Annotated in this window: 48 protein-coding genes and 1 pseudogene (2 of these 49 cut by a window edge); 21 read left to right on the forward strand and 28 right to left on the reverse strand. The window is 33.3% G+C overall.

Going from position 1 to position 57671, the window contains the following annotated elements:
• Positions 1-2007 carry the 5' portion of a sacsin N-terminal ATP-binding-like domain-containing protein gene (locus tag BBH99_RS00285; RefSeq protein WP_066690400.1) on the reverse strand. Its footprint begins 1296 nt before the window's first position, so only the first 2007 of its 3303 coding nucleotides appear in the window; it begins with the start codon at positions 2005-2007; its stop codon lies beyond the left edge, outside the window.
• A 442-nt stretch (positions 2008-2449) separates the two neighbouring features.
• On the opposite strand from BBH99_RS00285, the gene BBH99_RS00290 reads away from it, so the two are divergent.
• The 3 genes from BBH99_RS00290 to BBH99_RS00300 are packed head-to-tail and all read left to right on the forward strand — an operon-like array spanning position 2450 to position 7663.
• Complete coding sequence (locus BBH99_RS00290) at positions 2450-3331, forward strand: DUF4007 family protein (RefSeq protein ID WP_066690402.1); 882 nt, start codon at positions 2450-2452, stop codon at positions 3329-3331.
• A complete protein-coding gene (locus tag BBH99_RS00295; RefSeq protein ID WP_066690405.1) occupies positions 3321-6545 on the forward strand; it encodes an ATP-binding protein in 3225 nt (1074 codons plus the stop codon). Before BBH99_RS00290 ends, BBH99_RS00295 begins: the two co-directional genes overlap by 11 nt.
• The gene (locus BBH99_RS00300) at positions 6542-7663 is read left to right on the forward strand and encodes a phosphoadenosine phosphosulfate reductase domain-containing protein (protein ID WP_066690410.1); all 1122 of its coding nucleotides are present in this window, start codon (positions 6542-6544) and stop codon (positions 7661-7663) included. The genes BBH99_RS00295 and BBH99_RS00300 overlap by 4 nt, the downstream gene beginning before the upstream one ends.
• On the opposite strand, the gene BBH99_RS00305 is transcribed toward BBH99_RS00300, so the two are convergent.
• The 8 genes from BBH99_RS00305 to BBH99_RS22610 form a co-directional block, all read right to left on the reverse strand.
• Complete coding sequence (locus BBH99_RS00305) at positions 7656-8909, reverse strand: DNA sulfur modification protein DndB (protein WP_066690413.1); 1254 nt, start codon at positions 8907-8909, stop codon at positions 7656-7658. The two genes, BBH99_RS00300 and BBH99_RS00305, sit on opposite strands and share 8 nt — an antisense overlap.
• A gap of 4 nt (positions 8910-8913) precedes the next feature.
• Complete coding sequence (locus tag BBH99_RS00310; protein WP_066690416.1) at positions 8914-9438, reverse strand: GIY-YIG nuclease family protein; 525 nt, start codon at positions 9436-9438, stop codon at positions 8914-8916.
• A 45-nt stretch (positions 9439-9483) separates the two neighbouring features.
• Entirely contained in the window at positions 9484-10005 is a 522-nt protein-coding gene (locus BBH99_RS00315; protein ID WP_066690421.1) for a hypothetical protein, read from the reverse strand.
• Positions 10006-10007: 2 nt separating this feature from the next.
• Positions 10008-12164, reverse strand: a complete 2157-nt coding sequence (locus BBH99_RS00320; protein WP_066690423.1) for an AAA family ATPase — start codon at positions 12162-12164, stop codon at positions 10008-10010.
• Positions 12154-12393, reverse strand: coding sequence for a hypothetical protein (locus BBH99_RS00325; RefSeq protein WP_066690429.1), 240 nt, complete (start codon positions 12391-12393; stop codon positions 12154-12156). Before BBH99_RS00325 ends, BBH99_RS00320 begins: the two co-directional genes overlap by 11 nt.
• 2 nt (positions 12394-12395) lie before the next feature.
• Positions 12396-14609: a DEAD/DEAH box helicase family protein gene (locus BBH99_RS00330; protein ID WP_066690430.1), complete on the reverse strand. Its 2214-nt coding sequence runs from the start codon at positions 14607-14609 to the stop codon at positions 12396-12398.
• A 9-nt stretch (positions 14610-14618) separates the two neighbouring features.
• Positions 14619-15737, reverse strand: coding sequence for a cysteine desulfurase family protein (locus BBH99_RS00335; protein WP_066690431.1), 1119 nt, complete (start codon positions 15735-15737; stop codon positions 14619-14621).
• 923 nt (positions 15738-16660) lie between these two features.
• On the reverse strand, positions 16661-17020 hold the full coding sequence (locus tag BBH99_RS22610) for a superinfection immunity protein (protein ID WP_066690433.1): 360 nt from the start codon (positions 17018-17020) through the stop codon (positions 16661-16663).
• Between the two features lie 167 nt (positions 17021-17187).
• On the opposite strand from BBH99_RS22610, the gene BBH99_RS00345 reads away from it, so the two are divergent.
• The gene (locus BBH99_RS00345) at positions 17188-17439 is read left to right on the forward strand and encodes a helix-turn-helix domain-containing protein (protein ID WP_066690436.1); all 252 of its coding nucleotides are present in this window, start codon (positions 17188-17190) and stop codon (positions 17437-17439) included.
• A gap of 125 nt (positions 17440-17564) precedes the next feature.
• On the opposite strand, the gene BBH99_RS00350 is transcribed toward BBH99_RS00345, so the two are convergent.
• The 6 genes from BBH99_RS00350 to BBH99_RS00375 all read right to left on the reverse strand — a co-directional run bounded on the left by BBH99_RS00350 (position 17565) and on the right by BBH99_RS00375 (position 24542).
• Entirely contained in the window at positions 17565-19211 is a 1647-nt protein-coding gene (locus tag BBH99_RS00350; protein ID WP_066690438.1) for a hypothetical protein, read from the reverse strand.
• Between the two features lie 22 nt (positions 19212-19233).
• Positions 19234-19713, reverse strand: a complete 480-nt coding sequence (locus BBH99_RS00355) for a hypothetical protein (protein WP_066690440.1) — start codon at positions 19711-19713, stop codon at positions 19234-19236.
• Positions 19714-20079: 366 nt separating this feature from the next.
• On the reverse strand, positions 20080-21048 hold the full coding sequence (locus BBH99_RS00360) for a TniQ family protein (protein ID WP_066690442.1): 969 nt from the start codon (positions 21046-21048) through the stop codon (positions 20080-20082).
• Positions 21048-21944 carry a TniB family NTP-binding protein gene (locus tag BBH99_RS00365; RefSeq protein ID WP_066690609.1) on the reverse strand — a complete coding sequence of 299 codons (897 nt, stop codon included), beginning with the start codon at positions 21942-21944 and terminating at the stop codon, positions 21048-21050. Before BBH99_RS00365 ends, BBH99_RS00360 begins: the two co-directional genes overlap by 1 nt.
• Positions 21925-23841, reverse strand: coding sequence for a helix-turn-helix domain-containing protein (locus tag BBH99_RS00370; RefSeq protein WP_066690455.1), 1917 nt, complete (start codon positions 23839-23841; stop codon positions 21925-21927). The genes BBH99_RS00365 and BBH99_RS00370 overlap by 20 nt, the downstream gene beginning before the upstream one ends.
• A complete protein-coding gene (locus BBH99_RS00375) occupies positions 23838-24542 on the reverse strand; it encodes a heteromeric transposase endonuclease subunit TnsA (protein ID WP_066690457.1) in 705 nt (234 codons plus the stop codon). Before BBH99_RS00375 ends, BBH99_RS00370 begins: the two co-directional genes overlap by 4 nt.
• Before the next feature lie 41 nt (positions 24543-24583).
• Here BBH99_RS00375 and BBH99_RS00380 point away from each other — a divergent pair.
• Together BBH99_RS00380 and BBH99_RS00385 are read left to right on the forward strand one after the other, a co-directional pair.
• A pseudogene (locus BBH99_RS00380) lies at positions 24584-25333 on the forward strand (YifB family Mg chelatase-like AAA ATPase); the annotation flags it as partial.
• A 576-nt stretch (positions 25334-25909) separates the two neighbouring features.
• The gene (locus BBH99_RS00385) at positions 25910-29014 is read left to right on the forward strand and encodes a non-ribosomal peptide synthetase family protein (RefSeq protein WP_083188700.1); all 3105 of its coding nucleotides are present in this window, start codon (positions 25910-25912) and stop codon (positions 29012-29014) included.
• 66 nt (positions 29015-29080) lie between these two features.
• On the opposite strand, the gene BBH99_RS00390 is transcribed toward BBH99_RS00385, so the two are convergent.
• The gene (locus BBH99_RS00390; protein ID WP_066690459.1) at positions 29081-30319 is read right to left on the reverse strand and encodes a spondin domain-containing protein; all 1239 of its coding nucleotides are present in this window, start codon (positions 30317-30319) and stop codon (positions 29081-29083) included.
• Between the two features lie 228 nt (positions 30320-30547).
• On the opposite strand from BBH99_RS00390, the gene BBH99_RS00395 reads away from it, so the two are divergent.
• Entirely contained in the window at positions 30548-32203 is a 1656-nt protein-coding gene (locus BBH99_RS00395; RefSeq protein WP_066690461.1) for a hypothetical protein, read from the forward strand.
• A 228-nt stretch (positions 32204-32431) separates the two neighbouring features.
• Here the strand turns inward: BBH99_RS00395 and BBH99_RS00400 are convergent, their stop codons facing one another.
• The gene (locus BBH99_RS00400; protein ID WP_123872932.1) at positions 32432-33226 is read right to left on the reverse strand and encodes a hypothetical protein; all 795 of its coding nucleotides are present in this window, start codon (positions 33224-33226) and stop codon (positions 32432-32434) included.
• A gap of 5 nt (positions 33227-33231) precedes the next feature.
• Entirely contained in the window at positions 33232-33531 is a 300-nt protein-coding gene (locus BBH99_RS00405) for a hypothetical protein (protein ID WP_066690466.1), read from the reverse strand.
• A 1232-nt stretch (positions 33532-34763) separates the two neighbouring features.
• Here BBH99_RS00405 and BBH99_RS22170 point away from each other — a divergent pair.
• Complete coding sequence (locus BBH99_RS22170; RefSeq protein WP_165601851.1) at positions 34764-35261, forward strand: helix-turn-helix domain-containing protein; 498 nt, start codon at positions 34764-34766, stop codon at positions 35259-35261.
• Positions 35262-35383: 122 nt separating this feature from the next.
• Here the strand turns inward: BBH99_RS22170 and BBH99_RS00415 are convergent, their stop codons facing one another.
• Together BBH99_RS00415 and BBH99_RS00420 are read right to left on the reverse strand one after the other, a co-directional pair.
• Positions 35384-35860 (reverse strand): YdeI/OmpD-associated family protein, encoded by a 477-nt coding sequence (locus tag BBH99_RS00415; protein WP_066690470.1) that lies wholly within the window; start codon positions 35858-35860, stop codon positions 35384-35386.
• A 76-nt stretch (positions 35861-35936) separates the two neighbouring features.
• Positions 35937-38141 (reverse strand): S46 family peptidase, encoded by a 2205-nt coding sequence (locus BBH99_RS00420; protein WP_066690472.1) that lies wholly within the window; start codon positions 38139-38141, stop codon positions 35937-35939.
• 86 nt (positions 38142-38227) lie between these two features.
• Between BBH99_RS00420 and BBH99_RS00425 the strand changes: the two genes are divergently transcribed.
• Complete coding sequence (locus BBH99_RS00425) at positions 38228-38662, forward strand: META domain-containing protein (RefSeq protein WP_066690611.1); 435 nt, start codon at positions 38228-38230, stop codon at positions 38660-38662.
• Positions 38663-38751: 89 nt separating this feature from the next.
• Here the strand turns inward: BBH99_RS00425 and BBH99_RS00430 are convergent, their stop codons facing one another.
• The 4 genes from BBH99_RS00430 to BBH99_RS00445 form a co-directional block, all read right to left on the reverse strand.
• On the reverse strand, positions 38752-39162 hold the full coding sequence (locus tag BBH99_RS00430) for a hypothetical protein (protein WP_066690474.1): 411 nt from the start codon (positions 39160-39162) through the stop codon (positions 38752-38754).
• Between the two features lie 6 nt (positions 39163-39168).
• Entirely contained in the window at positions 39169-41691 is a 2523-nt protein-coding gene (locus tag BBH99_RS00435) for a beta strand repeat-containing protein (protein WP_066690476.1), read from the reverse strand.
• 5 nt (positions 41692-41696) lie between these two features.
• A complete protein-coding gene (locus tag BBH99_RS00440) occupies positions 41697-42176 on the reverse strand; it encodes a T9SS type A sorting domain-containing protein (RefSeq protein ID WP_066690479.1) in 480 nt (159 codons plus the stop codon).
• A gap of 159 nt (positions 42177-42335) precedes the next feature.
• Positions 42336-43043: a LytR/AlgR family response regulator transcription factor gene (locus BBH99_RS00445; RefSeq protein WP_066690482.1), complete on the reverse strand. Its 708-nt coding sequence runs from the start codon at positions 43041-43043 to the stop codon at positions 42336-42338.
• Positions 43044-43236: 193 nt separating this feature from the next.
• On the opposite strand from BBH99_RS00445, the gene hflX reads away from it, so the two are divergent.
• The 9 genes from hflX to BBH99_RS00490 all read left to right on the forward strand — a co-directional run bounded on the left by hflX (position 43237) and on the right by BBH99_RS00490 (position 52716).
• A complete protein-coding gene (gene hflX, locus BBH99_RS00450; protein WP_066690487.1) occupies positions 43237-44460 on the forward strand; it encodes a GTPase HflX in 1224 nt (407 codons plus the stop codon).
• A complete protein-coding gene (locus tag BBH99_RS00455; protein WP_066690490.1) occupies positions 44460-45089 on the forward strand; it encodes a DUF4919 domain-containing protein in 630 nt (209 codons plus the stop codon). Before hflX ends, BBH99_RS00455 begins: the two co-directional genes overlap by 1 nt.
• 24 nt (positions 45090-45113) lie before the next feature.
• Positions 45114-46394 carry a cation:proton antiporter gene (locus tag BBH99_RS00460; protein WP_066690493.1) on the forward strand — a complete coding sequence of 427 codons (1281 nt, stop codon included), beginning with the start codon at positions 45114-45116 and terminating at the stop codon, positions 46392-46394.
• 20 nt (positions 46395-46414) lie between these two features.
• Positions 46415-47137: a DNA alkylation repair protein gene (locus tag BBH99_RS00465; protein ID WP_066690495.1), complete on the forward strand. Its 723-nt coding sequence runs from the start codon at positions 46415-46417 to the stop codon at positions 47135-47137.
• A gap of 129 nt (positions 47138-47266) precedes the next feature.
• Complete coding sequence (locus BBH99_RS00470) at positions 47267-47935, forward strand: hypothetical protein (RefSeq protein WP_066690497.1); 669 nt, start codon at positions 47267-47269, stop codon at positions 47933-47935.
• Between the two features lie 17 nt (positions 47936-47952).
• On the forward strand, positions 47953-49977 hold the full coding sequence (locus tag BBH99_RS00475; protein ID WP_066690499.1) for a hypothetical protein: 2025 nt from the start codon (positions 47953-47955) through the stop codon (positions 49975-49977).
• The gene (locus BBH99_RS00480) at positions 49978-51216 is read left to right on the forward strand and encodes a hypothetical protein (RefSeq protein ID WP_066690501.1); all 1239 of its coding nucleotides are present in this window, start codon (positions 49978-49980) and stop codon (positions 51214-51216) included.
• A gap of 24 nt (positions 51217-51240) precedes the next feature.
• Positions 51241-51579, forward strand: a complete 339-nt coding sequence (locus BBH99_RS00485; RefSeq protein ID WP_185111011.1) for a DUF6122 family protein — start codon at positions 51241-51243, stop codon at positions 51577-51579.
• A gap of 66 nt (positions 51580-51645) precedes the next feature.
• Entirely contained in the window at positions 51646-52716 is a 1071-nt protein-coding gene (locus tag BBH99_RS00490; protein WP_066690504.1) for a calcium:proton antiporter, read from the forward strand.
• Positions 52717-52748: 32 nt separating this feature from the next.
• Here BBH99_RS00490 and BBH99_RS00495 read toward each other — a convergent pair whose 3' ends face one another.
• Positions 52749-53129, reverse strand: a complete 381-nt coding sequence (locus BBH99_RS00495) for a group III truncated hemoglobin (protein WP_066690513.1) — start codon at positions 53127-53129, stop codon at positions 52749-52751.
• Between the two features lie 144 nt (positions 53130-53273).
• On the opposite strand from BBH99_RS00495, the gene BBH99_RS00500 reads away from it, so the two are divergent.
• The 3 genes from BBH99_RS00500 to BBH99_RS00510 all read left to right on the forward strand — a co-directional run bounded on the left by BBH99_RS00500 (position 53274) and on the right by BBH99_RS00510 (position 55296).
• Positions 53274-54245: an ion channel gene (locus tag BBH99_RS00500; RefSeq protein WP_066690516.1), complete on the forward strand. Its 972-nt coding sequence runs from the start codon at positions 53274-53276 to the stop codon at positions 54243-54245.
• Positions 54246-54734 (forward strand): YkgJ family cysteine cluster protein, encoded by a 489-nt coding sequence (locus tag BBH99_RS00505; protein ID WP_066690519.1) that lies wholly within the window; start codon positions 54246-54248, stop codon positions 54732-54734.
• Positions 54735-54972: 238 nt separating this feature from the next.
• A complete protein-coding gene (locus tag BBH99_RS00510; protein ID WP_066690522.1) occupies positions 54973-55296 on the forward strand; it encodes a hypothetical protein in 324 nt (107 codons plus the stop codon).
• Between the two features lie 44 nt (positions 55297-55340).
• Here the strand turns inward: BBH99_RS00510 and BBH99_RS00515 are convergent, their stop codons facing one another.
• The 3 genes from BBH99_RS00515 to dprA all read right to left on the reverse strand — a co-directional run.
• A complete protein-coding gene (locus BBH99_RS00515) occupies positions 55341-55709 on the reverse strand; it encodes an iron chaperone (protein WP_066690525.1) in 369 nt (122 codons plus the stop codon).
• Between the two features lie 129 nt (positions 55710-55838).
• Positions 55839-57197 (reverse strand): NADP-specific glutamate dehydrogenase, encoded by a 1359-nt coding sequence (gene gdhA / locus BBH99_RS00520; RefSeq protein WP_066690526.1) that lies wholly within the window; start codon positions 57195-57197, stop codon positions 55839-55841.
• 190 nt (positions 57198-57387) lie between these two features.
• Positions 57388-57671 carry the 3' portion of a DNA-processing protein DprA gene (gene dprA / locus BBH99_RS00525; protein ID WP_066690528.1) on the reverse strand. 826 nt of this gene lie beyond the right edge of the window, so the window shows 284 of its 1110 coding nt (coding positions 827-1110); the start codon falls outside the window, past its right edge — the gene reads right to left on this strand; it ends in the stop codon at positions 57388-57390.

The raw sequence follows: 57671 nt of genomic DNA on the forward strand, positions 1-57671 counted from the left end.
AGAGTTATCGTCATGCAGAATATAATCAGCAGGAAATAAATCATTGTAGTCTCGGAAATTAGTTTTCCATTTAGATTCTGGTAAAAGAAAAGGCTCATTTGTATTTTGAAATCTTTCCCACTTATCACTTTTCATTTTTACAGGATATCCTATTAATTCGTTCCATCTTTCATTTTCCATTAGCCAACCTAATAAGCTAATTGTTGCTTTTTGAAACTCAAAGTTAGCCTTGTCAATTTGTGTTTTTTTTATATGAGTTATCAATGACGATACTAAAGTATCTTTATCAAAATCGGAAAGCTTATGATCTTGTGAATTTATGGTTATATCTTTGTGAAGTAAAACCGGACGGACAGGTATGAATACATTTTCTCCGATATCTTTAAGCTTTTCGTCAATCTCTTGGGTTGATCCTAAAATTTCTTGCTTTAAATTTGCTGATTTCTTTAAAATGTTATTTTGATTGGGTAGAATTGCAAATTCATTCCAATATTTTTCAAGTTTAAAATGTTCTAATGTTAATATGAGAGATTTTATAAATTCTAATTTATCCAAATCAATAACAATAAGTTCTGAAAGTTTATTTTCAGGAATATCATTTATATAATTACAAAGCTTTTGTATCGTGAAAGCTATTGGAGATAATGTAGAAACGAAAGATTGTCTATTATAAAGTATATCTTGCCAATACCGGGCTAATTGCTGTTCAGGTATTTTGTGTGAAAATAAATAATCACATAATTCCCAAATTCTTTTTGCATCTTCCTTATCTTCTGTTTCAGGAAAGGGAATAAATGCTTCTGTAAATTTTAATTCTTCACAATTTTTTTTTGAAACTTTTATTAAAGGTAGATCATCAAGGCTATTAAAAATATTTAATATTTGTGCTTTATACCAATCACTGTCAATCCACTCTATAGGTCTAAAAGCTCCAAAATTTACTAAAAGGTGGGGATTTTCTATTCTACTATCAATAATTTCATAACAGAATTTTATGTATTCTTTAAAAGCCTTTTCTAAAAGCTCTTTGTTTTTTATAGTTTGTGATGTTTGGCTATCTGCATTTAACCATAACTTTTCTCTTTCTGAAGAAGGCTCAAAGTATTCACTATTGATTAAAAAAGGTAATGAAAATGCATTGTCGGTACCTATTAGTGGAAATGTAAGAAATAATCTAGGAACATTTAATGGCAGCTCTTTTATTTTGTTTTGTTCATCCAATGGTATCGCTAAAACGATTTCATTCTCACTATCAGTATGAAGCCACATTTTGTAAGCAATAGGGAGCTGATTTCGGGATGATTCAAAAAGAATTGTTTTAAATTTATCATTATCATCAGCTTTTTTTAAATAAGAATTTATAACGCCTTTATCATTAATTGAAACTTTATTTATTTTATCTGAAAAAATGAGGACATACGGCATTAAATTAGGAAGATTTTCTAATATCGCTTCAATTGTTGTTGGTATTCCAGGAGCTAGATCTATGTATTTAAATATAGTGTGATTGAGTTTTGGATCAATACTGACTGAATTTATAAAATTTTTCCATGAGGCGCTGAGTGATCTTGCCATTTCGGCATCATTATTTCCTTCTCGCGTTAGTTCAAAATCAAAGGATCCACCGTCTTTAATACATCCTTTAATTTGCACCCTTTTTGACAATAGGTGTGTTGTCATAAAACCTGTACCAAACTTTCCTCTTTTACCTGAAAATGGAGGTTTTGATGATCCATGGAAAATCAGATGTGTAATTTCATCTTCAGTAAAAGGTTGGCCATTATGTTCAAAAGAAAGAACATTATCTTCAAAAGTAATAATAATTTCAGAAGCGTTAGCATCTTGAGCATTTTGCATTAATTCCCAAATCCATCTTAATCGATGTTTAGGGTCATTCTCCAAACTTTTAATATGTTCATAAATTGTATGCGCATTATTACTTACGATCACTTTGTCTTTTATTAAATTAAGATGTGATGTAGTATTATTGATTTCATTATTAAGCATATATAACTATTAGTTTTACGTGAAATTATATATAAATATTCGATATGGCAATTTTAAATTAATGTTTATATGGTTTTTAAATTTGACAATTAGGGAAAACCGTAATTTATTATGTTATTGTATTATTAACTTTATTATTTAGTATTGATAGCTAGATGATGTTTGTCAATTGCATTGTATTGATATATAGCGTGTTGTGGTGTTTTTTTTATTCGTATTTTATTTAAAAAATTAAACGACAAAATAATACGTCATCTTTTGGCGCATTAGAAATTTATATTTGTAAATATGTATGTTTTTATATTGTAAGGGTACATCATATAATGAGTTGAACTTCATTTAATTGATGTTTTCAGTTGAAAAAATTGGTTTTTATTATAAATGGATGAAGTCATCCATTTAAAAATTTATTAACTTGCAGTGCTAAACTAATACAATAAAAATGTTAAAATTTTCAGGGCATGACACATTTCATTGCAGACAACAATGGTTGTTTAAAGGAGTTCAAATCATTGATAATGAAGGTATTGCTGTTTTTCATAAGCCCGAAATTGCTATATCTAGATTGGGCGTAGGAAGAAATATGGTTCAGTCTATTCAACATTGGCTTAAAGCATTTGGATTGATTAATGAGAACCATGAGATTTCAGAATTTTCGGAAAAAATATTTTTGGCTGAAAATAAATATGATCCATTCTTAGTAGATGAAGGCACTTTATGGCTTCTACAATATAAGATATGTCACACTAACTATGCGAGTATTTTTAATTTGATATTTTCAGAGTTCTTTAATGATAAGATAAGTTTAGAATTTTCAGAAACTCAAGTAAAACAGTTTATTGCAAAAAAAATTCGTGATAGAAATATAAGAGAGGTCAGCGATAATACTTTAAGTTCAGACTTTAAAGTTTTTGTGAAATCCTATGCAAATCCTATAAAATCTCTTAAAACAATAGAAGATGACTTTAACTCTCCATTTTTAGAACTTAACTTGATTTCTCAGTTGTCACACAAAAATGCTTTAGGAGAAACTGTTTACAGAATTAATCGAGAGAGTCAAAAACGTATTCCTACCTCTATTTTTGCTTATTGCATATTAGACTATCTTGGGGGGAGAATTGTTGTAAGCTATGATGAAATTAGAGATACAATTGGGTCTTATTTTTGCCTTTCTAACGATGGTCTTGATGAATTAGTAGATTCTCTTTGTTTAGATTATAAAGAGTTTATTTATAAAAACGATGCAGGAATAAGGCAGCTACAAATAAAAAATATCACAGAAGATTATCAGAATAATTTATTAGAATTACATTATGGGCTATAATAACATATCTACCAATATTCTAAGAGATGAACAGAAGGAGCTTAACTATGTTGTTACGCCAAATGTAACTCAAGTTTATGAAAGAATTGTAGGAAGCATCGGTAAGAGCAATAAATCATTTACCTTAATTGGTAATTATGGTACAGGTAAATCTACTTTTTTATGGGCATTAGAAAAAAATCTGCTCAATAAAAAAGTATTTTTTAGCACGAATGCTGGTTCAAAATTACGCTCATATGACTTTATAAAGCTAATTGGTGATAATACATCTTTTATTGATTCCTTGCTTAAAAATCTTAAAATAAAAGAAGGAGGTTCGGAACAAATTATCAGTGAACTTGAAAGAAGACGTGAGATTGCCGAAAAAAGAAATAGTGGTCTTGTTATTATTATTGATGAGTTTGGTAAATTTTTAGAATTTGCAAGTAAAAATAAAAGTGCAAGTGATCTATATTTATTACAGTTGATTTCTGAATGGGCCAATGATGATAAAAAAAATGTGCTTTTTATATTGTCATTACACCAAAGTTTTATTTCTTATTCTTCATCTCTTGATTCAATGGAAAGACAAGAATGGGAAAAAATAAAAGGTAGATTTGTAGAATTACTTTTTAATGAGCCTGTAGAGCAATTATTATTTTTCGCCTCAAAAAAACTGGAAGAATTTGAGTTGCCAAAGAAATATCAAAATAGCTTTAATCTTTTAAATAAATTGATTAAAACTAGTAATCTTTTGAGATTTAGTGATTTTGACACTTCAGGTCTTGCTAAATCTTTATATCCTCTCGATTGCTTGTCTTCAAGTATACTTGTTAATTCTCTACAGCGGTATGGTCAAAATGAGAGATCATTATTTACATTTCTTAATGACACTACAAAGTTTTCTATTAATTCTTTTGATGGGAAATTTTATGCGATATCAAATGTTTTTGATTACTTAATAAATGTATTAGGTAGTGAAATTTATAGTTTTAATAATAGCCACAGAGCCCAATGGCAAACAAGTTTCAGAGCGCTTGACAGAGCTGAATTGATTGAAGATGTAGATTATAATCTTATATCTGTCGTAATAAAAACTATATGCTTGGTAAATATTTTTACTAAAACAGGGAGTCTCTTTGATAGTAAATTTATTTCACATTATATTCAATATACAACCGATTTTGAAGCTAATGATGTTGAAAAAGCGATTCTAAAGTTGGAGAAGGCTGGAATAGTCCGCTTTTACAGACACAGTAATAAGATAAATTTTTTAGAAGGCACCGATTTAGATATTGAACATGAATTAGCGGCAGTTTCTAAAGAAATCAATCATGATTTTTCTGTGATGCATGCAATTTCTGACCTCATTGATTTTCCGGTTATATTAGTGAAGAAAAATTCTTTTGAAAAAGGAACGCCAAGGTTTTTTGAGTTTAAAATTTTAGCTGACCTTAGCCAAATCAGCACTGCAGAAGGAGCGCTGGATGGTTATATTAATTTAGTCCTTGATGGATCAATTAAAGAAAGAGATATCCGTAAAGCCTCGATTAATTCAGGAAGCAATCTTTTTGTAATATATAAAAACTCAAAAGAAATACATAATGAAATATTTACTATAAATAAACTTACATTTTTAATTAATAAGTATAAGGAAGATATTAATGCTGTTAAATTATTAAACACTGAATTAGAGTTTCATAAAGAACGATTAGAAAAATTTGTTTTAGATAATTTATTTATTTCCAATGACCAAAATATTTGGTATTACAATGGAGAGCTTGAGACTATTCAGTCAAAAAAATCTTTAAATGAAACACTCTCAAAAATTTGTGATCATGAATTTAGCCTAGCTCCCAATTTTAAAAATGAGTTGGTTAATAAAGAATTTCTAAGCCCTCAAATATTGACAGCTAGAAAAGCACTTCTTCGTTACGCTTTATCCAATGAAGCTTTGGAAAATTTAGGGTTTGATGATAGTAAATTCCCCCCAGAAAAATCCATCTATATAACTCTATTACGAGATACAGGAATTCATACAAAACAACTGTCACATTTTTGTTATTCATCTCCAACGGATCAATCATTTCAACCTTTATGGAATGCATGTACAGCATTTTTAAGTTCAGCGTATTCATCTAAAAGGAATCTAGGCGAATTATATGAGATTTTGAGTTGTGCTCCTTTTAAACTTAAGAAAGGATTTGTTGATTTTTGGATTCCTTTATTTTTAATTATTAATAAAGAAGATTTTGCATTATTTCATGAAATAAATGGATTTATACCTTACATAACAGAAGATGTTTTGGATTTAATACATAAATCCCCATCAAACTATTCAATAAAGAGTTATGATGTTTCAGGTTTAAAGTTAAATCTTCTGGAAAGTTATAAAGAGCTTGTTCAAGTCGGGGATGATGTATTTGGAACCAAGAGTACATTTTTATCTATATTTGGTAGCTTTCTACGCTTTTACAGAGGTTTAAATGGATATGTGTTAAATACCAAAACAATTTCTCCGAAAGCATACAGTCTGAGGGAGGCTATCAAAAATGCGAAAGATCCGGAAGATGCTTTATTTAATCAATTCCCAAATGCTCTAGGCTTTCATTCTATTTCGATAAATGATGATGAGGAAATTTTAAAAACATTTACTTTTCATATCCAGGACTGCATTAGAGAGCTTCGCACTGCATACGATTCATTACTTAATAGAATAGAAGAAAAAATAGTTAACTCTTTTTATTGTAATTCAACAGAATTTATCGAGTATAAAAAAGAGATAAATGACCGATTAAATAATATTAATATTTACTTATTAGGCAATGAGCAAGCTATTGTATTCAAAAGATTAACTTCTTCTTTAGATGACAGGGCATCATGGATTAAGTCCGTAGCTGATGCCGTTTTAGGGAAGTCTATTGATGTAATGATTGATGAAGAGGAAACCTTATTGATTTCAAATCTTGAAGAATTTATATTAGGTTTAATTAAAGCGTCCGAATTGCATGAATTTGGGCCTGATGAAAATAAAAGAATGATCTCCATTCAAGTAATTGGTACATCAGGAGCTATAATGGATGATAAAATTATCATTTCGAATGATCAATCTCCTGAGTTCGAAAATATAAAAGCACAATTTACGGATAGTTTATTTAAACTAGATATTCATAAACGTAAGCAACTACTTATGGAGTTGCTATCGAACGAATTTAAGAAAGATTTAGTATTATGAGTGAAATAAAACATGTTTTAGGAATTTCGGGGGGTAAGGATAGTGCTGCTTTGGCGATATATATGAGTAGAAAACATCCAGATATTAATGTAGAGTATTATACCTGTGATACGGGAAAGGAGCTTAAAGAGACTTATGATCTTATTAATAAACTTAATTCCGTATTAGGAAAAGATATAAAGCTTTACAAATCAATTGATGAACTTAATTCTCCAGAAAAGAATCCATTTGATCATTTTATGGCAGTCAATGGAGGTTATTTACCTTCAGCAACAGCTCGTTGGTGTACTACTAAAATGAAACTTCAGCCTTTTGAAGACGAAATTGGTGATGAACCCACAATATCTTATGTTGGTATTCGCGGAGATGAGAATAGGGAGGGATATATTTCTAAAAAAGAAAATATCCAATCAATTTTTCCTTTTAGAAAAAATATATGGAGTGAAGATGTAATTAAGAAATTCCTTTCAAATTCTAATATCAATTTTATAATTGAACATTATGAGTTATTAGCTCCAGATCACCATCTTGAAACCATTTTAAATTATGTTAAGACCCCAATATCTCCGAGGTTTACTCAACGGCAGAAATTAAATGCTCTTTTGGATTCTGATGTTAAGTTATTTAACAAGGTCGTTTTTGCTTTTTTAAAGACGACAGATTATCCTGTAGGTAAGCTTGATCACTTTTCATTAATAGAGAATGATGAAATTTTAGGGATTGATGATATTTTTCAAATTTTAGATGATTCAGGAGTCGGCATTCCAGCATATTATTTGCCTATTGAGTATACGGTAGAAATTGATGGCGAAATAAAAAAAGGCATTTATTCAAGAAGTAGATCAGGATGTTTTTTCTGTTTTTTCCAGCAGAAAATCGAATGGGTGTGGCTTCTTGAGCAACACCCGGATCTATACGACGAGGCTATTAAATATGAAAAAGATGGTTTCACTTGGACTATTGAACCCCTAATGGAGTTGAAAAAACCTGAACGTGTAAATAGTATTAAAAAAGAACATTATTTACGCACAAATAGAGCCAAACCTCAAACAGCTACAAGTTGGCAAGACGAAATCCTTGAAGCAGAAGGGGAAGGTTGTGCGTCATGCTTTATTTAATATCTTTTAAAACATCGTCAATATTATTGCCTTGAAAATTTATTGCAGAGGCATATTTAGTTTTAAGATTTTGTAATTCATATTGCTTTAATAAACTTTCGTCATATTTATATTTGAGAATTGATTTAATTAAAGTTTTATTACCCATAATCATGGTTTTCTCAAAATCATTCCAAAGCACTTGCTTCCAGGGCTTTTGGTTAAGAGTTAAGTCAATTCCATTATAAAAGTTAAATATGTCACTGAAATTTTGATTTGTTAAAGGAACCAACCCTAAAACACATTGGACAAATGGAAGCAATCCGATAGGTCTAAATAAAAGATTTCCTCCATCAATATTATTTCTGTAAGGCTCTGATGGATTTGCTCCAGTGTCTTGAGTAAAGGCATTAATATAATCAAAGCTATCTATAAAATCATTCCAAAATGAAGTTACAAATTGTTCATAAGAGGTAAGATCTTCTTCTTCAGGTCTAAATTTTAAATATTCAGCAAAGTTCTTATTATCTCTTTCTGGATTGGGGTTCACTTTTTTCTGCTGCTTTCTATGATATTTTAGTAATTCCATATTACATTCATATAATGTAATGATTGATGTGAACGAATTTTTATCCTCAGGAGGGATTGCTTTATTTTTACTCTTAGTTACTTTTCTAGCTGTAAATAGCTTATGATTTTCTAATAAGTTTCTTGTTACTATAGCAATAGAGTCATCTTCATCTAAAGCTATAATATCATCCATTGTGACTGGTTTTGCATATCTATTAAGAGTTGAAAATAATCTTCTGGTTCTTTTTAAACCATTATCATCATTCTTATGACCAATGAAAATTGCAGAAATTTTCATTGTCCCTAATTCAGGATTTTCTGCCAATGCAGCCTTAATACCCTCAACACGATGTTGTCCATCTACTGGAAAGATTTTGTGATGACTAGGAAAGTCTAAAAGCCCTAACTGGTAGGTTTCTAACTCTTCATATTTTACCTCTATTTCAACCCAATCAGGATAATCATCATATACAGCTAAAACCAATGAATTGAAAAATAGTTCAGGTTGATGTAAAATATATTTTTTTATACTAATAAAATTATTAGTTATGCTTCTTTGAATAAGTTCTTTCAAACTTTCTGATTTATGTAGTTCATTATCTATTTTAGATACATAATCATTCACTTGTTGAAATGTTAAGGTTGAAACATAATAGTCCCAATCTCCAATGCGCCCTTTAATTGCAGGTATTTTCATTTTATTAAAATGCTTTAACAGCTTGTCTAGTTTCTAAATCTGGTATTTCATCATTCATTGGTAATAACAATGAATTAATTAATTTTTTTTCTAAATCTACAATTGCTAAGTTATCATCTAGCTCATAATATGCCAAATATAAATCCTGTTTCCAATAATTAAACATTCTGGTAATTTTTGGTCTTTCATTATTTCGACAAAATTTATTAAAATATTCTCTCACTCTTTTGCGCAAATTCTGCCCTTCTGTAATTTGTGCTCTTCCTATATAAAAAGGAATTTCCGTTATCCCGCTTATTGTTTGGCAACTAACATAAAAAAGATATAACCCTCCTTTGTCATTAGGAACAGAATCAATATCAGGGTGGAATCCATCTAAAGTATCATTTAAAAATTTAATTTTGTTCCAATTGCTAAAATTTAGATCTAATTCTGTAATATCCCATTTTTGCCATAGTAAAGGTGAAACCTTAAAAGTAACCTCTCTTAATTTAAGATGTTCTCCCAAATCAAATGCTGACTGTAACATATTTGTTATAGAAATTTTTATTTAATAAAAAACTTGATGTATTTACTAGTTTGTCTTATGTAAAATCATATCTAAATAAGACGTTGGATTTAGAAGATACCCAGGATTATCCTCAAGTTTTTCTTTTATTAAGATTAACCCCCCGTTAGTAAATGATTCCATAGTTTTAATAAGTTGTTTAACAATTTCATCCTCAGTAATTTCACCTTTGTCTAAAGCAATTAGATCTATATCGGTTTTTGCAATTAAAGCTACAAAAATATACTCTTGTAGTTTAGTAAAATCTTTTCTGGTAAGAATGTTAGTTTTGCTTCCCCAATGTTGTATTGCGTGACTAAAATCAACCTTTTTAGAATCTAAATTAATTGGTACATATTCTTGATTATAAAGGCCTAGAAAAAAAGCATACATGTACAATTCATAATTATTGCTAAAAGTTTTTCCTAAATTATCTTTTTTCTCTCCTTCAGCACCATATTTTTTAGAAAGTGGATCAAATAGTAAACTTCTAAATGATTCGTCATACTTTGGAATTCTCGTTTTCCATTTGTCAAATAAGCTTTCCATATTTATAATTCAATTTTTTCAGTGTTAATAGTTTTTAAATTTCTCTCATCAAATGGACGTTCTAATTTAAGCCAAAATGCTTTTTTCCTTTTTACATTATCAAACTCTTCTTTAATATATAAATTTCTATTTTCATCTTTGCCTATGTAATCTTTTATCAATATAATAGTCTGGCTTTCTCGTTCATAAATTAGATTCAAAAACTCAGTCATCTTATTTTCTCCAAAAGATGACGTTGGAGCATCAAATACTAAAGGATAGCTCTCATTTCTAGTTTCATACGTGAGTTCCGAAATAGCAAGTAATATCGATATATGCATTGAGGTAAGTAAAGATTGATTAGGAGAATAAAAAATATTTCCGTCTTCTTCCTGAAGTTCAACTTTAACCTTAGTGCCTTTCGAGGTTCTATTTAATTTAAAGTCGATAATGCCTGTAAAGGAATCAACATTTATTTTAGAAAATATAGAATTAGACTTTTCTTGTAAAAGATTTATAAATTGATCAAACTTATTTCTTTTTGTTTCTTTTAATATAGTATCAATGTTTCTAAGGATATTACGAGTATTAATAAGAAATTTATTAGCATTAGTCAAATCAATCTCATCTTTTCGCTTCTCAAGTAGTTCAAGCTTGTTATTGATTTTTTCTAAATCTGCTAGATAGTCAGTAGTGTTTTGGTTTTCTGAAATAAGATCTTCCTGCCAAGTATTATAATTCTTAAGCACAACATCAAGTTCTTCAGAACCTATTACTGAAGAACCTATAATTTTACTTCTTTCACTAATTTCCTGTGCCAATTTCTCTTTAAGGTCTCCAATTTCATCTTTTCGTGATTGATTAAACTCAAATAAATCTTCAATTTCCTTTGGGATATTTCTGATATTTAAAAGATTGTCTTCATGGCTATTGCTTGTATTTACTAGTTTATTAATATAATTGAATTTAAAAAGAGATTCAGGTTCGCTATTAGTTACTTTTTCTTGACTTTCCAAATATTCATGAAGTCTGTCAGTCATAAATTTCAATGCATCAGATCCCTTTTCTGCAGGGCGATTACATACCTTACAAAATTTATCTCTAATCATTTCCTCCATAATAGCTTTAGAAGGAGTGCCAATCGGAAGTGGAACAAGATTTTTCATTAGGTTTATATTGGCTCTTCTTTCACCTTCTTTGATTCCTTGTTCAAGAATAAATTCTGATTGAAGTTTTCGCTTTTCTTTACTAAAATTATTTATCTTCTCAGAAAATTCTCGATGAATACTTTCAAAATGTACCAAAATCCATTTTTCATCTAATAATGAGGTCGTATAATTTTCAGATATTCTAGATTCAGCGGTTGAAATTTCCTCAGTTAATTTTCTTATCCTCCTATTAACAATATCAAGCGCTTTGGCATTGCTAACATATCTTTCTGCGTCTTTAATATTGTTTTTTGTCTTATCAATAGTATTGTTAGCTTCTTCTAAAAGAGTGAGAGTTCTCGTTTTCTTTCTAATTTCTTCACTAATATCTTTCTCTATCTTAGAATACTCCTCTTGGTTTTTAGTATTGTTCTTAGTTGCTTGATCTACAGCTTTATTTGCTGTTACCTTAAGATATTCGCCTCTGGATTCATATTTTTCGTAGTGCCTCGCATCCGAAAATAAATTTACTAAACCAGTTAATGAATCTTCATTTACGAAAATATTTAATTCATCCTCTCCTTTAAACATTATATATTTTAAAATTTGGCTTGGAAGAATATTTTCAAGCAACGTATATCCGTCAACCTTGAATCGTTCGCCATTCGTTGACTCTTCAATTCCAGTAATAGAAAAATTACTGATTTGACAATTGTTATTTTCGTCTTTACTGACAGTAAATTTCTTTGACAATATTTTTTGCTGTCCAAATTGATCCACAGTAATTTCGACTCTAACATTAAATGTACTGCCAGATTCTAATTCATGAAAAGCTTTTTTTGAAACTAATAAATCAAGATTACTATCATCATCTAGTCTTTGAGTTACAGTAAGCCACTGCAGTGCTTCAAAAAACTTAGTTTTACCCTCGCCATTTTCACCTAATATTATATTTAGACCATTTGATAGGTTAAATTTTTTAATACCGTAATAGCACAAATAATTTTCAATAAGTACTTCCTTAATAATCATCTGTTGTCATATTTAGAAATTGAGTAATTTGCAGATAAGTTGCTTTGTCGGTGTTAGGATTAACTCCCTCAGTGTTTTCAACAATTAAAGCTAGTGTTTTAATAATTGGATATTCTGAATTTAAACCTTCACGTACGGTTTTAGGTAAATCTTCATAATCTAAATCATAATCATTTTTGATTATATCGTGCTTTAGAAAACTTGTAAATATTTCATCTTTTCTTGCCATGGTTAATAGTTTTTAATATCTGATAAAGTAATATTATAATAATTGAGAACTGTTCTCAATTCATTATAGGTATCAATTTTGTTAATTGAAAGTGAGGAAAAATCAACAACTCTTTCTAATTCTTTTTTGACCATATTTTTTTCCATTTCAAAAGTGGATTCATCATTGAATTCCGGAAAAACAACCAAATCATGAATGACCGAATATATTTTATCTTTGTGGTTCCTTAAAACTCGTCCACGACGTTGAATAAATTGTCTTGGGTTACCTGTACTTGAACAAAATATTGCCAATTCAGTTCTTGGAACGTCAACACCTTCGTCTAAACATTTTATTGATGTCAATACATGAATGCTTCCATCTTGGAACTCTTTAATAACAGTATTACGATCTACAGTGGAAGATGTAAATTGTTTTACCATTATTGAACTATCTGTTGAGCTAACTGCTCGGGTATACTCATTAATTAATCTAATATCTTCTGAGTCTTCAACTAGATCATCAGTATCTTCATAGTTTGGTTCGACTCCTTCAGGGACGTAAACCAAGCTATATTTTAAATTTCCTCTATTTTGGAATTCAGATTCCAAAATACTTTTAAAAACATTTAGTTTATTATGGGCTTTATGAATTATTCTTTTTCTTTCTAACAGAAGCATTTCCACTTCCTTGCATTCTTTATATCTTTTAGTTACAGAATCAAAATATTTAATTAGTTGTTTGGATTTCTTTATATATTCAGATAATTCGGTATTAGTTAGTTTTATTACATGAGGATAGTATTTGTATTTACATAGCCAGCCCATTTGCATAGCTTGCTCCATTGTAAAGCTATACACAAAAGGAGGAGTATCACTAAAAAAAGACTCAATATTTTGATTTCCAAAACTATCGTATTGTCTCGTAGGCGTAGCAGATAAACCTATTCTTTGGTTCAGATGGATATTAGGTAGAATTTTTGAAATGTTTTTTGAACCTAAATTGTGTGCTTCATCTGCTATGAATAAGGTTTTAGAAGGTAAATTTTTAAAATGAGATTGAAATCCTTTTTTATGAAAGGCCGCATATGTTACTATTACAACAAATGAAGTATCGATAAATTTACTTGCGCTATTGACAAATGAAATGTTTTGCGGCCATTTTTCTTTGGCGGTAATTGTAATTATATTATTAAAATTGAATTTGCGACATTCATTTCTCCATTGTTCTAGCAAGGCTGTAGTAGGTACAATAATAATTGCCTTATAAGAACCTTCTATTATATATTCATTCAATAAACAATTAAGAGAAGTTAGTGTTTTTCCAGTTCCTGTGGCCATATTGAATATTCCTTTTCGATTATTGCATATCCAATTATTATAAGCTTCTATTTGATAAACTCGAGGTCCTTCAGTATATGGAAAACGAGGTAATTTTTCCTCTTTTTCAATTTTTTTTATCTTTTCAATCGCAGTAGCAATTGATTCTTGAATTTTTGGATTTTGAAATGTAATTCTTTTTTTCTCAATAAGTTCCTTTTCTTTAACAAGGAGTTCTAAAATATTTTTATGACCAAACTCTTCTTTGATATTATATACAATATCTTTAGTATCAAGATATTCAACGAAAGCAGCTTTTTCTTCAAAAATTTCATTAAAATACTTATCTTGTTTCTTAATGAATTTTTTTGAACGGTCATCATCCCAAGATAAAAAACATTCAAGTTCTTCAAGGTTTTCAAGTAATCCGTAAGCTGTAAAATTACATGATGACTTAAATCCTACACTGTGAGTTTTATCACGGAAAATCCCTGATTTATAATGAGCAATTCCTATTTTTTCTTTTGGTTTTATAATCTTAATCTCAATCCTGTTATTAGCAATTAACCATGAAAAACATTCAAAAAAATGAATTCCATATTCATCAAGAGAAACTTTTAGATCTCTTATATTACTAAAATCTTGTATAGTAAAAAAATCTTTTCTTTGCCCTCTTTCAATCGCATCCTTGTCCTGTGGAGAGAGAATGTTATTTATAATAATTCTCATCTTTCCCCCGGAATAAATAAAGTTTGCAAAGCCTAAAGAGAGTACGCTTATCGCAGATGAACTAAAATAACCTAGTAATAAGTCAAAACTACTGCTGTTGCATAATGCATCGAGGTAAAATTGTAAAGGTTCATCTTCACTACCAGTTTTATAGTCTCTATCTTCAGCCCAAGTAATATCTTTCATCATAAGATAAAATTATTTGATGTATTTTTTTATATATGTAATAAATTCATCAACCTCGGATTCTTTAATCTGATGATCAATAGATATTCTTATTGTTTGATTACATTCTTGATCCGTAAGGCCCATCGCTTTTAATACATGGGAGCTTTCAATAATTTGAGAAGTACAGGCAGAACCATTACTCAATGCATAATGAGTTGCATTGGGAATAAAAGTTTCAGCATTAATTCCTGGTATAATGAAGTCTATAATATTAAAGATCCTATGAATAGGACTCCCTATAACCTTAGTTCCATTAATATCTAAGATTTTGTTTGTAATATATTCATGTATTTTTTTTGTCAATTGGTAATTGATCTCTTGCTCTTGGATAGCTATTTCGCAAGCTTTTCCCAATCCTACAATTAGTGGAGTATTATATGTTCCGGGCCTCATTCCTTTCTCTTGGCTACCTCCATGAAGCAAAGGAGTAATTTCAATTGCCTTTGATTTGTATAATATTCCAATGCCCTTTGGGGCATTTAGTTTGTGACCACTAAAACAAAGCATATCAATTTTATCTCTAATGACATCGATACTTATTTTACCCACTGCTTGGGTAGCATCGCAGAAAAAAGTAATTTTATTTTTTTTTGCGATTGTTCCGATTTTCTCTATCGGCTGTATGATACCTGTTTCGTTATTAACATGCATAATGCATATTAAAATTGTGTCAGGGCGAATAGATTTTTCCAATTCAGAGAGTGATATTAATCCATCTGTATCTACATCTAAATAGGTTATTTCTACCCCTTTTGTTTCTAGGTACTCACAAGTTGCAAGGACAGCTTTATGTTCTGTCTTGGTTGTGACGATATGATTTCCCTTGTCATAATTAGCCTCTATATACCCCTTTAACGCAAGGTTTATCGATTCTGTAGCACCAGAAGTAAAAATGATTTCATTCTCATTCGAATTAATTAATTCAGCAACTTGCTTTCGTGATTTTGCAATAGCAGAGCTTGATTTTTGACCAAATTCGTGACTACTCGATGCATTGCCATAAAACTCTGTAAAATATGGAATCATTGAATCAAAAACTCTCGAATCAATCTTAGTCGTGCTTGCTGTATCAAAATAAATTATTGACATTTGTTTTTTTATACAATATTACAAAAGCTTGGAAAAAAAGAATATCATTAGACCAATTTTAACGCACATCATAACTGGCTAAAAGTAGGATAGATATTTAATATAAAAATACGGAAAACCGTAATTAATAACATTCTTATTAAACTCAATAGATTTTGACAATCATTGTAGAATTTTAAATAGTAGATAATTTAAGAATGTGAGTGTTATATATATCTAATTTTTTAAGTATAAAATTATGGCTTCTCATATTATTTTGATTTGAAATGTCCTAAATTATATTTTTCTATCAGAAAAATATAAAAAAATCCCTAAGTCACTTTTATATATCCTAACTGTACTTTTAAATACATGACTTTAGAAATTCATACTTTCCATTAAAATTAAAGTAATATTTTAATTTCATTTATTTGTTTCTGGATATAGTTTTTATAAAGATAGTAAAAATGTTATATATCAAAGTATCGAGAGTTGAAATAACAATTTTATGAAGAATAAAATCAAAAAGAAAACAGTGAAAGTTATGTAAGAATTACCAACATTAATTGTGTATTAAAGTCAATTTTAATGGATTAAGTTAGCTAGTAGAAGTAAAAAAATATTAAAACCAAATTTAATTTTTGTAATTGCTGATTATGGGTAGGGTGTCAGAGGATTAGTTCAATTGTTAATGTCATGATGCTTCCAGAAGATTTATATTTTATTAATTATTAGCTCTAATTTAAACTACAAATTAATAACTTATTCATTTGGCTCATTATAGGTGCTGGATAATACTGTTCTCTTGAAATTTTGCTTTTTTACTCTTCTTTTGATTTTTATTTTTTTTATTTGAAGTACAAGAAATTGCTTTAATATAAAATCTAAATCTTCCTCCTTGATTGTCAAAATAACCTTCATTACTTTTAGATAATTTACTGGTATTAATTATTTAATACTTTTTGTTTTTCAACTTCGAATTCCTCTTCATTAATAGCGCCTGAATTACGTAAATTATTTAATTTATGGAGTTTATCATATTTGTCTAAAACTACTGTATTTTCAGGTTTACTCTTTATATAAATAACGTTTTTACTCGAAAATGCTTTTGCAAATGCCAACCACCAACCATATACGGTCCAACCAAAAAATAAATTAATTAGTAAAACACTGAAAAATTTGAATCTTAATATATATACTCTAAATAAAGCAATTATTGTAGGAATAAAATAGATAAAGAGAATTATTTTGACAAATGGAAACTCTCCAGTATTTTGACTCGTTGAAGTTAGTATTGCTAACATATTTGTTATCGATATTATGATTTTGGCTATTATTTAGGTTCTCTTGTTAAGATAATGGGTTCAAATATAAAACATTTAAACAAAAAAGCCACTAATTAGATACGTCTTTTTAGTGGTAACATAAACGGAGCTTATTTCCAAGCTTTGTATTCTCTAATTGAGATTACATGGAGGAAAAAGAATTTTTAAAAGAAGAAGTCTTAAAGAAACTAGGCAAGAGGATAAAAGAAATTAGGATAGCTAAGGGTTATTCAAGCTACGAATATTTTGCATATGAGCATAATATATCCAGAGCTCAGTATGGTAGATACGAGAAAGGCGAGGACTTGAGATTTAGTACCTTAGCAAAGGTTATAAATGCCTTTGGGATGACTATGAATGAATTTTTTGCTGAAGGGTTCGAAGACAGTGAATGTTAATATATAAACACGATCTTTAATAATCATTGTATAATTAGCATGAAATTTTGAAATTTAATCATGAAGCATTTTACAATAATTATTCTAACTTAAAAAAGCTAAAATATTTGCTTTAAACACTAAGATTAAATGAATAATTTCTTTATTTTTTCTAAAATATTACGGTAGCATAAATCTGAAACTCTTTTTTCTTCTACAGTTCCATCCTCTTTTTTTGTTTTCTTTTCAATACGGGTTCCTCCATTGTTATAGTTTGTGGGACTGCTAAATAAAAGTCCATCTGATTTTTTTTCTAACTCTCTTATTTTCTTCCAATTGTAATTGTTATCCGCAATTATAATAATGAAATTATTAATTTCATCATGCGTAAAGTTCTCCAAAGTAGATTTGTGAACCAGTTGAATCCTTTCATGGAATGCATCGTCAATCAGTAATAGTGAACGGTTGGACAAATCAGTAATAGTAAAGATTATTAAATCGTTATTTTTATTAAGAAATTCTTCACAAGAGTATGTTGGTCTAAGCTTTTCAACAACAGAATGCAGCATAAAGAATATTTTCTCCTTATCAATTTTATTGTTCGTTTTATCTTCTTTACTACCTGAGGTTTCTGCTCCAGGAGAATCAGGATTGGGGTTTTTTGTATTGAAAGTTCCGTAATCTGATGTGGGATTAATAATTGGAGTACCTGAGCTCGCTTTTTCACTTAATTTATATTCTATAGATATTTGTACAATCTTATTTAAAAGATTGAGTCCAGATTCTATAAAGTTTTTAGAAAGATTAGGGTTTTTATCATCATTGGTTACAGTGGTGCTTTTATTTTTATTCCCTGGTTTGAATCTTTTACCCTTACCCGTATTATCATTATTACCATTATCATTTTTTTCACCGGAAGTATAATCAATAAACTTAACAGTATCTACAGTGTATAAATTGCTAAAATTGTGAGAAGAAGTAATATCAATTATCTCAGTAACAATAAAGTATTTTTTGCCATCCCTATTTATGTAGTAGCCTTTGGTCTCCAAATAAAGCTTTTCCTTTATTGGGACTTTAAAATTATATGAAATACTATTGGGATTGTTTAAAATTTGTTTATATAAATTAGCTTGTGTGTTAATTAGATTGTACCACAAGTAATCATCTTTTGAGAATAGAAAAAAAGCTAATGACTTAGCTAGTGCTTTTGTTAGTTGATCGCCTCTTTTTCTTACTGATATTTCGCCAACCTGAAGATCTTCTTGTTGTACAATACGCCATTTTATGAGATCTTTTAAGTCTCCAAAATCATTACAGAATAAATTCTTGATTAGTAGTGAATTAATTAAATAGAAGGCTTGTCCTATAACAATTGATGGAACAATATATGTTACTGGACCTGATTCATAGCTGCGCTCAAATTCATAGTATTGGCAACCTTCAGATTCTTTACCAAACTCTAAATTAGAGCTTGGATTATATGTTTGAAATTCAATTTCATCATAATTTTCTAACCAAAATGAGCGTTTGTAAAGTCTATTATTTAGTTTTTTTGATTCACTGTCAAAATTATCTCCTATTTTAAGAAATATCAAGCTTTCAATATTATGGTTCCGATAAATATGAGATTGTATCTTCTCAACTTTAAATCCATCTACATACTCCGGAATAATATGTGCAAATTCTATTTTTGTATTGGTTTCTAAGTCAGAGCTTTGCAGTGCATTAGGGAAGTTTGTTATTTTGTAATATCCTTTGTTAATATGTGGAAGTTTAAATTGAAAATCCATATTTTTTTATATTATTTTGTGATTAGGCTAAATTACATTGACGTTTATATTCCTTTATAGCATCTCTGTATTTTTGGTTATTAATATATGCTTTTTTAGGAATCATATTGTGATCTAGCCAATACACCTGACCCCAAAGTGATTTGTTCGTTTTCGGGATTCTATATTCATAAATCCTTTTTTCTTTTTCAAGTTTTTCCAGGTAGAAAATTATCTTTTTTTGACAGGATTTTTCTTCATATATAGTGTTTGATAGGTAACATAAAATCTCATTTTCAGATAGAAATTTATTCTTAAATTTCAGTAAATCTAATATCTGTTTTTCTGTTGAAATTTCAGTAGATGTTAGTACAGGATTAGGTTTTTTAGTGCTCTGATAATTAGGATGTAAAGTGTTTTTGTTTATTTGTTTTTTTAATGTACAGCCAAATGGATTTTTCAACTTAAACAAGCTGCATTTTTTTTGTAAAATTTCTTGTAATTTCAGCATAATATATTTCATTATTAATTAATAAATTTTTATATTTGCTATAAGAAATAAAGGGATCGGATAAAAGAATTTTCCTTTACCATTATTTTTTATAACACATAAGTCCGTTAAAGTAATTCGACCTACACTTAACGGATTTTTTTATTTTCTTTTTCTATTAAATTTTCTTCCTTTTTAAACTCGTAAGAGCAAATATAATAATTTTCGGTTATATTAAAAAAAAATTATTTTAAACGGTGTAAATGTACGGTATGTACAGTAAATTGTTTGTTTATGTTATGGTATTATCAATATAAAGAATATAAACAATATATATTGATAATATTTATTTAAAGAAAATCTGCTGTGCTAGAGTTGAATTTTTTTAAGAATAGAATATTATAAACTTTTAAAAAGTTTTTCAAATGAATATGGAAGAGTCGAATCTTTTTTGAATTCACTCAATCGTAGATTGTGCTTCTGTATGAGAAACTGGAAAAACGAAAAGTCTTCAATGATTTTAAATGCAGTTTCAAAAAGGATTCTTCTATTGGCAATTGACCACAAATACCAACTTCCGTCTTCAATAGGTAGTGGACCAAATTCAAATTCACATGCATTTCTAAGTCTTCCCCAAGTATTATGTTTGCGACTTATGAGCAAAAGTATAATATGTAGTACTTTGAAATAACTGAAACTATACTGGAATTCTTCAGAGTATCCATCCTTCAATATAGAATTGATTTTTGTCTGAAGAAAAATTTGTGAACTATTGGCATATTCCCAGTTTGAGGAAAGTGAAGCTGCACAAAATGAGCAAGTATCGAGTGGTTGAGCTAGAATTTTGTTTTTATTTCCCTGTTCCAATCTGTGAAAAGATATTCCATTGCCACAAGATTTACAGCAATCTTGTAGTAAAATTTTACAGTCAGTACAAAAGTAGGAAATTGAAAGTCTCCAGGCTTTTTTGTAATAAGGCTTTTTTCCAACACAGCCAGAGCAGTACATTAAGCTAGCATTTTTTCTTTTTCTGTGAAAAATTCCTAAGGGAAGAATTCCCAGAGTGTTTCCATTTATGTTTTTCTTTTCAAACAGGGTTGTTTCGTAGGAAGTCAAAAATAAATTTTCAACATCTTGATCTGAAAGTGGACTATTTTCAACTAAAACTTTTTTTAAATAATCACTGGCACTATTGTCAATGTCTCTATTCCAGAGCTGTTCTTTACCAAAATAATACTTTGCAAACGAATGACTTTTTACTCCATGGGCTTGTGATAGCCTAAAGAACCAGCTTGTAAAGAGCTCGTTTTTATATGGTGGAATGTAATGTGCCCATATATTTTTTTCTAATGTTTGAATATAAGGCATTATAAATTAGCTCTTCGCAAAATTTTCTTTCTATCCTCTGGAGCAACGTATTCAATATTATCCAAAATTTTGTGATCAATTTTATTGAGCCCACTATTAAGAGCAAGCTCGGCTGCTTTTACTAAGATGGTATTTATTTCTCCGATCAGACCATCTGACATTGCTAAAATTCTTGATGCCATTGAGTTCTCAGCAAGATATGACGGGTTTTCAAGAGGGAGAAGTGCCTCATAATTTACGAGAAACTGTAAGTATACATCATTCATTTTCCATCTTTCCAGTATAACTGTTTCAAACCTATTCGAGAGTTGGGAATCAGACTGAATGACATTGAATGCATCGCGAATACCTACACAGATAATTGGAATTTTTAGTTCATTGCTTAAATACTTTAGAACATTCAAAAATATTCGTTGTTTAAGAGGACTTCCTGCAAGAACATGATGTATTTCATCAACGATAATAAGTTTTACTTCTAGTTTCTTAAACAAGGAAATAATCCTTCTTTGTTTTATATCTGGACTTTCACTTTTTATTATTGGTGCATTGAGAATTTGTAGGATTTTATTATAAAAGCTCTTCTCATCGGGTTCTGCTGGTGCCTGTACAACAAGCACTGGAGCGATAACAACATCATATTCTCCTTTCCGGATATATGGATTGTTTTTCTTATAAAACCTATTAATCAATGCTGTTTTTCCATTGTTTGTTTCTCCAACAATCAATAAATTAGGCATTCGATCTACCGTTGGGTAGTTTTTAAGGTCGTCCAATTTTGCTAGTATTTTATCAGCATTAGGATAAGGAATCCATTTTTGTTTTCTTAAATGAAAGATTTTTTCTTCTAGGCTTCCATTTAAAACAAGCTCCTTGGTTTTAGTTGTCAAATGCTTCATCATCTAAGTTTTCAAATGGTTTTAGTGTGAATTCGTTTTCAAAGTTAATCTCTTTAGTATCCGAAGTTTGAGTTTTGTTAACCTCGGATAATTCTAGGTCATTATTGACTTTTGTAATATTTTCCAGAAAGTTTTCTTTACCATTGAATTCTTTTGTTATCATCCTTCTGGAATTCTTGGAAAGTTTTTTTGTTGCTTTTATGGCTTTTAATTCAATTTCTTCCAGCTTTTTATAGCTTTCAAATATATGTGCCTCATTAATAGCCCCGGTATTATCTTCTTTCCATTTTTTTACTGCAGCTCTATACTCCCACACTGACATAGGAGGATAGCGGGTATCTCTGTAAGGTATTTCAAAATATTCATTTAGGTCCGGATCAAAAAAATAGATGACGCTTATGTCTTTAGGATTTCTCCTGAAAGAATACTTCTTTAAATTCTTACTGTTATTAGGAGTATTGATGTATTTTCTTAATACTTCATCATAATAGTGAATATGATCGATCACAACTCCTGTTGCCTGTATCGTTCTTTCTAAATAAGGCATAAAGTCAAGTCTTATCTTTCTTTCATCATGGAAACGTGGGGGAAGTCCCATACCTTTAGTTTCATTATTACCAAATATTCCTTCAATATATTTTTCTTCAGGAGTCATTCCAATGCCAGAATGTACAGTTTTATGATATACATCGATTATATAAGTAACCATCCATTTTTCAAACTCTGCTAGCGTGAATGAAGCGTGTTTTTCAGATTTATAAGTTGAGCGTTCCCTCGTGTTTGAAAATGTTGTGCCTGGGAGATCATGAACCGCTTTTGAAAATGAGCCAAGAAATCTTTCAATATGTCCTCCATAGTGTGGAGTAGCTACAGGGCGGAACTCAAGATTAATACCATAATTTTCACATGCTTTTTTTAGCATAATTCCTCGAAACTCTTTTGCATTATCAACGTGAATAGTTTCCATTACTCCCCAACATCCCCATGATCCATCAACTCCTAATTTTTGAAGATATGTTTCCTTGGCCAGAATGGCGTTTGAAATACATAAACCTGTTCCCATAGCTCCAGGTGGATCAAATGAAATGTTGATTCCTAAAATCATCCGACTGTAGACATCAATGGCAACAGTTAAATATGGTCTATTAAAAGGCTGACGAAATACTTCATCAACAAGTATTATATCTACCGGTGTATGATCGATCTGAACTACAGATAGGGGGTAGTGAGCATGTGGAAAATTACCTCTTATTGGCCTAAATTTATTGTCAGAAATTTTTTTGCCATAACGTTGTTTGACCTTTTCCTCTTCAGAAATCTCGTTTATACGTCTTCGTATTGTTGTTGAGTGTGGCATTTGTATACCCAGTTTATTACACTCAAACGCAATTGCTCTAATTAGATAATTTATAGATTTCCTAAAGGAAGTCAAGTATATTTCATTGATGCATTTCTGTATTATCTCTTCTTGCTCTGAAGATAGTCGTGATTTTCCCCGCCCACCATTTTTCTTTTTGCCAAGTATTGAACCGATGCTTCCAGTTTGTTCATACCGGCTTATCCACCTATAAATCGTTGCTTTATCAACTTTAGCTTCTTTAGCTGCTCTTTCAACAATTTTTAAGTCTCCTCGATTCTCAAGAACTGGTCGGATAATCTGAAATCTTTCCTGTGCTTTTGTCCATTCTTTATCTGTAAAATCAAGCATATCTCTATTATTAGATTCCTGTTGAGCGTCAGCAGGAGAGATGTCACCAATATTAACCGTATGTATTATACCGCTTTCTATTTCCTCAATACTTACACGCTTAATATCAATATTTCTAATGATAGTACATGGAATATCATTATAAGTTATTTGCTGACCGACATTCAGATAAAAAATTTCCTGTTTCATTTTGGATAAGAATTTTCATATAGCTCATCAAGCCAAATTACAGAATCCATTGTTAAGGGCTGCTCCCAAATACACCTGATGATATTTATTGAAACCATATACCACATGTAATATATGAGTTCCATCTGTTTATATTTATCTCTTGCACACACCTGGATAAGCTCCCTTGGTGTCGTACATTGCAAATCACACATGGTTTTTTGGATGAGCTGTATATCCGGATTTTGATGATCAAAAGTATTCTTTTTATATCTGTATAAGAATTTACAGTTTTCAAGATATTCAGTTCTTATATCCTCTTCAGTAAGAACTTTAAATTCATAACTATTCTTTTCGCAAAATTCCTCAGCGGCCTTGAATTTGGGCTGATAAATAGCTGAATTCTTTTCTAGATCTTCTTTGTACTTTATTTCTACAAGTAATGGCTTTGCTCCCTTTGAGGCAAACCGGTAGTGCCAGTAAAATAAAAAGTCAGGAGTGTAAGATCGTTGTTTTCCTTCAGAATCTGAGTAATAAATAGTAACTGGCTGCTCGTGATAGGATTCAATAATCCAGTCCATCTCTAGTAGAAATATAAAATCTCTTTCCAGAGAAGATTCAAACTGGACTTCTTTATTGGTTTTAGCACTGAAAAAACTTCCAGATAGTGAGCTATGTTTTAAGCCAATTTTTCTCACCTTATTTTGTATGATTGGTACCATCTAAGATAAGAATTTAAAATTGGTCGCATGTACTTTGCGAAAAAATATACAAAGTAGGTGCGAATATGGGCAATTTCTCCATTTTATTTTGCATTTACTTTGCAAATATACATGGAGGAAGTTATCCTCAGCCGGGGGAAATCTCACTGGCCCATAATGGGGTTCTATTTCTGGATGAAATGCCGGAGTTTAAACGAACAGTGCTGGAGGTAATGAGACAGCCCTTAGAAGATAGGGAAGTCACAATTTCAAGAGCTAGGTTTACTGTTAATTACCCTGCAAGTTTTATGTTGGTTGCTTCCATGAATCCAAGTCCAAGTGGTTTTTTTCCGGATGATCCTAACAATACCTCTTCAGCTTATGAGATGCAAAGATATATGAATAAGCTCTCTGGACCTCTTTTAGATAGAATTGATATTCATATTGAAGTTCAGAAAGTAGAATTTGAACAGCTTTCAGAAAAGAGAAAAGGAGAAAAGAGCAAGGATATCAGGGAACGGGTTTTAAAAGCAAGGGAGATTCAGAATGAACGATATAAAGCTCTTGATATCAGTAGTAATGCTCAGATTGGACCGAAAGAAATTGAAGCGTTCTGTGAACTGGATGAAACCTCTTTCAGTCTTATTAAACTAGCTATGGAAAAGCTGAACCTTTCTGCCAGAGCCTATGACAGGATTCTGAAAGTAGCCCGTACCATTGCGGATCTTGAAGAATCCGAAAAAATTCTTTCCCATCACATTTCTGAAGCCATACAGTACAGAAGTTTAGATAGGGAGTTCTGGAATGGGTGATGATCCCTTTTTATAATTTATTAATTCTATAAAATTTTCTTCTTTATTTTTCTTAAAAAAATAAGGTTTATTGATGTGCTCTTATTTACTGATGTGTAAGTGTATTTATTTGTTATTCAGTGTTTTGCTTTATATCCTTAATATGTGTTGTGGTATAATATTGTAATTATGTAACACTTAATATATTTTATTATGTTAAATTTGATTATTATATTATTAAACATAATTAATTATGGATTTAAAATTATTGATCTATTTAATTGTTTTGTTGTAAAATAAGACATGAAAGAATAAAAAATATTCTTTTCGAGAGTAATAAGTAAAGCCTTGCTTTATTTATAGTTCTGTTTACCTGGCAGATCATCTGAATTTTCTCTATAACTACCATTTGCAAAGCTAGTATCATTACACATTGAATTTATCACTGTGCTTATTCTTTACATCCTTTTGTCATATTTATTCTTTCAGGAGGATGATAGGGTAATGTTGATAGTAACGGTTTATTAGCTCTGTAGGTGTTTGATAGAGAATCAACTCTAGTAAAAAGTAAACTTTTAACCAAATCACATCATTACAATGTCAAACCAAACACCAACATTAGAAACCCAGTCATTTGGAACTGCCGTACTGCTGTCTTCGGAAGACAGAGAAAAACTTTTAAATGATTTCAATAAGACCGCATGGGATTATAAACAGGAAGAAACCCTGATATCCCATTTCAGAAAACAGGTTGAGCTTCATCCGGATCATATTGCTGTTGTATATAAAGATCAGATGATAACGTATAAAGAATTGGACCAGAAAAGTAATCAGCTTGCCAATCAATTAATAAGTAAAGGGATCAAAGAAAATATGTTTGTTCCTGTATGGCTTGGCCGCTCTCTGGAATGGGTTGTAGCAGTTCTGGGAATTGTAAAAACAGGAGCTGCTTATGTTCCGATAGATCCGGCATATCCGGTAAAAAGGGTAGAGTATATTCTTTCAGATACTGCTGCTCAAATGATAATTACCAATCAACATCTAGGTTCGCTCTTGTCAAATAATGAAAAAACTGAAGTATTTCAGCTGAATACAATGAAAGATCTGGAAACTTTCTCTCACCAGCAACCGAATATCGAAGTACATCAAAATACACTGGCATATACAATTTATACATCTGGCTCAACAGGAAAACCCAAAGGAGTAATGGTTGCCCACCTTGCCATTCAGCATTTGGTAACCTGGCATAATCATTATTTTCATGTAGATCATACTTCGAAAGTAAGTCTTGTTGCAGGGTTGGCATTCGATATTTCTGTATGGGAAACTTGGTCCGGACTTACTTCCGGGGCAATACTTTTTATTGCGGAGGATGAAGAAAGAACGGAAACCTCTGCTTTGGTGGAATATTTTCGTAAAAATGATATCACTCATGGCTTCGTCCCTACAGTTCTTGTTCCTTCTTTTATAGATAAGACCAGAAATTATAACGACTTACCACTCAAATATCTCTTTACGGCAGGTGAAAAACTAAAACCAGTACTAACCACCGAATTGAGTTATGAACTCATAGATTATTATGGCCCCACCGAATGTACCGTGTATGCTACATTTAGGAAAGTTAAAGATGTAGAAGGTAAATATGTATCATCTATAGGCAGGCCTATAGCAAATGCCCAAGCTTATATTTTAAGCGAAAATAAGGAACTGTTACCAGTAGGAGCTATTGGGGAATTATATATAGGCGGGGAACTGTTGGCTAAAGGTTATCTTAATAATGAAGCACTTACCACTGAAAAGTTTATTGCCAACCCTTTTAAAAATGAAGAAAAACTATATCGCACCGGAGACCTCGCTAGGTGGCTCCCTGATGGGGAAATTGAATTTTTAGGAAGAATAGATAATCAGATAAAAATCCGGGGCTTCAGGGTTGAATTGGGAGAAATAGAACGTACCCTAAGCCAGCAGGAAAACATACAGGAAGCTATGGTTATTACAAAAGATACAGGAAATAATAAATATCTTATTGCTTTTATTGTGTCTAAACCAGCTTCTGAAAAGAATATTACTTCTGTCAGAAGTCTATTAAAAGAAGAATTACCAGGATATATGATTCCTTCCCAGATTGTTTTTATAGATAAAATTCCCCTTACAGCCAATGGAAAAACAGATATCAACTCTTTGAAAGACCTTGCTGATAAAGAAGCTAAAGATCTTGTTTCCTTTGAACCACCAACCAATGAAACAGAGCAGATTATTGCAGATATCTGGTCATCAGAATTGGAACGTCCCGTTATTAATATTACGGATAATTTTTTTGATATTGGAGGAAATTCTCTGTTGGTTGCTGTTGTAGCAGTTGCGTTGGAAAGGAGGCTTGGGATAAAAGTATATCTGAGGGATATCTATCAGTATCCCATATTACAACAGCTTTCTGAGATTTTGATTGCCAGATCTGAAGAGGCAAGGGAAGCGGTTCCTGTGGAGGATGTAGAACCTTATGTAGAGCTTCAGCAGGATGTATATCTCGCTCCAGGAACTGTATTTGCCGGAGGGTTCGATCCTAAGCAACTGGAAAACCCGTCAGCTATATTTTTAACCGGAGTTACAGGATTTGTAGGGATTCATCTTTTACAGGAGCTTTTAGATACAACAGAGGCTGATATTTATTGTTTAGTAAGGGCTCAGGATGAATTTCATGCTAAAGAAAAAATAGACCGTTGCTATAAACAGTTTGCTATTTCTCAAAAAGAACAACAGAAGGTAAGAATTATTCCTGTATTAGGTGACCTTGCACAACCATTATTGGGACTATCAGACAAAACATTTAAAATGCTGGCGGAAAAAGCAGACTTGATTTACCATTCCGGAAGCTCAGTAAACTTTATAGAGCCTTATTCTTATATGAAGGCTCCCAATGTAGAAGGATTAAGGGAAATAATAAAACTGGCCGGGGCGGAAAGAACAAAATGCTTGGCATTACTGTCCACCATATCAGTGTATAGCTGGGGACATATATTTACAGGAAAAACTGTGATGCTGGAATCCGATGATATTGCTCAGAATCTGATGTCAGTAAGTAAAGATATTGGCTATGTAAGAAGCAAATGGGTAATGGAGGCCGTTGCGGATTTGGCTGCAAAAGAAGGATTACCACTCATTACTTATAGACTAGGATATGCTATGTGTCACAGCGAAACAGGGGCAAGTGCCCCGTATCAATGGTGGTCAGGATTAGTGAAAAACTGTGTGGAATTTCAGTCTTATCCGGCATTAACGGAGCTGAGAGAAGGCCTGATTACAGTGGACTATATGACCCAGACTATGGCTTACATTACTAAAAATAAGGACGCAGTAGGAAAGAAGTTCAATCTTATTGCCAGGCCGGAAACCAATCTTACTTTAGAGGATTTCTTCGGACTGATGAAGAAATATTATCCATTAAAATTAAAAAGTCTTCCTTACAAAGAATGGAGAAAACAATGGGAAGATGACAGTAAAAACCGCTTGTATCCATTAACCAGCCTTTTCAGGGATAATATGCATGAAGGGTTGTCTACAGTAGAGCTTTATCAAAATACTTATATCTGGGATTGTTCCAATGTTATCCAATTTCTGGAAGGCTCAGGCATTAAGGAACCTGTATTTGATAAAAAGATCTTGGATGCGTATTTACAATATCTTGGAATTTCAGTTTCATAACTTTTTGAAACATACACATAAAAAACCAGACGGAAAGTCTGGTTTTTTTTATTTTCTATTAAAAGTTTAATTCACAGTTACTTTAATTACATTCTGTACAGCAGGAACAGGATACTGGCTTCCAACTTTCGAAATAACCATTGCTTCACTTTGTGGAGTACCTCCGAACAAGGCCTGATGATTTCCGGCTCCGGGATATTGATCTACTCCTGTACCGGAATCAAATAAAGCTGTTTTTGAGCTAAGATCGCCTTTTACAGTAGCATCAATGCTTGCTTCATTGGAATAGAACCAGTCATTGGAAAACCCAAACATGGTAACATAAGCAATTTTATCTCCCGGCTCTGCCTTAAAGTTTGCCATAACTTTATTCCCTGGAGTAACGGGAGAGTTTCCTGCAACATAAATACCTTTAACGCCAGGGAAAGATTTTAAGCTGTTTTGAAGCTTGCTTACGTTTCCAAACTGAGAAATTTCTTTTAGTCCCATTCCGTTATCCATTTTTCCCAATTCATAGATTGGATTTTTATCACCACGGTAAATCACAACTAAGGCAGGAGAAAGCCCTGTCATAATTCCTGTATTGGCATTAAGTTTTGCTTTCATCTTATCAATATTTCCCATCTGGGCTATATCTGTAATTTCAGGATTGGATAAAGAATTAGGCGTAAAGAACGGAACGCTGTTCAGCAGTTGGGAACCATTGTAATTGGAAACGGCCCAAACTCCCGGAGAAAAAGGTGTTTCATTAGCTGTTCCGCCTGAAGTATTGGTGATGGTTAAGGTAAACTCCGATGTCATCTCATTGTAGGCAAGATTAAGTTTCATCAGCTGTGAAGCATTCACATTAGGAACCTGTGCAATAGGTTTACTTTCCACCTGTCCACTAATATCATTTTTTGTTCCGTTATCCCACAGCAGAACGCTTGAGGAAACATCACCGGTAATGGCTTTTCCGGTGGCATCAAAAAGTTTGATTCCCGGCTGTTGAGAAGCAAAGAACCAGTCCTTAGAGGCGCCATACATGGTAGCAAACATAAGAGCTTGTGTTTTCCCTGCGCTGAATTTAATAGTTTGAGATTCCCCGGGTAAAATAACATTGTGTCCTGCAGCTGCAAGAAAAGTAACTCCCGGAATTTCTCCGCTTTCCACAAAATCTTTTGGGGTAACAACGTTTTCAAAGGTGATGGTTCTTTGTGAAGAAAGGTCCATCATGTTATTATCCGAGTCACTGCAGGATAAAAGGGCAAGCGCTGTCATAATTCCTGCTACAGGTGCTGTCATTTTAAAAAAGGTTTTTTTCATAAGAGTGATTTTTTTAAGTTGTCGTTGAAAGTATAGTCGGACACTTTTTTTAATCCTGACAAAAAAATCAGATAATTTTTTTTTAAGTGATAGCTGATGGTTTGAAGAAACAGTTTTGTAATACGTCGAGTTCTGTCGCTATGACTAAAGATATTTGTACTAAGACAAAACGAAATATGGCCATATAAAATTTGTCTGAAATTAACCTATAATCAAAAAATATTTAAAATGAACGAATTTATCATATTGGCAGATGAGTTTACAGGAATAGAGTACTCATGGAAGAAAATCGGGGTTGCAGATCCTAATGTAGATAATGTATTGACTAAAAATGTTAATGGTTATAAATATGAAAGAATGTTTGATGTGGCAGACGTAAGATGGTGGGGAGTAAAAGGGAACGGAACGGATGAAAGTGTAGCATTGAACAAAATGCTTTCAGATATTAAAGATAACAGAAAAGTAAATGAAGTAGCCTTTTATGGGCTGGAAAAAGTAGTTACCAATTCAACATTGAATATTAAAAGAGGAGACTTAATTATTGATGGCAAAAATTGTGAGCTTTCAGCAGATCGTCATGTTGATATTATCATTTTTAATATTGAACCAACAAAGACTTTTGTACCTGAAACTGACTCAAGCGGAAATCCTGTAAAAGATGAAAATGGTCAAGATAAATTGAAAGAAGTAATGATATACTATAATAACATCAATATTAAAAACTTTATTTCTTTAAATGAAACAACAGCACAAACATTCCTTAGAGCTGTATCAAGCCACTATTTGCGAATTACAGATTGTCGTTTTGATGGTATGAAACTTGGGTTTGATTTGAAGGACTGTTACTTTACTAAAATTAATTCAGTGTATTTCCACTCCGTATATCAGGCATTTAAATTTCATAATGCAACCAATGCATTTAATGTTACGAATTTGAAAGTTCATGGCGGAGGTATCCCTTCGGAAATTTTCAAAACAACAACAGGTGGAAATATTTCAGGATGTAGTTTTGAGGATGCTTCTGGACGTTTATTACTGGATGAATGTTTTGGTGTTAATATTTCTGGAAACTATTTTGAAGGGTATAATGAAGAAAAAGTGGACTCCTATATTGCAACTGTTAACGGAAACTATGAAAATGTAGCAGGTATTAATATTGCAGGAAATTTATTTCATACAGGGGCTATGCAAGCGATTAAACTGGATAAAGTTGCAGGAATTTCAATTACTGGAAACCGAATTTATACATTACATGCAGTTAGAATAAATGGGGATAAAAGCCAGGATATACCTGAATTCCATTCTACACAAAGAAATATTAATTATACTGGAAACTCATGGAAGTATATTAAATCTTCTCAAGTTGGTCTTCCTGAAAGTGACTCATCGGAATTTATTGTAGATAATGATCATGGTGCAAATATTTCTCCAGAATGGAATGTACCTGTTATTTTTACGCCGCAAGTTTTACATGGCAGATATTTTGAAGATGGTGATCATCAATTGGCTGCAACTGCTATTGATGGATTATCAACTGCAAATTATATGACACACATGTGGCAAACGAATGGAAAGAAAGTTGAAGCATACTTAAACGGCTCGGTAAATTTGTTGGGGAAACATTTTGAGCCTAATGAATCCGTAACAGTAGATTTTGAACCATTCGGATTTGGAAGTACCGTAGGAACTTTAATGATTCATAACAGTACCGGAGAATTTGCAATGTATGCATGGATAAGAAATGTAAACAGTAAATTCAAAACAGGATATCTAAAAAAGATTGTTGATGAATTAAATGTAGAGGTTGTTCATAATGAAGGTTCTATTACATTTAAAAATAATAGAGCAGAATTACAATATCTGAAAGCAGAATTAAAAGTATAAATGATATAAACATTAATAGAAGGGAGGGTAGACGAGTTCTACACTCCCTTTTTTCCTTCCAAAATCATCTGAATCATTTTAATTTTTCTGTTTTCTCTGGTCTCCGGTTTCTTAGCTTCCTTTATCTATCCTTTTCATAAAAAAGGCTATCTTACTTTGAGACAGCCTCTTTTAAAAAATTATTTGTACCTGCCTTTCGGACACTAATATTTTCAGGGATATTTTAATTTAATATTCATAAATAAAAGTTAAAGCGCACTGGGTATTTTTATCACTGGAATTTCCTCCTAATGCCATTACAGTTGTACCAGATTTAAACATATTGATTCCGACTATAAATTTTCTTCCGGCATTAGGTCCTGATAATATATTGACATACATTGTTTGCGCTTCTCTATAATAAGTTAGTGTATCTCCATCCATAAAAGTTCCTTCATTATTATTGAGAGTTGTATTATTATTGTATGCAGGATTATTATAGGAATTGATATTACTGCTGAAGGAAATTTGTGAGCCCGATATGTTATATAAAATTGCTGAGTATGTATCCGCTGTTCTGCTTACAAAATCAATTCTGAACAAATCATTCGCTGCAAAACTTCCATTGGTTGTTAAAGTGCTATAAAGATAGCTTTCAGAAGGAGAATATAATGGTGGGTTTGTTCCTGTATGAGTGGGCCGCATTCCAGGATAGATAGGGCAAAATAATGCAGCACTGGAATTGACAAAAGTACTGTCACTGTTAGATTGTAGACAGTTCCAATCAGGAGCAGCAGGTGTACCATTATTAACCTGCAGACAGTTTTCTGTTGTATTAAAAATAATCAGTCCCATTGCTGGAAGTGTAATTGTATTTCTATCTGAAGTTGACATTCTTCCGAAAAGAGTCCCTTTGAAATCTCCATTATTATCTGTCGGGCTAATATGTAGATTAGTAGAGGGGTCTGGATTTGTTAATCCTATACCTACCTGTGCTTTAAATAATGCTGTACAAAAAACAGCTATAACTAATAATCTCTTCATAACATTTATTTTTTTGTTTTTAAGCATTGCCAATTAGACTGTATTGAGCTTCCTAAATTAATTGAAAGGCATTTTTTAGTAAGGTCATAAACGACTAATCCTTTTGTAGGGTTAATTATTGAGTTTACATTACTCGTTACCATGGTTCCCAGCAATGTTCCTTTAAAATTATCCTTATTATTCTTGGGTGCCACTGTTAAAATTGAAGAATTATCGGGAGAACTTGTCTCTATACCAATTTGGGCAGATAAATAACAACTGTAAAAGACTGCAGTTGTTAAGATGATTTTAAATTTTGTTCTCATTTGTATGTATTTTGATTAAAGAGTCAGGAAAAAATAAAGATTATCTTTCCTGTTTTTTGTAAAAGTTACTTTAGGATAGAAGTTGAATTTTGTGCTCCTATCTCCTAAGTGATTATCTTATTTTGTACAAAATCCTTCTTGATACGTATATTTTTTTCACCTTAAAGCCATATAAAGACCGATAGATATCTTTATAGTGAGATGTATTTATGTGTGTTTTAGAATCTAATGAAAAAGTAGGGGAACAGAGTTAAGAGTATTTTTCATTTTGTACAAGAAAATTTTGATTTTAAATAATGTTTTTGCTTTATAAAAGTAGAGGGATGTTAATTGTCCATAAGGTTTTCATATGTTCGGATAAAGCTGTATTTGATGGAAGAGTAAATTGCCTTTTTGGCAGGTCTTCCAGATAATACCATCAAAGAAGGCGATAAATAAATCTGTCTTTTTTTTCAAAATGTTTTTTCTGTTGACGAAGTGATACTTGCAAATTTAAGAAGTAGATGAGTAGGGAATTGATTGTTTATAAGCAGAATATTGAAAAATGCTGTACTTTGGTATCTTGCTGAATATCATTGTGTTATTTAAGTTGATTTTTTGAAAAGCTTTTAATGGCTACATCTTTGCTGTTAAACGAGATTTACTAAAGAAGGATAAGAAGATCGTAATCCGTTATTTTTGTTTTAGAAATGAGAACTAATAATATTTTTTTGAGTCTGGGTTTAAAAAAATTTATCACGTGCCAGATGTTGTCAATTACATGCGCATTATTTATTCATGCTATATTGTTCAGATATCTAGGAATGGATTTTTTTTGTTATTATAATTTATTTGCTGCATTTTTTGGAGTGTATATACTTATCTATATGAGGAAACTTAGCTTTCAGCAGATAGAGCCTTTTATTAATTTTTATCTGATATTCAAATCTCTGTTTCTGTTTTTATATGCAGTATGTTTCTGGGGGAAAACACCTGTTGCTTTTTTTTGGTTTTTTCTGATGCCCTTTTTCACTACGGCTATTTATTCACAAAGAACCTCCATTTATTGGATTTTATATACACTTGTTTTAATAGTGTTAACAATTGTATGTTCTGATTATATTGAAAGACTACCAATTTATAAGCATATTGTTGTATTGCCAGCCAATGGAATTATGCTTATTAATATATTTTCATTAATCTCAATACTATATTTTATCGCATTGGGGAGCTATTTTAGCAGAAAAATCCATATGCTGGATACGCGGAACTCTTTAACCTATTTACAACCTATGCATGATTTGGAAAGTGACAATTATGTAGATGGTTCTTCTAATGATCAGAATGATGAAAATGATGAAAAGTTGAAAATGCTTTACAAAGAAATTCTGGATTACTTTCAGAAATATGAACCTTTCAGAAACTCGGATTTTTCAACTACACATCTTGCCAATGCCTTACATACTAATGTAACCTATATATCAAAATCTATAAAATTCAATGCTAATACTAATTTTACAACTTTTGTCAACAAGTATAGGATCAATTTGGTAAAAGAGCTTATAGATAATAATGTATTGGAAAAACATTCCTTGCTATATCTATATACATCAGCCGGGTTCAGGCATCAGTCAACATTCAATAAGGTTTTTAAACAAATAGAAGGAGTTACGCCAACTGAGTATGTAAAAGTAAAAGCAGAAAATAATACTTATGCCCAAGATGAGAAGCAGCTTTCTGAAAAAATTTAAAAACATATATCTGGCCAATGAGTTTGGGCAGAACAGGCTGGAATTTTATTTTATAATAAATTTAAGAATGTGAAAGGTTCAGTTAAAAACTCCATATTTTAGAAAGGATAATTAATTTAAATTCATATTCCCTTTTTTCCATCCAGAATCATCTGAATCATTTTTACCTTTCTGTTTTTTCTGGTCTCCGGTTTCTTTGCTTCTTCTATCCAGCGGATATACTCCTTTCTATGAGTGTAACTCATTGTATCAAATAATACTTTTGCTTCAGGATTTTCATTAAAGATCACAGCAATATCCTCAGCAATTTCAACCACTCGTTCTTCCTTATCCTCAACCAGAGAGATTGAAACCTCGTCACCAAAAGTTTTTCCAAGCTGTTTCCTGATCTCCTGTGTTAATCCTAAAATGTGACAGTCGGATTTCATTTTAGCTAAACTTCCACGATATTCAACTTTATCATCAAATGTGGCTTTAATTTTTACCTGACCTTTTTTGTTGAATAATTCTTCTGTTGAAAAAGGGAATTCCACAAAAGCAGCATTCATTTCTCCGTTTTGCTTAATGATGGCTGTGAATACGATAGGCTGAGAATTCATAAACAGTATTTTAATATTCAAAAATAAAAAAACCGTGAAAATTACTTTCACGGTTTCAAAAATATATCTGATAAGATTATTTTTTCTTTGTTTTCTTAGGCATTGTTGTAGTACCTGAGTTTTTAGTTTTTGTATCAGCCGGAGTGTTTGCGTCTCTTACAAGCTTTAATTCATCAATTAATCTTCTTGCACCAGCAAATTTATCAATAGTCCAAAGAACGAAACGAACGTCTACGTTGATTGTTTTCTGCCATTCAGGCTCAAATACGATATCACCGCTTAATGCTTCGCTGTTTCCGTCAAATGCAATACCGATAAGGTTTCCGTCCCCATCAATTACCGGAGAACCAGAGTTTCCTCCAGTAATATCATTGTTAGAAAGGAAGTTTACAGGCATATACCCTTTTGCGTCAGCATACTGTCCGAAATCTTTAAGGTTGTAAAGGTCAATGACTCTTTGAGGAAGATCAAATTCTTCATCCCCTTTCTTATATTTTCCAACAAGCCCAGACATATCTGTGTAATAGTTATCAGTAACACCGAAGTAGTTTCTGTCTTCTCTGATAGGAAGTTTATCAACAGTACCGTAAGTTAATCTCATCGTAGAGTTAGCATCCGGATAGAATTTCTTTTCAGGCATAGCTTTTACTAAACCAGCTAAGAATAAACGGCTGTTTTTTGCGAAATTATCATCTACTTTAACGTATTTTTCAGCGCTCATTTTCTGATCTGCAACAATACCATTTGCTGCTTTCCAAAGTGGATCAGCGTCAAGTTTTAATGCATCCGGATTCAATAAGAAATTAGTAGCGGAAGTTTTGTTGGCAAAAATAGAAGAATAGGCCAGGTTAGAAATTGTTTTAGCATCTAATCCTAAGATGGTAGCAGAAGCAACATCTTTATTTACTCTTGCCTGGTAAAGGCTAGTCATAGAACCAAGCATATCTCCTTCTAATGAAGGGCTGAAATTTTCGTAAGCAGCTTTAATAGCAGCTTCAGTTTTAGCTTTCATAGCCAATCTTCCCTGCATATCCTGAGCAGCATAAGTTTTTAAAACAGAACCTAACTGTAAAGCCAGAGAGATATATTTAGCATTTCTAGTGAACTGAGCAGCATAGTTTCTTTCAACATTTCTGTCAGAAGTTTGTTTGTAGTATACACTAATGTCATCCAGAATACCATCATACATAGTATTTCCTGGTTGAGCAGCCCAAACCTTAAATTTGTCTTCTATGGCTTTCTTGTCAGTGATGGTACCATTTTTCATTACTGCATCAATTGTTCCCTGTCTGTTTTTCCAGTAGTTCGCTACAGAAGCATATTGAGAAGCATAGTTAAGCTGAGTTGCTTTATCTTTATCCATGTATTTCTTCATTACGTCCATTGCGGTTTTAGACGCTTCAACCCAAGCCGGATAGTCTTTGTTTACCATCTGCTGAATTCCGTAAGAAGTCAAATAACGGTTTGTTCTACCAGGGTATCCAAGAATCATTGAGAAATCACCAGGCTTAATTCCTTTAAGAGAAACCGGTAAGAAGTGCTTAGGTTTCATTGGAACGTTGCTTGGAGAATATTCAGCAGGATTTCCAGCAGCATCAGCATATACTCTGAAAACTGTAAAGTCTGCAGTGTGTCTTGGCCATTCCCAGTTATCAGTGTCACCACCGAATTTTCCTAATGATGAAGGCGGTGCTCCTACCAATCTTACATCTTTATAATCCTGGTATACGAAATAGTAAAATTCATTTCCGTTGAAGAAATCTTTTACTACTACAGTATATTTTCCGTTTTCAGAGTTTTCTGTTTGGATTGCTTTAGTTTCAGCATCAATAACAGCTTTTCTCTCTGCTCCGGTCATATTATTGTTCAGTTTGGATGTAATTCTTTGAGTAGCATCATCCATTCTTACTAAAAATCTTACATAAAGATCTTTCGCATTGAATTCGTCTTTCTGCTTCATGGCCCAGAAACCATTCTTCAGATAATCTTTTTCAGGAGTAGATGCAGCAGCAACAGCTCCATAACCACAGTGGTGGTTCGTGAATAAAAGTCCTTTATCAGAAACAATCTCCCCAGTACAGAAACCACCAAAACTTACGATAGCATCTTTTAAGCTGGAATTGTTAACTGAGTAAATTTCTTCAGGCGTAAGATGCAGACCTTCTTTTTGCATATCAACACCGTTAAGTCTTTTGATGAGCATAAGCAGCCACATCCCCTCATCCGCCCTCATCTGAGCAAAGCTCAGCAAGAAAGTGAATAGTAGAAATAGTCTTTTCATTTTATAAAATAATTTTTGTGTTGCTAATTTACTAATTTTTATGAGATTCTGTCCCGGATTGGTACGAAAATGGGATGATAATCAGCATGAAAAAAATACTATTCCCCTTTTTTGCCGTTTTATTTTTAGGACTTGTTTTCAATTGCTCCGCAGTACCGGATAAAAATCCAAGTATTCAGAGACAGTGGATGCTGATTTCTTTTGATGGTTATTCTAAAGATCAGTTGATAGCTCATAAAGCAGAAATCAATCTGACCGGAAAGATGGAAAAAGGTAAGATTCAGGGAAGTGCATACATGGGTTGTAACCAGATGTCTTTTTCTTCTGAATTTAAAAATGACGGGAAAGTGAAAATTTCCCAGGGTGTAAGTACCATGAAAGCCTGTCAGGATATGAACCTGGAAATCTCTTTTCAAAAGAAATTTGAAACAATGACAACATATTCTGTAGAGGGACATTTTTTAACATTGTCCGATAATCAGGGAAATACGATGAAATTTGTAGCTGCAGATTGGGACTAATCATCTCATGATGTAATATAAAAAGTCCGCTTATAAGCGGACTTCTTTTGTTTGAAAAATCTAGTTTGGTTATCAGCTTTTTGAGATTATTAGTTTTTCGGGATTGTCTTTTTTATTTCTTCCAAAGTAGCAGTGTTGGGTAGCCCGATACTTGTTTTTGTGTTCCTAGAATTTATTGTGTTATGAGATGCCTGTCTGTTGGGAATGGTTCTTTTTATCTCCTCCAATGTTGCTGTATTGGGAAGAAGCTGTCCTGAGGTATTGGCTGCTTTAGGTTTTTGCTCCTGTTCTTTCACTTCCAGCCCCTGGTCGGAAGTCAGTCCTGTATGAACCGTTTGTTTTTCTATATTTTCTTTGGCGTCCTGCATCAGCTTTGCTTCATGCTCTTTAATCTGTTTCAAAGCCTGCGCTTGATCTTCTACCGAAGCGGACTGTTTATTTTCCTGAGCATACATAAAAGTACCTAAGAATAATAATGGGATGATATATACTGTTTTCATAACGGCTTATTTTATGTTGACTAATACTTGAATTTTTCCAATCTCTTTTTGGTTATAATCCTGAAGAGCTTTTCCGATGACCTGTCCTATTTTTACTTTTTTAGGATCTGCCTTCATAGCAATCCCTGTTTGGGATGACGTAACCAAAAGGTCTCCTCTTTTTATTTTTCCGTTCTCAAGACATATTTTGGTTGGGATCACTCCAATAACACCCATCGGAACTTTATTGGAAATATCTGTATCAATATGTTCCTCTGTTAAAAGTACTCCCGGTTTGGTTGCATATACACCAGCAACAAGATTTGAATAAGGTTTTGAAGACTTTTCTACCGTTCTGTCGGCATTAGTTGAGATGACCAGAATATCACCAGGTTCATATTCAGAAATATTTCCATTTACATCAAATACTTCAGCAACGTCAGCCCCACTGTTTTGAGTTCCTCCATTGAAGAATCCTCTTCCATTGCTGTCTATACGGGCTACATTTACGGTACCGGGATTTCCGGACTTGAATACGGCAATAGAACCAGTACTGTGGGTTTCTGCTGTAAGTGCAGGATTGGTATTGGATGTATTAAAATTAACGAGTCTTGCAGCTCGTCCCGTTCCAAAATTAGGAACCCATGCAAAAAGAGCATTTCCGGATCCGTCAGCTGTTGTTTCAACACCGTCACCGGTATTGGATGCGTTAGCGGTAATCCCATTTCCGTTTCCATCTGCAATAGCAATTAAAGCTGGTCCGTTTCCGGCAGGATTACTGGCATGGAACAAACCACCATAACCTCCGGTGCCGGAAGAAATACCATAAATGCCCGCGGTCCCGAAATTAGCAAACTGTGAATTAACTTCTCCTCTTACAGCAGCAGAGGTTCCGGTTACCCTGTCAACTTTAAAATTTCCAGCAATACCATTTCCTACGGTTTTTACTGTTATTACATCATTTGTATTATTGTCATTAAATATTTCAAATCTGCCGGCTCTTCCAGTGGAAAAAGAAGGAACCCATGCATACAGGGCGTTTCCTGCACCGTCAATATTGGTTTCTACACCATTTCCGTCTTTTCCTGCATTGGCAGTGATTGCATTTCCATTACCATCAGTCAGTGCAATAAGAGAAGCTCCGTTTCCTGAAGGATTTGATGCGTAGAATAATCCTGCACGTCCTCCTGTTCCAGAAGAGACTCCAAAGATAGCAGCAGCTCCAAAGTTTCCGAAAATAGTATTAACTTCTCCTCTTACAGCGGCTCCTACACTGTTGGTATTATTGAGTAGAAAAGAAGCTGCATTTCCCTTGGTGTTATCAGGGATGTTTCCATTTCCGTTAGAGGCCACTTCAAAGGTATTGGCATCAGTATTTGTATTGTTGAAGTTTTCAAATCTACCGGCACGTCCTGTACTGTTGTTAAGGCCTACCTGCCCATAAACACCAATACCCGTTCCTGCTGTATTGGTGGCAATAAATCCTCTTACTCCATATCCTCCACCATCATTTCGGCCTACTACAGATCCGGCAATATCACTGGTTGTTCTTCCAACTATTGCTTCACCGCCTCCGTTATTATCACCCACAACACCTGCAGAAGTTGTGGCAGTTGTTATTCCGTGTATGGCAAAGCCACTTCCTGTAGAACTTCTTACCCCGGCGCCATTTCCTGTTGTGGTAACATTGACAACTGTTCCGTTTCCTACGGAGGAAACACTAAGTGCATTATTGTTATTGGCATTATTGAATATTGAAATACTCGCAGGAATTCCATTGTTGCTGGTTGCTGTAAGTCCTGTTCCTGTATTACTGTTGGCATAGACTCCGGTTCCATTGGCACTGGCATTTCCATATACCCCCAAGCCATTAGGTGTTACTCCATATACTCCCCAGCCACTTCCTGCCTGGCTTCCGTAAACGCCTACACCAAGTCCTCCTGTTCCGTTATTGATCCCTCGTATGGCAGAAGAAAACCCTCCTGGAGAAGCACTGGTAACAATTCCTCTTATAGCAGCAATATTGGATGTTGTTGTATTGTTACTGCCTTCTAAAGAGGTTCCGTCTCCGTCATTTGTTAATGAAAATAGGGTAGATGCATTATTTACTGTATTAGCATATGGAATGGAAAAGCTTCCTCCACCGCCGCCCGCAGATTTGGCATACATGGCATAAGGAACACTTAATAATTGACTGGTTCCTGCTATCGTATAGTTTGTTCCGCCTGAAGGATCAGTTTCTGTTTTTAAATAATAGTTTCCCAAAGTCCAGTCAATGGAAGAGAATACTCCTGAGAGAACTGTTCCTGTTCCTATTTCCATACTAATAAGACCATTGGCATTCGTATTTCCGGTAAGTCGTTCAGAGTAAACAAGTGTACCTGCGGGAGAGCCTTGTAATAAGCTTACCTTAATAGCAATTCCCTGATTGATGAGCAGTTGCCCGGATCCGTTTCTCACAATTGCCTGATAGCTCATTTTTTCAGGAGCCTGTGATAGCCCCATAAATAGGCCGGACAGAATCCAGAACATTAATAATATCTTTTTCATGGTGATTATTTTTTGATGATTTTAAAAGTTTTTAGATTTTCTCCATGCTGATTAATCCTGATGATATACATTGCAGAAGGGATATCGGAGAAATTGAGTTCAGATTTTGATTGTAAAATCACATCTTTTCGGATTAATTTACCTTGGGCATCAAATAGTTGGTATTCTGCTCCTTTGAAATGATGAGTAGTAAAATCCAGGTATAGATAATCTTTGAAAGGATTAGGATACAGTAAAATATCTTTCAGGTCTGATGCCGCAGTTTCACGAGTAGTAAGTGTGGTAATTTCATAGGGCTGTTGAACGCCTTCTAGAATTTCATTGGCGGCTCCCTTATCGAGATAGGTCATCTGACCAACGCTGTAGGAAACAGAGCCGCTGCCATCTGAAGCATTCATTCCCGTTGCCAGAATTGCAGATTGAGCTTTCAGGCATGAGAAGGAAAAGACAAACAAGATGAGAGAATAAATAAATGTTTTTTTCATGGATAACGGTTTTTAAGGTGATGAATTCAAGTCTTTCCATCGGAAAATTGGGAAGACTAAATTACGACCTATCATAACCTGATAGCCGAAAAATAGACTAACGGCAGAAATAATCGACCAACGGCGTTTTGTGAATTATTATAATAATTGAACCGCTTTTTAAGGCTCAAAGAAAGACAGATTATTTTTATATGTTCTGCCAATGGGAAGTTTGATATGATGGATCAGTTCTATTTCATGACTGCTTTTTCCACGGATGAGGTGCTTGGGTACAGCATAGCTTCTGTGGATTCTGACAAAAGAATCAAAAAAGTTTTTGTGCAGAAGATTACCCAAAGAATCCAGGATACAGTGTTTCTTTTCTAGAGTAACAATTCGGGTATAATCTTTAAGTGCTTCCAGATACAGAATATCTGCTTTTCTGATCTGAGAAATGTTCCCGCTTTCTTTGATCTTAATACATTCTTGTCCCAATATCGCGTCATAGCATTCACATTTTTCCTTTACCTTAAAAAACTCGAACAGCCTCTGCATAGAATAATGAAAGCGCTCTGAAGTAAGAGGTTTGGTAATAAAATCCAGTGTATTGATCTCAAATACACAGGCTGCCAGTTCCGGATGGGAGCTCACAAAGATGCAGGCAGGAATCTTATGAGCTAACTTACGGAATTCCAGTCCGCTCATGCCTTTTAAATTAGTCTCGGTGATAAGAAGATCAATGGGAAGTTCAAGATAAGAAATTGCTTTTTCCGCCGAATCAAAAGAAGCGACAATTTCTATATTCTCATATTGTTTAATATAATGCTGAAGAACCAGCCTGTCCAGTTCATCATCATCAATAATCATACATCTGATATGGGTAATCATGATCTTCTGGATGTAATTTTTAAGTTAAATATTTAAAAATCAGAAAATTATTATATAAAGTTATTGATTTTTTATAAAATAAAACGATGCTCAACTTAAATTTATATTAAAATATGTTATTAACTAGAAATTGATTTTGTTTTTTTTCCGAAAAATATTATCTTGTAAAAATCATAAACATAGATAGAACTTAATGTTAGAAAAGAAAGAACATAATTATGAAAAGGTGGTGTTGGTAGGATTAATTACCAAAGACCAGGATGAGGAGAAGTTAACAGAATATATGGACGAACTGGAGTTTCTTGCTTATACGGCAGGAGCAACGGTTGACAGAAGATTTACCCAGAAGATGTCCCAGCCGGATTCCAGAACATTTGTAGGAAGCGGAAAAGCATTGGAGATTAAAGAATATGTGAAGGAAAATGAGATAGGAACTGTAATTTTTGATGATGAACTTTCTCCTTCCCAGTTGAAAAACCTGGAAAGAGAAATGGAAGTGAAGATTCTGGACCGTACCAATCTGATCCTTGACATTTTTGCACAGAGAGCACAAACTTCTTATGCAAGAACCCAGGTGGAACTGGCACAATACCAATATCTTTTACCTCGTTTGACGAGAATGTGGACTCACTTGGAACGTCAGAAAGGAGGTATCGGGATGAGAGGTCCCGGAGAAACGGAGATTGAAACTGACCGTCGTATCATTCGGGACAGGATTACTTTATTAAAAGACAAACTGAAGACCATCGATAAGCAAATGGCTACTCAGCGTAATAACCGCGGAAAAGTGGTTCGTGCAGCGTTAGTAGGGTATACGAACGTGGGGAAATCCACTTTGATGAATGCTCTTTCGAAATCTGAAGTTTTTGCTGAAAATAAACTGTTCGCAACCCTTGATACCACGGTAAGAAAAGTAGTGATCGGAAACCTGCCGTTCCTGCTTACTGATACCGTAGGATTTATCAGAAAATTACCTACCCAGCTGGTAGAATCCTTTAAATCTACATTGGATGAGGTGAGAGAAGCGGATCTACTGATCCACGTTGTTGATATTTCACATGAAAGCTTTGAAGATCATATTGCTTCTGTTAATGAAATTCTGCAGGAAATTGATGCACACAGAAAGCCAATGATTATGATCTTTAACAAGATTGATGATTTCAGCTATGAGAAGAAGGATGAAGATGATCTAACTCCTTCAACGCGCAAAAATATCTCTCTGGATGAATGGAAAAAAACATGGATGGCCAAATCCAAGTATCCTACTGTTTTCATTTCTGCTTTAACGAAGGAAAACTTCCCGGAAATGAAAAAAATGATCTATGATGAGGTAATGAAGATCCATATTTCCAGATTCCCATACAATGATTTCCTTTTCGAATACTTTGATGATGAAGAGGAAGAAAACAACAATTAATGAAATATCATTTTTTCCTTTTATTCATGCTATTTTCGGTTTTTGGGTTCAGCCAGAAATCAAAAGTGGATTTTAAAGCCATTGAAAAGAGCTTCAAAAGTTCTGATTCTCCATACAATTATGAGAAACTTCTTTTCAAGTATAAAGGGTATCCTAAGTCTCTGGATAGTATAGAAGCACAATATCTTTACTATGGAAGGAATTTCAGGTCGGATAGGATTACAACCCTAGACGAAAGTTTCAAAGGTTTGGCAGAAGCTTTTAAACAAAACCAATTCGAGGATTGTGTTAAGCAGGGGAAGGCTTTGTATGATAAAGATCCTACAAATCTGGATATTCTGCTCATTCTGCTCAGAGCCTATGATTCTTTAAAAGATGGGAATAATTTTATCCATCACCTGAGTCAGTTTCGGGCGCTGACAGAAGGGATCAAAAACTCTGGTGACGGAAAATCTGAGAAAACGGCTTACCTCGTAAATTCGGTAGGAGATGAATATATTCTGCTGAATATTCTGAATATAGGAAATGATTATACCAGAGGATCACAACCTTCGAAGGACGGCATGTTCGATATCTGGGAAAAAGGAGGTCAGAAAATATACATCAAGGTCCTTTACTTAGACTTATAAATTAATTTAAAAAAAGAACACTTAGTGGAATTATATTATTCATTTTCAGCATTAATCGTATTAGCATCCATATTTGCCTATCTTAACTACAGGTTTTTAAAACTTCCAAGTACTATTGGAATAATGGTGATTGCCATTGTGGTTTCCATTTTCCTGGTTATGTTTGGAGAAACAGTGCTTCCAAGAACTTTCGGACATCTCCATAATCTGATGAACAGCATCGATTTTACAGAGGTATTGATGGGAGCGATGCTTAATTTCCTTCTTTTTGCTGGAGGAATTCATATTAACATTAATGATCTTAAAGAACAATTCCGGCCAGTGCTGATATTTTCTACAGCAGGAGTTGTAATTTCCACTTTTGTAGTAGGTTTTGGAATGTTTTATTTGCTTCCATATGTAGGAATTAAGCTTCCGTTTATCTACTGTCTTGTTTTCGGAGCATTGATTTCTCCTACCGATCCGGTAGCGGTTCTGAGTGTACTGAAGCAAGCAAATGTTTCTAAATCATTAGAGACAAAAGTAGCCGGGGAATCTCTTTTTAACGATGGTATGGCGGTTGTGGTATTTACAGTAGTATTACAGCTTGCCGTTGGAAAAGAAGTAGATCTTGGAGTAGAAAACATTGGATTACTATTGCTTCATGAAGCTGGTGGAGGACTTTTACTGGGTGTTTTACTCGGTTGGGTGACTTCCAGGTTAATGCGTGAGGTGGATGATTATATTATTTCCGTACTGGTAACACTTTCTGTAGTGATGGGTGGTTATCTTATTGCAAGACAAATGCATATTTCAGGGCCATTAACGATGGTTGCTGCAGGATTATTCATGGGGAATTTTAACCGGAACTTCAAAATGAAATCGGTTACTCAGGACTATCTTATCAAATTCTGGGAGCTGATTGACGAAATCCTGAATGCCGTTCTATTCTTATTCATCGGGTTTGAACTTTTAATGATTAAAGACCTGAAGCATTTCATGATTCCTGGATTAGTAGCCATTTTAGTAGTTCTTTTTGCAAGGTTTATTTCCATCTGGGGTCCTACAAAGTTTACCTCTCTCAGACGAAGCTTCAGCCCGCAAACCGTAAAAGTGTTGGTTTGGGGAGGAATCCGCGGTGGTGTTTCCATTGCCTTGGCGATGTCTATTCCTAAAAGTGAGTATAGTGAGATAATCTTAAGTATCACTTATTGTGTGGTAGTGTTCTCCATCATTGTTCAAGGGCTTACCATTGCAAAAGTTGCCAATCCTAAACAGATTGTAAAGGAAGAAGAGGAAAATACTGTTGTAGAGCATAAAGCTTAGTTTTTAAAATCAGGTGATATATGAGTACGGGTATTGTTAAAGAAATACAGGAAGCCCTTGCGGTATTATCCATTCCTGAAAAAGCAGAATTCTTTCCAAGATTTTTCAAAACAGGAGAAGGAGAATATGGTGAAGGAGATTTGTTTCTCGGTGTAACAGTGCCTGATCAGAGATCTGTTGCTAAAGAATATTATTCAAAGATCAATCTAAAAGAACTGAGTGAAATCCTTTCTTCAAAATACCATGAACATCGGCTGACGGCTCTTTTTATGCTGATTTCAAAGTTTGAAAAAACAAAAGATATAGCGGTAAAAGATGGAATCGTAGAATTTTACCTTAGCCATCTTCAATATGTTAATAACTGGGATCTTGTAGATTCCAGTTGTTATAAAATTCTTGGAAGGTATGCTTATGAAAACAAGAAAGAAACACTGTTAAGAGATCTTTCTGAAGCAGAAGAGATGTGGCATAAGAGAATTGCTGTGGTGGGAACCATGCATTATATCAAAAAAGGATCTTATGATCTTACCAAAGAATTCGTAACCAGGAACCTGAAACATTCCCATGACCTGATGCATAAAGCCAATGGCTGGCTGCTGCGTGAAATGGGAAATAAAAATGAGCAGGAGCTCATAGGCTATCTGAACAAATATTATAAAGAAATGCCAAGAACCTGTCTGCGTTATGCCATTGAAAAGCTGGACGAAGATCTTCGTCAGGATTATCTGAAAGGACGTATCTAGATACCCCAAAAAGCGGTAGGTGTTCCGGCTGGAAAAAAGTACCGGAAAACAGCTATTTATGCTCTAAAAATCAAAGATTATAAGGATTTAAGGCCAGAATTGAGTAATTTTGTGGTTTTAAACCCAATCATGAAAAATTTTCTTAAAATATTTCTTTTATTTCTCCCTTTATTATTTCTGACAAGTTGTTTTGACATTCTTGATAAAGTAAATATCAAAGCTGACGGTACCGGGGAATATACCATTATTCTTAACGCCAGTAAGAGTAAAACAAGGCTGGCATCCATCTCCAAGATGGAAACCATCAACGGGAAGAAAGTTCCCAAAAAAGCTGAAATTGAAAAGAAAATCAATGAAGCTGCAACCATTTTTAAAGGAACTCCAGGAATCAGCAATGTGAAAACATCCGTAGACCTGGAGAATTATATCATTAAGCTGAGCTGTAATTTCAAAAAAATTGAAAACATCAATGCAGGTCTGGAAAAACTTAAAACTCAGAAAATATTAGGTAAAATGGTTCCTACACAGGTTTATAGTCAGAATCTTGAGAAAAAAACGTTGACAAGAAATAAAGTCAATACCTTCAAAGAAGATTATGATAAAATGACTAAGGCAGATAAAGAGGTTTTCAATGATGCAAAATATACTTCCATTATGCAGTTTGAAAATACTGTAAAATCACAAACCAATAACACTTACGTGCTTTCACCCAACAAAAAAGCACTTAAGCTGGAGGCTGATATCCTGGATCTTATTCTTCAGAAAAAACAAATACAGAACACGATTCTTTTTCAATAAATTTCTAAACTATAGGCATGAAATCTATCTTAATAAAAACACAAACAATTATTTTCGTACTCTTTGGCTTTACCTTGGGTTTTGCCCAAAACAGCATGAAAATTCCGTCTGACGCCGTATTTTATATGGAAGTTAACGGGAAACAGCTTAACCATAAAATCAACTGGAATAAGCTGAATCCTTTGCTGCACGAACTCAGCAAAAAAGACAAAGAAAAAGTCTCATGGACGGATTATTCCAAAACAGGAATCAAATACGATGCTGTTCAGTATCATTATGCCAGTTTTAATGATTCCATCAAGACTTATAATACCCATTTTATCATTGATAATAAGGAAAAATTCCAGGAGTTTGTTAATTCTATGAAGAAGAAAGGACAGGAGGTATTCAACAGAAAGAATTATTCTTACGTAGACATTGATGATGATATTTTTGTAGCTTGGAACGGGAGCCGTGCTGTTCTCAGTATGATTAGCTATACAAGACCTTATAAAGGAGATCTTTGGGCTGAAGAGGCTGTTACAGACAGTACTGCAGTTGCCGTTGCTGATTCGGCTGTCGTTGCAGCAGATGCTACAGATGTTTATGCAGATGAGCAGGAAAAACCTTTTGATTATAAAGAAGAAATCAAAAATCTGAAGGAAGATATTAAGTATCTGAAAGAAAGTATTAAAGATAATAACAAAGAAATTGCAAGAATTCAGAAAGATATCAAATACCTTCAAAAACATCATAAATATCCTAAAGAGAAAGAAAGTGCAGAGATTCCTTATGAAGAAGGAGAAATGCCTAATGAAGCTTATGATGAAGAAGCGGAAAAAGCTTATCAGAAAGAGCAGGACTCTATCCGCAGGGAAGATTTTAAGATTGTTCAAAAGAATGCTGAAGACAGGTTTGACCAATATTTCAACTCGAATTTAGAAATCGAAGTCCCTAAAGAAATGCTGTCGTTCAGAGATGGTAATTCTGATGTTTTTGTTTATACAGATTATGGAAGGATTGTTAATGAGGGACTTTATGGTAAGGCAACGAAGTATTATTCTTACGGGCAGCTCTTCAAAAATATGTACAATTCCGATCATTCTTACAACCTGTATTTCGATAAAGACAAAGTAAGATTGGTAAATAATTATCAGCATAAAAATTCTGAGATTCAGAAGAGCATGTCTGCAATTTATAAGGGAAAGAAAAACAGAAAGCTTTTGGAACTTATCAATGAAAAAAGTGTTGGTTACTACGCCCTGAATGTAAACGGTGCAAAATGTTTTGATATGATGTACAGCCTTCTTCAGAATTCCGGAGTTAATGACTACAAGAAAGAAATGGAGCTCATCATGGAAACCATGAAAATTATTCTTGATGAAGAAGCTATTGCCAAAATAGCACCAGGAAACGGAATTTTTGTTCTGAATGAATTGAAATCTAAAACAGTAGAATATACGGATTACGAATACGATGCTGATTTCAATGAAAAAGAAGTAAAGAAAACGAAGGAAATTGCAGTTCCTAACTTCACTTTCGCTTTTGCAACGGAGAATGAAGGCTATTGGAACCGTATGTTTGATATGCTGGCTGCCAATAAGAAATTCTCTAAAAGATTCTCTAAAAAAGGAAACTTATACACCTTTAAAGAAGAGAAAGAAGGAGGATATATTGACCAATTATTCTTTACTGTAAAAGATGGAGTGGTATATCTGATGAGTTCTGCAGATAATATGTTATCGACAAATCAATCTGATATTTCCAGAAAATGGGCGAAAGATTCTGCTAAATATCCTTTATCCGGAAGATTGGATCTTCAGAAGCTTTTAACAGGTCTAGACAAAGAATTTAAGAGTCCTAAAGAAAGAAAAACATTGGATGCTATTAGAAAAAATATAGGAGAACTGTACTATAAAACAGAAGTGAAAGGGGAGAGCATTCAGACTGAAATGAATTATAATATCAAAGATTCTTCTGAGAACAGTTTGATGTATTTCTTCGATATATTCGATCAGATTTTTAAAACAAAAGAAACAGAAAAGAAATCACCTATACTATAGATGAAAAAAAAGAAGATCATTGTCCCGTTACTTGTATTGCTAGCCGTTGCAGTATACTTTGTGGTTTTTCATAAAGATAAAAGCCTCAGATATATTCCTGAAAATGCAGATGCGGTTGTTTTAATCGATAGTAAGAAACTAATGGGACAATACCTCTTCAGCTTGGCAACACATCCTTCAGAGTGGTCTGGAGGTGATATAAAAAGCAAAAATTCCACCTCATTCAAAGATTCAGGAGTCAGAATTCCGGATTTTTTGCAGATTTTCCATATTAAAGACACTAAGTTCTCAGAATGGTATAGCGTTTTAGAGCTTAAAGATCCTCAAAAGTTCATTGCTTTTTTAAAGAAGCGGAATTTTACTGATAATGGAAATAACCGTTTTCAGAAGGAACAATTTTTCTTTGTAATAGAAGGTAATCATTGTATAGCAGGTACTTCTGATCTTGCTTTTGAAACGATTAATAAAAAGCTTCTTCAAACACCTTTAAATCCTGCTAGAAATGCAGAAGAGTTTATTCAAAATACAGTAGGAAGTATTTCATTCATTTCAGGACAGAAAATTCAGAATTTTTCTATTGAACTGCATGATGATGAAATTGAGATCAAAAATAATTCAAACCAGAAGATTTTTAATGCAATTGCCTCCAAACTTCAGAAAAGTGATCAATTTCTGGAAATGGAATTAGATCAGGAGAACATCAGAAACTTCAGCCGTTTTTTCAATAAAAGCATTGCAGATTCTTCACAAGCTACTTTCTTAAGAGCTATTGCTGATCTTGAGCAGGTAAATGATACCATTGTCAGCTATGAATTTGATGATAATTTTAATGAAGTTGAAAAAAAGACCTTTCAGAAGATTACACAGCCTAATTATAGTATTGATATTCAAAGTAAAGATGCGGAGAAGACATGGGCCTATTTTCAATCTGAAAAATGGATAAATGGAGAAAATCAATTCACGGCAATTCCTTTCCAGCCTAATGAAATAACTAAAAATAATAACGGAGTTGTTATAAAATCTACAAGAAGGCCTGTGGTTATAGCTCCTCAATTAAAAGAAAACTATATCCTGATTCGAAACAATTCTTTGTTGTATTCATCTTTGAAAACATTGAGTAATACAGAGAAAAAAGTTATTTCTGATATTGATTATGTGCTGTATGGGAATAAATCACAGGATTATTGGCTGAAAATAAAAGCGAAAAAAGGAAATTTACCCTTAATTTTACGGTGGTAACCTGGAAACTGAAAAAATCCTTTAATGGCTCCATCAGAAATTGCTTTGCTCAAGACCTGTACACATTATTTTTTACATTTTGTGTTTCCTGTCTTTATTGCGTTGGTCTTTTATCCTAAGAACTGGAAGAAGGCATATTTTATATTATTGGCAACAATGCTGGTAGATCTGGATCATCTTTTTGCCAATCCTATCTTTGATCCTTCGAGAGAAAGTATCGGTTTTCACTTTTTACATTCCTATTATGCCATTGCGGTGTATTTTTTGCTGCTGTTTTTTAGAGGAAATATCAGAATTGTCGCTATCGGATTGCTTTTTCATATGTTGACAGATTACCAGGACTTTAACTTCTGGCCTCATTAAAATAACATTAATATTTTCTTTTGATCTTGAAAATATTATAGATTTTTTGTATTTTGTAGTCACTATATGAGACTTAAAGAACTTTTACATTACACCTATATTTTTCCTGTCCTTGCGGTAGGGTACTACTTTTCCGGACTGATGGGAACCGGCGTTATTTATGATATTATTGCCGGCGTTTTACTTATTGGGAGTGTTCTATCGGCAGTACACCATGCGGAAATGGTGGCTCATAAAGTAGGAGAACCTTTCGGAACCATTATCCTTGCTCTTTGTATTACCATTATTGAAGTAGCCTTAATCATCTCACTGATGGTTGCCGGCGGAGATCAGGCGATCACGCTGGCCAGAGATACCGTTTTCGCCGCCGTAATGCTGATCCTGAACGGAATTTTAGGGATCTGTATTCTGGTAGGAGGCGTCAAATACCATGAACAGTTCTTTGCAAGAACCTCAGCCACTACTTATCTGGTAAGTATCGTTTCCATTTTAGTGCTTACCCTTGTACTTCCTAACTTTACTTCAAGTGTTAACGGGCCTTTTTATAACGAAGCACAGCTTATTTTCATATCTATTGCCTGCCTTGCTATTTATGGAGTTTTCCTGATGGTACAGACGGTAAGGCACAGAAGCTACTTTGTTGTTCCCGATGAACATCCTGAAGAACATTATATTCCTACTTTAACAAAAACGCTTATCAGCTTTGGATTCCTGGTGGTTTGCCTGATTATTGTTGTTTTAATGGCAAAAGGACTTTCAGATACTATTGAAGGAATGGTACAGAGCGTAGGAGCTCCAAAATCACTTGTTGGGGTAATTATTGCAGCGGTTGTTCTTCTTCCGGAAGGAGTTGCGGCCATCAGAGCAGCAAGAAGTAATCAGATACAATCCAGTTTAAATCTGGCATTGGGATCTGCATTGGCAAGTATCGGATTAACAATTCCAGCTGTTTCTGTAGTTTGTATTATGTACGATATTCCTTTAGTTTTGGGATTGGATAAGAAAGATGTCATTCTTCTTTCCCTATCAGTCTTTATCGTTATGCTTTCATTAAGCCGTGGAAAGACAAATATCCTGTATGGAACCGTGCTTTTAGTGAACCTTGCTGCGTATATCTTTACGGTGATTGTTCCTTAAGAAGAGTCTCATAACATGAATCACGGAGCTTGTTAAAGTCTTCGGGCTAATTCCATTTTAAAGGCCATCAGCTTGGCTATATTTTCAGATTTATAGATGGCCATATCAGCATTTTCACCTACGAAATTTTCTTCAATGGTGGTTCTCCATAGTTCCAGCCATCTGTCGAAATGTTTTTGTTCCATAGCTTGTATTTCGTTGATCGGAAAATGTACTCCCATTGGATTTCCTTTGTAAGTCATCTGCCCAAAAAGGATAGATTCCCAAAATGAATACATCTTAGGAAGGTGTTTGTCCCAATCTACTTTGGCAATATCATTGAAGAAGAAACCAATAGTTTCATCTTTTACTACTTTAGCATAAAATGAATTAACCAGGTGTTCAATGTCTTCTCTTGATTTAAGCTTTTTCATATCCCAAATTTACTGTAAAATCAAATTGAATAAGTAAAGGATTCAATTGATAAAATTCATGAAAACAATATTTTATCTTTGTATCCGGAATAGGATGAAGGTCATGGTTAATAAATTAAACTATTAAAAAACAAATGAGATAAGATGACAAGAGGATTCAAAAAAAAGATCCGCCAGAAGAACACTGAGAACAGTGGCTTCGGAAGCAATGCCTCAGGAAGATTCATCAATAAAGATGGCCTGCCGAATGTAAAAAGAACGGGTGTGAATGTTTTCAACAGCCTGAGTTGGTATCATACCATGTTGAATCTGTCTTCGTTCCGTTTTATTTCGTATCTCGTTGTAGCCTATATCCTGATAAATCTTGTATTTGCAATGATCTATTATCTGATTGGAGTAGAACATCTTACAGGAATTGATAAAAGTGATCCGCTGAATGAATTTATTGATGTATTCTTTTTCAGTTCTCAGACGTTTACTACAGTTGGATATGGAAGAATTGCTCCTGTGGGCTTTTTAGCTAGTTTGGTAGCTACTTTTGAAGCTTTTCTGGGATTGCTTACCTTTGCCATTGCAACAGGTCTTTTTTATGGACGATTTTCAAGGCCGAGGGCTTATTTAAGATTTTCTGATATTGCGGTAATTGCTCCTTTTGAAGATAGTACGGCTTTAATGTTCAGATTAGCACCTTATAAGAACAATGCATTGACGGATGCTGATGTGATTGTTTCTACAGCGATTGAAGTGATTGAAAATGATGTTCCCAAAAGCAATTTTTACAGACTGGAAACTCATTTAAGTAAGATCAATACTCTGGCGTTGAACTGGACGGTTGTTCATAAGATCAATGAAAGTTCACCATTCTACGGCTTCTCTGAGGATGATTTTAAAAGCACGGATATTGAAATTATTGTTCAGGTAAGGGCATTTGACGAAGTATTTTCCAATACTGTAGTGCAGAGATCTTCCTATGTAACAGGAGAAATTGTATACGGAGCAAAATTTGTCCCGATGTATTATCCGGATAGAAAAAATCTTGCTACCATTTTAGATCTTGATAAGATCAATCAATATCAAAAAACAGATCTTCCTGTTCAGTCAGGAAATAAAGAATAAATGAATTTAGATTTTTATAAAAAACAAGCTTTACAAAAGCAGAAAGAACATAAAAAATTTCTGGACGGATTAAAGAAAAAGCCGCCCAAAAACCTCGATTATATAGTGCAGGAGACCCATGATGAAGTTTTTGATGAGATAGACTGTTTACAGTGCGCTAATTGTTGTAAAACCACTGGTCCGCTATATACTGAAAAGGATATCGAACGTATTGCGAAGCATCTACGAATGAAATCGGCTGATTTTGAAGCCAAATTTTTAAGAGTGGATGAAGACAATGATAAAGTACTTCAGAATCTCCCTTGCTATTTTCTGAATAGTGATAATACCTGTTCTATCTACGAAGTAAGGCCAAAAGCCTGCAGAGAATATCCTCATACGGATCGTAAAAAGATTTACCAGATCAATAATCTGATGTTGAAAAATACGGTGATTTGTCCGGCTGCTTTTGAATTTGTAGAGAAAATGATGAAGAATATCGGAAAATAAAGACTGAATAAAAACTAATAATAACTGTTAAAGCATTTATGATTAGTTTTAAAACCATAAAAGACTAAAAATAGTCATTCTTTGAGCCTTGAGAGGCTCTTTTTTTATGCTTGTGTGTTCTTTTTTATTTTTACAAATTCCTCTTAAAAAGTGATAAAGTCCGTTAAATAAGTTACTTACACATAATTTTTATAAATGACACTCCGTTTAGTTTAAACAATCATTTAAATATTACATTATGAAAAAGTTATTTTTAACGGCAGCGTTTACATTAGTCGGAGTAATCGCAGTATCGGCTCAAACACAAACCCAAACTCAGAAGCCAGCTGAAAGCACCACTAATAACCAGACAACAACAACTCAAACACAGCCGCAGACATCAGAGACCAAAACGGATTGGAATTCTACCACTACCACAACAAGTGGACAAAATACCACCGCAACGGAAGCATCAACAGCAACACCTGCTGGGGAAGCTACTGTGAGTACAGGAACTACGATGGAAGCCACTAAACCTGCAGAAGCAACAAAAGAGCAAAAGAAATCTAAAAAGAAAAAGTGATAGTACTTTAGCAAACACTAGTCTGAATCCTGAAATCTTGTATTTCAGGATTTTTTTTGTTCAATTTCTTTGATTTTGAAAGACACAATCTTGTTAATCAGATCTAATGGAATATCTTCATCTATTGGAAACTGTACAGCTCCTTTAGAAAATTTGTAATTCCTTTCTGCAAAATCTGTCTCAAAATTCTTAATTCCTTCAGCTCCGGGATAAAATCCGATATGCTTTTTATAACCGGCAAAATAAACCAAAGGCTTGCATTTATATTTAAAAGCAGGCATCTGATAGCCGATATATTCTTCAAGATCCGGAATCTGGGAATGGAGGGCTTTTCTTAGTTCAAGAAGCTTTTCCTGAACATTGATAGGGAATAAAAGGATGTAATCATCAATATTTTTAAAGGTGGTTTTCATACTTATAAAAATAAAAAAAGTGCTGCATATAGCAGCACTTTCTCCTTTCACTTTTTACTTTTTTCCCATTATCCCGGGAACAGGCTATATCAAAAAAGGTCGGGAGTTTTTCCCAACCTTTATTATTTTTTATACCACTCCTTGAGCTAACATTGCTTCTGCTACTTTTACGAAGCCCGCAATATTTGCACCTTTTACGTAGTTTACATACCCATCTTCGTCTTTTCCATAATCTCTACAAGCCTTGTGGATACCGATCATGATTTCCTTTAATCTTGCATCAACTTCTTCAGAAGTCCAGTTAAGACGGATAGAGTTCTGAGTCATTTCTAATCCTGAAGTAGCAACACCTCCAGCATTGGAAGCTTTACCAGGAGAGAATAATACTTTATTGTCTAAGAAATAGTTGATAGCGTCTAGTGTAGAAGGCATGTTAGCCGCTTCTGTTACACAAACACATCCGTTTTCAACTAATTTTCTTGCATCGTCTAGATCTAATTCGTTTTGAGTAGCTGAAGGGAATGCTACGTCACACTTCACTTCCCAAGGACGTTTTCCAGCATGGAATTCAGCAGATGGATATTTTTTAGCATAGTCTTCAGCTCTGTTGTTCCCTGAAGATCTAAGTTCTAATAAATAATCGATCTTTTCTCCACTAATACCATCTTTATCATAGATATATCCGTCAGGACCAGAGATTGTTACTACTTTAGCACCAAGTTCTGTAGCTTTTTTGATAACTCCCCAGGCTACGTTTCCGAAACCTGATACTGTTACCGTTTTTCCTTGGAAATCCTGTCCGATTGTTTTAAGCATCTGCTCAGCGAAGTATACTACTCCGTATCCTGTAGCTTCAGGACGGATTAATGAACCTCCGTAAGCAAGTCCTTTCCCTGTAAGAACTCCCGTAAATTCGTTTCTGATTTTCTTGTATTGTCCGAATAGGTAACCAATTTCTCTTGCTCCTACACCGATATCTCCTGCAGGTACGTCTGTTTCAGGACCGATGTGTTTACATAATTCTGTCATGAAAGCCTGGCAGAAACGCATTACTTCCATATCAGATTTACCTTGTGGATCGAAATCTGAACCTCCTTTACCACCACCCATTGGAAGAGTAGTTAAAGAGTTTTTAAACACTTGCTCAAAAGCTAAGAACTTAAGAACTGATAAGTTTACAGTAGGGTGGAAACGGATTCCTCCTTTGTATGGTCCAATAGCAGAGTTCATTTGGATTCTGAAACCTCTGTTAACCTGAATTTCTCCTTTATCGTCAACCCATGGAACTCTGAAGATAATAATTCTTTCAGCTTCAGCCATTCTTTCAAGCAGCTTCATTCCGTTATATTCTTTTCTCGTAGCAATGAATGGAATTACTGTTACGGCAACTTCTTTTACAGCCTGTAAGAATTCCGGTTCGTTAGGATTTTTTGCTTCAATTTTTGCAATAAACTCTTGGATTTTCTGGTCAATATTATATTGTTCCATATATTAAGGTTGAATATTATTGTCAACAAATTTAATTTTTTTTTCAAGATTCACAACACTCTATTTTAACATTGTTAAAAATTAAATAATAATGTTTTGAAATATTATTAAATTGATAATTTGTGATTAAAATTTGTTAAAAATTAAATGTTATGTATGAAATAATGCAGTATTAAGAAATCGTTAATTCTCAATTTGCGATAAATTGTCTCCCGGAAAATGATTTTACTTTCCCTAAAAGCTCCAATTCTAAAATAATCGGTAAAATTTTGTGAGAGGGAAGGTCAGTTTCCTGTGCAAGATCATCCAGAGAAATCTGTGGGCTCTGTTTGATGAATTGATAAATAGTTTCCTGAATTTCAGTTAATTGTATCGTTGTTTCGCTGTAAGGGAAAAGCTCTGCAATTTTTTCTTTTGGATTATTGAAGCCAAGCATGCTTACCAGATCTTTGATGGTAGAAATCGCTGTTGCTT

Source organism: Chryseobacterium contaminans (assembly GCF_001684955.1).
Lineage (GTDB): Bacteria > Bacteroidota > Bacteroidia > Flavobacteriales > Weeksellaceae > Chryseobacterium > Chryseobacterium contaminans.

Coding starts and splice junctions, on each gene's coding strand:
- BBH99_RS00290 (WP_066690402.1), top strand. CDS start 2,450: ATGTTAAAATTTTCAGGGCATGACACATTTCATTGCAGACAACAATGG.
- BBH99_RS00295 (WP_066690405.1), top strand. CDS start 3,321: ATGGGCTATAATAACATATCTACCAATATTCTAAGAGATGAACAGAAG.
- BBH99_RS00300 (WP_066690410.1), top strand. CDS start 6,542: ATGAGTGAAATAAAACATGTTTTAGGAATTTCGGGGGGTAAGGATAGT.
- BBH99_RS00305 (WP_066690413.1), bottom strand. CDS start 8,909: ATGAAAATACCTGCAATTAAAGGGCGCATTGGAGATTGGGACTATTAT.
- BBH99_RS00310 (WP_066690416.1), bottom strand. CDS start 9,438: ATGTTACAGTCAGCATTTGATTTGGGAGAACATCTTAAATTAAGAGAG.
- BBH99_RS00315 (WP_066690421.1), bottom strand. CDS start 10,005: ATGGAAAGCTTATTTGACAAATGGAAAACGAGAATTCCAAAGTATGAC.
- BBH99_RS00320 (WP_066690423.1), bottom strand. CDS start 12,164: ATGATTATTAAGGAAGTACTTATTGAAAATTATTTGTGCTATTACGGT.
- BBH99_RS00325 (WP_066690429.1), bottom strand. CDS start 12,393: ATGGCAAGAAAAGATGAAATATTTACAAGTTTTCTAAAGCACGATATA.
- BBH99_RS00330 (WP_066690430.1), bottom strand. CDS start 14,609: ATGATGAAAGATATTACTTGGGCTGAAGATAGAGACTATAAAACTGGT.
- BBH99_RS00335 (WP_066690431.1), bottom strand. CDS start 15,737: ATGTCAATAATTTATTTTGATACAGCAAGCACGACTAAGATTGATTCG.
- BBH99_RS22610 (WP_066690433.1), bottom strand. CDS start 17,020: ATGTTAGCAATACTAACTTCAACGAGTCAAAATACTGGAGAGTTTCCA.
- BBH99_RS00345 (WP_066690436.1), top strand. CDS start 17,188: ATGGAGGAAAAAGAATTTTTAAAAGAAGAAGTCTTAAAGAAACTAGGC.
- BBH99_RS00350 (WP_066690438.1), bottom strand. CDS start 19,211: ATGGATTTTCAATTTAAACTTCCACATATTAACAAAGGATATTACAAA.
- BBH99_RS00355 (WP_066690440.1), bottom strand. CDS start 19,713: ATGAAATATATTATGCTGAAATTACAAGAAATTTTACAAAAAAAATGC.
- BBH99_RS00360 (WP_066690442.1), bottom strand. CDS start 21,048: ATGCCTTATATTCAAACATTAGAAAAAAATATATGGGCACATTACATT.
- BBH99_RS00365 (WP_066690609.1), bottom strand. CDS start 21,944: ATGAAGCATTTGACAACTAAAACCAAGGAGCTTGTTTTAAATGGAAGC.
- BBH99_RS00370 (WP_066690455.1), bottom strand. CDS start 23,841: ATGAAACAGGAAATTTTTTATCTGAATGTCGGTCAGCAAATAACTTAT.
- BBH99_RS00375 (WP_066690457.1), bottom strand. CDS start 24,542: ATGGTACCAATCATACAAAATAAGGTGAGAAAAATTGGCTTAAAACAT.
- BBH99_RS00385 (WP_083188700.1), top strand. CDS start 25,910: ATGTCAAACCAAACACCAACATTAGAAACCCAGTCATTTGGAACTGCC.
- BBH99_RS00390 (WP_066690459.1), bottom strand. CDS start 30,319: ATGAAAAAAACCTTTTTTAAAATGACAGCACCTGTAGCAGGAATTATG.
- BBH99_RS00395 (WP_066690461.1), top strand. CDS start 30,548: ATGAACGAATTTATCATATTGGCAGATGAGTTTACAGGAATAGAGTAC.
- BBH99_RS00400 (WP_123872932.1), bottom strand. CDS start 33,226: ATGAAGAGATTATTAGTTATAGCTGTTTTTTGTACAGCATTATTTAAA.
- BBH99_RS00405 (WP_066690466.1), bottom strand. CDS start 33,531: ATGAGAACAAAATTTAAAATCATCTTAACAACTGCAGTCTTTTACAGT.
- BBH99_RS22170 (WP_165601851.1), top strand. CDS start 34,764: ATGCTGGATACGCGGAACTCTTTAACCTATTTACAACCTATGCATGAT.
- BBH99_RS00415 (WP_066690470.1), bottom strand. CDS start 35,860: ATGAATTCTCAGCCTATCGTATTCACAGCCATCATTAAGCAAAACGGA.
- BBH99_RS00420 (WP_066690472.1), bottom strand. CDS start 38,141: ATGAAAAGACTATTTCTACTATTCACTTTCTTGCTGAGCTTTGCTCAG.
- BBH99_RS00425 (WP_066690611.1), top strand. CDS start 38,228: ATGAAAAAAATACTATTCCCCTTTTTTGCCGTTTTATTTTTAGGACTT.
- BBH99_RS00430 (WP_066690474.1), bottom strand. CDS start 39,162: ATGAAAACAGTATATATCATCCCATTATTATTCTTAGGTACTTTTATG.
- BBH99_RS00435 (WP_066690476.1), bottom strand. CDS start 41,691: ATGAAAAAGATATTATTAATGTTCTGGATTCTGTCCGGCCTATTTATG.
- BBH99_RS00440 (WP_066690479.1), bottom strand. CDS start 42,176: ATGAAAAAAACATTTATTTATTCTCTCATCTTGTTTGTCTTTTCCTTC.
- BBH99_RS00445 (WP_066690482.1), bottom strand. CDS start 43,043: ATGATTACCCATATCAGATGTATGATTATTGATGATGATGAACTGGAC.
- hflX (WP_066690487.1), top strand. CDS start 43,237: ATGTTAGAAAAGAAAGAACATAATTATGAAAAGGTGGTGTTGGTAGGA.
- BBH99_RS00455 (WP_066690490.1), top strand. CDS start 44,460: ATGAAATATCATTTTTTCCTTTTATTCATGCTATTTTCGGTTTTTGGG.
- BBH99_RS00465 (WP_066690495.1), top strand. CDS start 46,415: ATGAGTACGGGTATTGTTAAAGAAATACAGGAAGCCCTTGCGGTATTA.
- BBH99_RS00470 (WP_066690497.1), top strand. CDS start 47,267: ATGAAAAATTTTCTTAAAATATTTCTTTTATTTCTCCCTTTATTATTT.
- BBH99_RS00475 (WP_066690499.1), top strand. CDS start 47,953: ATGAAATCTATCTTAATAAAAACACAAACAATTATTTTCGTACTCTTT.
- BBH99_RS00480 (WP_066690501.1), top strand. CDS start 49,978: ATGAAAAAAAAGAAGATCATTGTCCCGTTACTTGTATTGCTAGCCGTT.
- BBH99_RS00485 (WP_185111011.1), top strand. CDS start 51,241: ATGGCTCCATCAGAAATTGCTTTGCTCAAGACCTGTACACATTATTTT.
- BBH99_RS00490 (WP_066690504.1), top strand. CDS start 51,646: ATGAGACTTAAAGAACTTTTACATTACACCTATATTTTTCCTGTCCTT.
- BBH99_RS00495 (WP_066690513.1), bottom strand. CDS start 53,129: ATGAAAAAGCTTAAATCAAGAGAAGACATTGAACACCTGGTTAATTCA.
- BBH99_RS00500 (WP_066690516.1), top strand. CDS start 53,274: ATGACAAGAGGATTCAAAAAAAAGATCCGCCAGAAGAACACTGAGAAC.
- BBH99_RS00505 (WP_066690519.1), top strand. CDS start 54,246: ATGAATTTAGATTTTTATAAAAAACAAGCTTTACAAAAGCAGAAAGAA.
- BBH99_RS00510 (WP_066690522.1), top strand. CDS start 54,973: ATGAAAAAGTTATTTTTAACGGCAGCGTTTACATTAGTCGGAGTAATC.
- BBH99_RS00515 (WP_066690525.1), bottom strand. CDS start 55,709: ATGAAAACCACCTTTAAAAATATTGATGATTACATCCTTTTATTCCCT.
- gdhA (WP_066690526.1), bottom strand. CDS start 57,197: ATGGAACAATATAATATTGACCAGAAAATCCAAGAGTTTATTGCAAAA.